This window comes from Variovorax sp. J31P179 (assembly GCF_030316985.1).
GTDB lineage: Bacteria > Pseudomonadota > Gammaproteobacteria > Burkholderiales > Burkholderiaceae_C > Variovorax > Variovorax ginsengisoli_B.
This window is the reverse complement of the sequence record NZ_JASZYL010000008.1, coordinates 56679-113772: the sequence shown is the minus strand read 5'-3', so window position 1 is coordinate 113772 and position 57094 is coordinate 56679. Positions and strand designations below refer to the sequence as shown.

The 57094-nt window shown below is 67.7% G+C and carries 48 protein-coding genes and 2 tRNA genes (2 of these 50 only partly in view); 24 read left to right on the top strand and 26 right to left on the bottom strand.

Annotation, left to right across the window (positions count from 1 at the left end; translation table 11 throughout):
• Nucleotides 1–1115 carry the start of a UvrD-helicase domain-containing protein gene (locus tag QTI17_RS21470; protein WP_286535489.1) on the bottom strand. 1255 nt of this gene lie to the left of the window's left edge, so only the first 1115 of its 2370 coding nucleotides appear in the window; its start codon is at nt 1113–1115; its stop codon lies off the left edge, out of view.
• A gap of 204 nt (nt 1116–1319) precedes the next feature.
• Here QTI17_RS21470 and QTI17_RS21465 point away from each other — a divergent pair, with 204 nt between their 5' ends.
• Entirely contained in the window at nt 1320–2297 is a 978-nt protein-coding gene (locus QTI17_RS21465) for a GMP reductase (RefSeq protein ID WP_286535487.1), read from the top strand.
• Nucleotides 2298–2308: 11 nt separating this feature from the next.
• Here QTI17_RS21465 and QTI17_RS21460 read toward each other — a convergent pair whose 3' ends face one another.
• Nucleotides 2309–3175, bottom strand: a complete 867-nt coding sequence (locus tag QTI17_RS21460) for an alpha/beta hydrolase (RefSeq protein WP_286535485.1) — start codon at nt 3173–3175, stop codon at nt 2309–2311.
• Between the two features lie 97 nt (nt 3176–3272).
• Between QTI17_RS21460 and QTI17_RS21455 the strand changes: the two genes are divergently transcribed.
• From QTI17_RS21455 to QTI17_RS21430, 6 genes are all read left to right on the top strand, one after another.
• Nucleotides 3273–3348, top strand: a tRNA-Ala gene (locus QTI17_RS21455).
• A gap of 423 nt (nt 3349–3771) precedes the next feature.
• Complete coding sequence (locus QTI17_RS21450) at nt 3772–3978, top strand: hypothetical protein (RefSeq protein WP_286535483.1); 207 nt, start codon at nt 3772–3774, stop codon at nt 3976–3978.
• Nucleotides 3979–3984: 6 nt separating this feature from the next.
• Entirely contained in the window at nt 3985–4215 is a 231-nt protein-coding gene (locus QTI17_RS21445) for a sigma factor-like helix-turn-helix DNA-binding protein (protein WP_286535480.1), read from the top strand.
• A gap of 440 nt (nt 4216–4655) precedes the next feature.
• Nucleotides 4656–4907: a hypothetical protein gene (locus QTI17_RS21440; RefSeq protein ID WP_286535479.1), complete on the top strand. Its 252-nt coding sequence runs from the start codon at nt 4656–4658 to the stop codon at nt 4905–4907.
• Nucleotides 4908–5061: 154 nt separating this feature from the next.
• The gene (locus tag QTI17_RS21435; RefSeq protein WP_286535478.1) at nt 5062–5997 is read left to right on the top strand and encodes a hypothetical protein; all 936 of its coding nucleotides are present in this window, start codon (nt 5062–5064) and stop codon (nt 5995–5997) included.
• Nucleotides 5998–6140: 143 nt separating this feature from the next.
• Nucleotides 6141–7799 carry an AIPR family protein gene (locus QTI17_RS21430; protein WP_286535477.1) on the top strand — a complete coding sequence of 553 codons (1659 nt, stop codon included), beginning with the start codon at nt 6141–6143 and terminating at the stop codon, nt 7797–7799.
• Nucleotides 7800–7919: 120 nt separating this feature from the next.
• Here the strand turns inward: QTI17_RS21430 and QTI17_RS21425 are convergent, their stop codons facing one another.
• Nucleotides 7920–8753: a DpnII family type II restriction endonuclease gene (locus QTI17_RS21425; protein WP_286535475.1), complete on the bottom strand. Its 834-nt coding sequence runs from the start codon at nt 8751–8753 to the stop codon at nt 7920–7922.
• Nucleotides 8753–9856, bottom strand: a complete 1104-nt coding sequence (locus QTI17_RS21420; protein WP_286535474.1) for a DNA adenine methylase — start codon at nt 9854–9856, stop codon at nt 8753–8755. Before QTI17_RS21420 ends, QTI17_RS21425 begins: the two co-directional genes overlap by 1 nt.
• Before the next feature lie 278 nt (nt 9857–10134).
• Between QTI17_RS21420 and QTI17_RS21415 the strand changes: the two genes are divergently transcribed.
• On the top strand, nt 10135–10854 hold the full coding sequence (locus QTI17_RS21415) for a hypothetical protein (protein ID WP_286535473.1): 720 nt from the start codon (nt 10135–10137) through the stop codon (nt 10852–10854).
• 361 nt (nt 10855–11215) lie between these two features.
• Here the strand turns inward: QTI17_RS21415 and QTI17_RS21410 are convergent, their stop codons facing one another.
• The 9 genes from QTI17_RS21410 to QTI17_RS21370 all read right to left on the bottom strand — a co-directional run bounded on the left by QTI17_RS21410 (nt 11216) and on the right by QTI17_RS21370 (nt 22872).
• The gene (locus QTI17_RS21410) at nt 11216–14014 is read right to left on the bottom strand and encodes a DUF5906 domain-containing protein (RefSeq protein WP_286535472.1); all 2799 of its coding nucleotides are present in this window, start codon (nt 14012–14014) and stop codon (nt 11216–11218) included.
• The gene (locus QTI17_RS21405; RefSeq protein WP_286535471.1) at nt 14011–14856 is read right to left on the bottom strand and encodes a hypothetical protein; all 846 of its coding nucleotides are present in this window, start codon (nt 14854–14856) and stop codon (nt 14011–14013) included. The genes QTI17_RS21410 and QTI17_RS21405 overlap by 4 nt, the downstream gene beginning before the upstream one ends.
• A gap of 141 nt (nt 14857–14997) precedes the next feature.
• A complete protein-coding gene (locus QTI17_RS21400; RefSeq protein WP_286535470.1) occupies nt 14998–15480 on the bottom strand; it encodes a helix-turn-helix transcriptional regulator in 483 nt (160 codons plus the stop codon).
• Nucleotides 15481–15619: 139 nt separating this feature from the next.
• Nucleotides 15620–16915: a tyrosine-type recombinase/integrase gene (locus QTI17_RS21395; RefSeq protein WP_286535469.1), complete on the bottom strand. Its 1296-nt coding sequence runs from the start codon at nt 16913–16915 to the stop codon at nt 15620–15622.
• 488 nt (nt 16916–17403) lie between these two features.
• On the bottom strand, nt 17404–17877 hold the full coding sequence (locus QTI17_RS21390; protein WP_286535468.1) for a YidH family protein: 474 nt from the start codon (nt 17875–17877) through the stop codon (nt 17404–17406).
• Nucleotides 17878–17893: 16 nt separating this feature from the next.
• The gene (locus QTI17_RS21385; protein WP_503011088.1) at nt 17894–18901 is read right to left on the bottom strand and encodes an HAD family hydrolase; all 1008 of its coding nucleotides are present in this window, start codon (nt 18899–18901) and stop codon (nt 17894–17896) included.
• A gap of 14 nt (nt 18902–18915) precedes the next feature.
• Entirely contained in the window at nt 18916–20391 is a 1476-nt protein-coding gene (locus QTI17_RS21380; protein WP_286535467.1) for a DUF1254 domain-containing protein, read from the bottom strand.
• A gap of 29 nt (nt 20392–20420) precedes the next feature.
• Nucleotides 20421–21995, bottom strand: a complete 1575-nt coding sequence (locus QTI17_RS21375; RefSeq protein ID WP_286535466.1) for an arylsulfatase — start codon at nt 21993–21995, stop codon at nt 20421–20423.
• Nucleotides 21996–22161: 166 nt separating this feature from the next.
• Nucleotides 22162–22872 (bottom strand): SDR family NAD(P)-dependent oxidoreductase, encoded by a 711-nt coding sequence (locus QTI17_RS21370; protein WP_286535465.1) that lies wholly within the window; start codon nt 22870–22872, stop codon nt 22162–22164.
• Between the two features lie 97 nt (nt 22873–22969).
• Here QTI17_RS21370 and bktB point away from each other — a divergent pair, with 97 nt between their 5' ends.
• The 3 genes from bktB (at nt 22970) to QTI17_RS21355 (ending at nt 29620) form a co-directional block, all read left to right on the top strand.
• A complete protein-coding gene (bktB, locus tag QTI17_RS21365) occupies nt 22970–24151 on the top strand; it encodes a beta-ketothiolase BktB (RefSeq protein ID WP_286535464.1) in 1182 nt (393 codons plus the stop codon).
• A gap of 62 nt (nt 24152–24213) precedes the next feature.
• Nucleotides 24214–24289 (top strand) — tRNA-Lys (locus QTI17_RS21360).
• Between the two features lie 231 nt (nt 24290–24520).
• Entirely contained in the window at nt 24521–29620 is a 5100-nt protein-coding gene (locus QTI17_RS21355) for a non-ribosomal peptide synthetase (protein WP_286535463.1), read from the top strand.
• Here the strand turns inward: QTI17_RS21355 and ilvB are convergent.
• Nucleotides 29601–31403 carry a biosynthetic-type acetolactate synthase large subunit gene (gene ilvB, locus QTI17_RS21350; protein WP_286535461.1) on the bottom strand — a complete coding sequence of 601 codons (1803 nt, stop codon included), beginning with the start codon at nt 31401–31403 and terminating at the stop codon, nt 29601–29603. The two genes, QTI17_RS21355 and ilvB, sit on opposite strands and share 20 nt — an antisense overlap.
• A 64-nt stretch (nt 31404–31467) precedes the next feature.
• Between ilvB and QTI17_RS21345 the strand changes: the two genes are divergently transcribed.
• Entirely contained in the window at nt 31468–31965 is a 498-nt protein-coding gene (locus QTI17_RS21345) for an Lrp/AsnC family transcriptional regulator (RefSeq protein WP_286535460.1), read from the top strand.
• Between the two features lies 1 nt (nt 31966).
• On the opposite strand, the gene QTI17_RS21340 is transcribed toward QTI17_RS21345, so the two are convergent.
• On the bottom strand, nt 31967–32524 hold the full coding sequence (locus tag QTI17_RS21340; protein ID WP_286535701.1) for a TetR/AcrR family transcriptional regulator: 558 nt from the start codon (nt 32522–32524) through the stop codon (nt 31967–31969).
• Between the two features lie 215 nt (nt 32525–32739).
• Between QTI17_RS21340 and QTI17_RS21335 the strand changes: the two genes are divergently transcribed.
• The 11 genes from QTI17_RS21335 to QTI17_RS21285 all read left to right on the top strand — a co-directional run bounded on the left by QTI17_RS21335 (nt 32740) and on the right by QTI17_RS21285 (nt 44266).
• Nucleotides 32740–33987 (top strand): branched-chain amino acid ABC transporter substrate-binding protein, encoded by a 1248-nt coding sequence (locus tag QTI17_RS21335; RefSeq protein WP_286535459.1) that lies wholly within the window; start codon nt 32740–32742, stop codon nt 33985–33987.
• A gap of 33 nt (nt 33988–34020) precedes the next feature.
• Nucleotides 34021–35655: an acyl-CoA dehydrogenase family protein gene (locus QTI17_RS21330; protein WP_286535458.1), complete on the top strand. Its 1635-nt coding sequence runs from the start codon at nt 34021–34023 to the stop codon at nt 35653–35655.
• A gap of 13 nt (nt 35656–35668) precedes the next feature.
• Complete coding sequence (locus QTI17_RS21325) at nt 35669–37177, top strand: class I adenylate-forming enzyme family protein (protein ID WP_286535457.1); 1509 nt, start codon at nt 35669–35671, stop codon at nt 37175–37177.
• A 10-nt stretch (nt 37178–37187) separates the two neighbouring features.
• Complete coding sequence (locus QTI17_RS21320) at nt 37188–38009, top strand: thioesterase family protein (RefSeq protein ID WP_286535456.1); 822 nt, start codon at nt 37188–37190, stop codon at nt 38007–38009.
• A gap of 100 nt (nt 38010–38109) precedes the next feature.
• Nucleotides 38110–39015 (top strand): SDR family NAD(P)-dependent oxidoreductase, encoded by a 906-nt coding sequence (locus QTI17_RS21315; RefSeq protein WP_286535455.1) that lies wholly within the window; start codon nt 38110–38112, stop codon nt 39013–39015.
• A 31-nt stretch (nt 39016–39046) separates the two neighbouring features.
• Complete coding sequence (locus QTI17_RS21310; protein ID WP_286535453.1) at nt 39047–39949, top strand: LysR family transcriptional regulator; 903 nt, start codon at nt 39047–39049, stop codon at nt 39947–39949.
• Nucleotides 39950–39954: 5 nt separating this feature from the next.
• The gene (locus QTI17_RS21305) at nt 39955–40848 is read left to right on the top strand and encodes a LysR family transcriptional regulator (RefSeq protein WP_286526433.1); all 894 of its coding nucleotides are present in this window, start codon (nt 39955–39957) and stop codon (nt 40846–40848) included.
• A 31-nt stretch (nt 40849–40879) separates the two neighbouring features.
• The gene (locus tag QTI17_RS21300) at nt 40880–41251 is read left to right on the top strand and encodes a hypothetical protein (RefSeq protein ID WP_286535451.1); all 372 of its coding nucleotides are present in this window, start codon (nt 40880–40882) and stop codon (nt 41249–41251) included.
• A 108-nt stretch (nt 41252–41359) separates the two neighbouring features.
• Nucleotides 41360–42514: a mandelate racemase/muconate lactonizing enzyme family protein gene (locus QTI17_RS21295; RefSeq protein WP_286535450.1), complete on the top strand. Its 1155-nt coding sequence runs from the start codon at nt 41360–41362 to the stop codon at nt 42512–42514.
• A 32-nt stretch (nt 42515–42546) separates the two neighbouring features.
• The gene (locus tag QTI17_RS21290) at nt 42547–43557 is read left to right on the top strand and encodes a Bug family tripartite tricarboxylate transporter substrate binding protein (RefSeq protein ID WP_286535449.1); all 1011 of its coding nucleotides are present in this window, start codon (nt 42547–42549) and stop codon (nt 43555–43557) included.
• A 1-nt stretch (nt 43558) separates the two neighbouring features.
• A complete protein-coding gene (locus tag QTI17_RS21285) occupies nt 43559–44266 on the top strand; it encodes an arylmalonate decarboxylase (RefSeq protein WP_286535448.1) in 708 nt (235 codons plus the stop codon).
• Between the two features lie 13 nt (nt 44267–44279).
• Here the strand turns inward: QTI17_RS21285 and QTI17_RS21280 are convergent, their stop codons facing one another.
• The 6 genes from QTI17_RS21280 to QTI17_RS21255 form a co-directional block, all read right to left on the bottom strand.
• Nucleotides 44280–45101, bottom strand: a complete 822-nt coding sequence (locus QTI17_RS21280; RefSeq protein ID WP_286535446.1) for an HpcH/HpaI aldolase/citrate lyase family protein — start codon at nt 45099–45101, stop codon at nt 44280–44282.
• Nucleotides 45102–45396: 295 nt separating this feature from the next.
• Nucleotides 45397–46764 (bottom strand): MmgE/PrpD family protein, encoded by a 1368-nt coding sequence (locus QTI17_RS21275; RefSeq protein WP_286535445.1) that lies wholly within the window; start codon nt 46762–46764, stop codon nt 45397–45399.
• Between the two features lie 31 nt (nt 46765–46795).
• Nucleotides 46796–47986: a CaiB/BaiF CoA transferase family protein gene (locus QTI17_RS21270; protein ID WP_286535444.1), complete on the bottom strand. Its 1191-nt coding sequence runs from the start codon at nt 47984–47986 to the stop codon at nt 46796–46798.
• Nucleotides 47986–49146 carry an acyl-CoA dehydrogenase family protein gene (locus QTI17_RS21265; RefSeq protein ID WP_286535443.1) on the bottom strand — a complete coding sequence of 387 codons (1161 nt, stop codon included), beginning with the start codon at nt 49144–49146 and terminating at the stop codon, nt 47986–47988. Before QTI17_RS21265 ends, QTI17_RS21270 begins: the two co-directional genes overlap by 1 nt.
• A gap of 5 nt (nt 49147–49151) precedes the next feature.
• Nucleotides 49152–50015, bottom strand: a complete 864-nt coding sequence (locus tag QTI17_RS21260) for an HTD2 family dehydratase (RefSeq protein WP_286535442.1) — start codon at nt 50013–50015, stop codon at nt 49152–49154.
• A gap of 11 nt (nt 50016–50026) precedes the next feature.
• Nucleotides 50027–50809: a citryl-CoA lyase gene (locus QTI17_RS21255; RefSeq protein WP_286535441.1), complete on the bottom strand. Its 783-nt coding sequence runs from the start codon at nt 50807–50809 to the stop codon at nt 50027–50029.
• A gap of 155 nt (nt 50810–50964) precedes the next feature.
• Between QTI17_RS21255 and QTI17_RS21250 the strand changes: the two genes are divergently transcribed.
• Nucleotides 50965–53289, top strand: a complete 2325-nt coding sequence (locus QTI17_RS21250) for an acyl-CoA dehydrogenase family protein (RefSeq protein WP_286535440.1) — start codon at nt 50965–50967, stop codon at nt 53287–53289.
• A gap of 305 nt (nt 53290–53594) precedes the next feature.
• Here QTI17_RS21250 and QTI17_RS21245 read toward each other — a convergent pair whose 3' ends face one another.
• The 5 genes from QTI17_RS21245 to QTI17_RS21225 form a co-directional block, all read right to left on the bottom strand.
• Nucleotides 53595–54050, bottom strand: a complete 456-nt coding sequence (locus QTI17_RS21245) for a hypothetical protein (RefSeq protein WP_286535439.1) — start codon at nt 54048–54050, stop codon at nt 53595–53597.
• Between the two features lie 20 nt (nt 54051–54070).
• Entirely contained in the window at nt 54071–54874 is an 804-nt protein-coding gene (locus QTI17_RS21240; RefSeq protein ID WP_286535438.1) for a DUF2092 domain-containing protein, read from the bottom strand.
• A 111-nt stretch (nt 54875–54985) separates the two neighbouring features.
• A complete protein-coding gene (locus QTI17_RS21235) occupies nt 54986–55168 on the bottom strand; it encodes a hypothetical protein (protein WP_286535436.1) in 183 nt (60 codons plus the stop codon).
• Nucleotides 55169–55291: 123 nt separating this feature from the next.
• Nucleotides 55292–56638: a DUF5666 domain-containing protein gene (locus QTI17_RS21230; RefSeq protein WP_286535435.1), complete on the bottom strand. Its 1347-nt coding sequence runs from the start codon at nt 56636–56638 to the stop codon at nt 55292–55294.
• A protein-coding gene (locus tag QTI17_RS21225) for a DUF6502 family protein (protein WP_286535433.1) crosses the window boundary here: on the bottom strand, nt 56635–57094 show its 3' portion. The gene runs 470 nt beyond the window's last position; the window shows 460 of its 930 coding nt (coding positions 471–930); its start codon lies off the right edge, out of view; it ends in the stop codon at nt 56635–56637. The genes QTI17_RS21230 and QTI17_RS21225 overlap by 4 nt, the downstream gene beginning before the upstream one ends.

Below are 57094 nucleotides of genomic sequence, written 5' to 3'. Positions count from 1 at the left end.
TTGCTGCGGTAGAGCACGGCCATTTCCTTGCGATCGATGCCGTCGCGCACCAGCTGGCGCATCTCCTCGACCATCCATTGCGCCTCGGCGAAATCACTGGTCGCCTCGTAGACCCGCACCGGCTCGCCGGGGCCCTGGTCGGTGCGCAGGTTCTTGCCCAGCCGCTTGGTGTTGTGGCTGATCAGCGCATTGGCCGAATCGAGGATGTTGCTGTAGCTGCGGTAGTTCTGCTCGAGCTTGATCTGGTGCGAGACGTCGAATTCGCGCACGAAGTCGGCCATGTTGCCCACGCGCGCCCCACGGAAGGCATAGATGCTCTGGTCGTCGTCGCCGACCGCGATCACGCTGTTGTCGTTCGGCGTGAAGCGGCCCTCGGCCGTGGTGCCCGAGAGCATCTTGATCCAGGCGTACTGCAGCCGGTTGGTGTCCTGGAACTCGTCGATCAGGATGTGGCGGAAGCGCCGCTGGTAGTGCTCGCGGACCGGGTCGTTGTCGCGCAGCAGCTCGTAGCTGCGCAGCATCAGCTCGCCGAAGTCGACCACGCCCTCGCGCTGGCACTGTTCTTCGTAGAGCTGGTACAGCTCGACCTTCTTGCGGTCGTCGTCGCTGCGGGCCTCGACGTCGCGCGGACGCAGGCCGTCTTCCTTGGCGCCGGCAATGAACCATTGCGTCTGCTTGGCCGGAAAACGTTCGTCGTCGACGTTGAACTGCTTCATCAGCCTCTTGATGGCCGAGAGCTGGTCCTGGGTGTCGAGGATCTGGAAGGTCGACGGCAGGTTGGCGAGCTTCCAGTGGGCGCGCAGGAAACGGTTGCACAGGCCGTGGAAGGTGCCGATCCACATGCCGCGCACATTGACCGGCAGCATCGCGCCCAGCCGAGTCATCATTTCCTTGGCGGCCTTGTTGGTGAAGGTGACGGCCAGGATGCCGCCCGGCGACACCTGCCCGGTCTGCATCAGCCAGGCGATGCGGGTGGTCAGCACCCGGGTCTTGCCGGAACCGGCGCCCGCCAGGATCAGGGCGTTGCCGGCCGGCAACGTGACGGCGGCACGCTGCTCCGGGTTGAGGTTGTGGAGCAGCGGCGAATCTGCGGCGGCCGCGAGGTCGGTGAACATCCGTCGATTGTAGAAAGCCCTGCGTATCGAGGTTATACGAAGTTGCCCAAGCCCCCGACGCGGGCAAGCGTGTAAAATCAGTCACCGGGCCCAAGTTTCTTGCGCCCGGTTTTTTGTGCCCGTTTCACGCTGCGTTCCGCAGTGCAGACAGCTCGAAAACCGGCCGGACCAAGCGCTCATCCACCTGACACAAAGGAGCTTGGTATGCAGATTTTCGACTACGACAACATCCTCTTGCTGCCCCGCAAATGCGTGGTGGAAAGCCGCTCGGAGTGCGACGCCAGCGTCACGCTGGGCGGGCGCAGCTTCCGCATCCCGACGGTGCCGGCCAACATGAAGACGGTGGTCGACGAGACCATCTGCACCTGGCTGGCCAAGAACGGCTACTTCTACGTGATGCACCGCTTCGACCTGGACAACCTCCAGTTCGTCAAGGACATGCACGCCCAGGGCGTGTTCGCCTCGATCTCGCTGGGCGTCAAGAAGCCCGACTACGACACGGTCGACCAGATGGTCGCAGCCGGCCTGACGCCCGAATACATCACGATCGACATCGCGCACGGCCATGCCGACAGCGTGAAGAACATGATCGGCTACCTCAAGAAGAAGCTGCCCAAGAGCTTCGTGATCGCCGGCAACGTCGGCACACCCGAGGCCGTGATCGACCTCGAGAACTGGGGCGCCGACGCCACCAAGGTCGGCATCGGCCCGGGCAAGGTCTGCATCACCAAGCTCAAGACCGGCTTCGGCACCGGCGGCTGGCAGCTGTCGGCGCTCAAGTGGTGCGCCCGCGTGGCGACCAAGCCGATCATTGCCGACGGCGGCATCCGCGACCATGGCGACATCGCCAAGAGCATCCGTTTCGGCGCGTCGATGGTGATGATCGGCTCGCTGTTCGCGGGCCATGAAGAGTCGCCCGGCAAGACGGTCGAGGTCGACGGCGCCCTCTTCAAGGAGTACTACGGCTCGGCCAGCGACTTCAACAAGGGCGAATACAAGCACGTCGAGGGCAAGCGCATCCTGGAGCCGATCAAGGGCAAGCTGGCCGACACGCTGGTCGAGATGGAGCAGGACATCCAGAGCTCGATCAGCTATGCCGGCGGGCGCAAGCTGATGGACATCCGCAGGGTCAACTACGTCACCCTGGGCGGCGACAACGCCGGCGAACACCTGCTCATGTAGGCCGGCCGGGCTCAAGCCTCCAGCAGCTGCGCCGCCAGCTGGTGCAGCCGGTGCGCCGGCTCGGCCAGCGCATCCAGGACGCTGAAATGGTTGCGCCCGGGCATCAGTTCGCACACCGGCACGGTCCGCGGACCCCAGGCATCGCGGATCAGCGCGTTCTGGCGCTGGAATTCCTCGCTCTCGTCGCCGCCGGCGACCGCCCAGAGCCGGCCCCGCGCCGGCGCCGGCCACAGCGCCGGGCTCAGGCGCCGCGCCTGGGCGTCGTCCAGCCCCAGCGTGTCGGCGATGAAGGGCGCGTGCTGCAGCGGCCGCAGGTCGTGTATGCCCGAGATCGACAGCGCGTTGCGCACCAGTTGCGGCGGCAGATCGGGCGCGACCGCCTGCCAGTCGCACCCCAGCAGCATCGCCGCCAGGTGCCCGCCGGCCGAATGGCCCGAAACCGTGATGCGCAACGGATCGCCGCCATGCGCCGCGACGTGGCGCCAGGTCCAGGCGAGCGCCTGCACCATCTGCAACGCGATGTCATCGATGCCGACCGGCTGCCCGGGCGTGCCCGGACACAGCGCGTAGTTGGGCACCACGACGCAGACACCGCGGTCGTTGAAGGGTCGGGCGATGAATGAATGCTCGCTCTTGTCGAGCGCGCGCCAATAGCCGCCGTGAATGAACACCAGCACCGGCGCATCGGGCACCGGCGCCGGAAAGACGTCGAGCGTCTCGCCCACGCCGTGGCCGTAGCGCAAGTCGACATGGCAAGGCTGGGCGGCGCGGGTGGCGGCGGATTCCGCCGCCCAGCGCTCGAAGTAGGCCGGATGGTCGGGCACCAGGGCGCGGTTGTTGTACATGCGGTCCAGCCAGGCGGGATCGTACGAGGCCATCGGTTCTGCTCCAGGGTGTGCGAGGCGCGCATCTTGGCACGGCCGCCACGCCGCCGTGCAAACCGGGGCCGGTTCTGGTTAGAATTCTGTCTGCGTTGGGGGGGTAGCTCAGCTGGGAGAGCGCCGCGTTCGCAATGCGGAGGTCGTGAGTTCGATCCTCATCCTCTCCACCAATTCTCTAGGTTTCACGCGGATTCCAGCGGCATCAGGGCCGCAGTCCACAACGGAGCCCACAACGCGCCGTGAGTGAACGACATAGGCGGGTCCACGAGCCCGCTTTTTCACGATGACGCCGCGCGTCGCGCCGACCCGGTTGAGTGGGCCTCGCCGAATATCCCGACCACGATGAACGGCCCAGGAGACGCGCAGCGCCAGCTTGGCCAACCTCCCATCACCCGCATCGCGTCCGCGCGGCCGGCGCCCGCTTGGCGCGTCGGCCGCGACCGGCAGGCAGGCGCTCCACCCCTCCCCGGGGTGCCTGAAATGGCCGAATAACTCTCTGATCGACACGCCACACGATTTCAGCTCTTAGGGACTTTTTTGGCCCCAAGCGAAGTTTTGCCGCCCGCGCCCTGTCGGCGTACAACCGCAGAGCCATGCCCGACCTCGATCAGCTCCTGACCACGGCCACCAACCCGACCACGCCCGCCCGCGTGCGGGTGCGCGCCGCGTGCGCGGTTCTCGATGCGCTCAAGCCACCGAAGGCGTCGAGGGCTTCGCGCCGGCCGGTGGCTCGCAGCCCCGACGAGTTGCGTGCCGCGCTCGAAGTCTTGCAAGCCCGGCGCGCGCAACTGGAGCGGTAGTAGGCCATGCTGATGCGTGCCGGCCATCATCCGGCGCACGGGCTGGAGGTTGCCTGCTCGTTCTCGGAGATCGCAGCCGAGCTGAACATCTCGAAACAGAGGGCGGCGCAGATCGAGGAGCAGGCGCTCGCGAAGCTGCGCGTCTTGCTGGCGCAGCGCGGCTATGTCATCGATGACCTGATCGACACGGGCATGCAGGCCGACCACCAACCTGCGCGCGCTAGGATGGCGCGATGACAGCCATGCTACCCCACGATCCAGCGCCTCCCAGGCAAGCTGCAACGCCTGCTGTTCCCGACAGCGAGTCCGTGCCGAAAGTGCTCGATACCCTCGTAACGATGGTCCACGCGCTGCGGGACGCGGGCCTGAATCACGAGCAAATCATGGCGGCGCTGAAAGCGCACAAGGCCAAGAGGGACGCGGCGCTTCCGAGGTAGTAGATGGTCCCGGTGCCCAAGCCCAAGAAACCCCGGCCGAGACCGAGCCTGCCGCTGCCCCTCCTGCGCCCGCCGAAGAACCCGCTGGAGCCGCTACCGCCGCGCCGGCTGTGGGGTACGAAGCCCACGCCAGAATAATTTCACCGCCTCGGTCCCTGACGGCGCCTGCGACGATCTGCAATTCGGGCGACTCCCTGATCGTTCATCGCCCCGCGTCGGCATCATCGGCAGATGCCCCATGTGAATCCGCTCGACACCGCCGACATGCTGACGCCCGACCTGAGCCTGGCTGCTCAACGCGCCGGCAGGGCGTTGGCCAAGCTCACCGAGGCTGAGCTGCTGGCCGTGCTGGGTGTGGAGCTTCAGCGGCGTGGTCTCCAGGAGCTGGGGGCGCTTCCGAAGCCCCGGGCGAAGGTGGTCAGACGCAAGGTGCCTGAACGCGAGCAAATGATGTTGGTGCTGCCCGTGCACAACGACATGGCAGACCGATGAACTGCTCACCGGCTCAGAAAGGCGCGTTGGCCAAGCCCCGCGTGCCGGTCAAGGGCAAAAAGGCGCCCAGATCGACATCCTGTTAAGGACACGATGCGGCCAGAGTAACCGAGAACGCTGCCGCGCAGCGCGGCGGTGGTTTTGAAAGGACAGCATGACTGCACACGCGCAAATCAAACGTGAGCTTGGACTGAGTCCGGCCAATTCCTGCGTGGCGACCTGGAACTCCAAGCTCGACGCCTATTGGTTGGACATTCCGACCGCGAAGCTGTCGCGCCACGAGACGTTTCACATCGTGTTGCGTGGCCGCGAGCATATGCTTCACCTAGCCATTCCCACGAGAGCCTTGCGACGGGAAGACTTCTACTGCATGGAGAGTTCGCATGGAGTCGAGATTCTTCGACTGGTGCTCGACGCTCCGACGCTTGTTGACCGCCGTGGTCAGGCAAGACGCGATCTGACGCCCTATCTGGTCTTGTCCAAGGGAAGAGTTGCCGAGCGACCCACAGAGGGGAGTGGAAGCGCCAGCGAAAGCGCCGCGCGAACGGCAAGGCCGAGCAGCGCGGTGAAGCAGGCGACGACCCGTGTGTTCGATCTGCGCAAGGCTCAGCACGGGGTCTGGCATTCCGTTGAATCGCGCGTGCGGAAAAAGTCTGGAACGCTGCTGGCGCCCGGCGAGCGCGTCACGAGCGACAGCGAGGTAGCGCGGCTGCTCGGCTACGGAAAGGCTGAGTTGATTGCGCATTTCGACGCGCTGTTGAGCGCATCGCCCGAATTCAATTGGCGAAACAAATCCGGCTGGGCGCCTATCGGCGCGCGCTCGTGGGACATTGACCACGTGCTGCCAGTGAAGGGCGCCAAGACCTTCGAGGAAGTGCTGGCCCGCTCTGCGCTGTCAAACCTGCGGCCGATGTGGAAGCACCACAACGCGGCCAAGGGTGCCTTCCCGCACGCCTTGGCCATTGGCCCGCGCGACGAACTTGTGGCCGAACTGAAAGTCGTTCGCGCCATGCTGGACGATGGGAGCGTCGAATCCGCCAAGGCTGCCCTTGACGGGGTGCTGGCCGGTCTTGGAGAGTCTCACGCCTAAGGCCGCGCGGTCCGCCTGCCGAGCAGGCTGACGTTAGTGTGGAAGCGGTGAGACTCCTTTCGGAGCCCTGCGCGTTGGAGCGAGCACGTTATGCGGGCTTCGCTCTGCAATACTCCGTGCCATACAAACTAGTACAACGATTCATGTCCAAGCTGCACGTAACCCAGATTGAAGGCTTCCTGAAGGCCAAAGTAGGCGGCCTGATCGACCTAAGCGATTGCGCAAACCACTCCGATCAGGCGCAGCTAAAAAAGATACTTCTGACGCGCGGGCTTGCTGCGCTCGCGGCGTCGCACATGACCGAAGAACCCATCGAAGAGTTGTCGAAGTCAGTGACGGATGGCGCTCAGGATGGCGGCATTGACTTGGTCTATTTCAACGCAAATGAGCGGACTCTGTACTTGGTGCAAACAAAGTGGCACGAGGACGGACATGGCTCTATAGAACTCGGAGATGCGCTGAAGTTCATCGAGGGCGTCAAGAAGGTTCTGGACAATGACCTATCACAACTGAATGAGCGCATTCGAGCGAAGTCGCCGGAGATCGAAAGGGCACTCTTTGACGCAAACGCGAATTTCGTGCTTGTGATAGCTCACACGGGACAAGAGGAGCTTAGCAGTGAAGTGCAAAATGCGCTTAACGCCTATGTGGCTTCGCAGAATGACACATCGGACCTGATGTTCCTGCGCGTGCTGAAGCAGGGTGAGTTGCACAAAGCAGTGGCTGCTGGGTTGGCGGGCGCTCCCGTGTCGGCAGAGGTCCAGCTTTACGGGTGGGGGCAGACAAAGGAGCCGCACTTCGCTGTATACGGCCAAGTGTGTGCCGCTGACGTAGCCGCTTGGATGAAGATCAATGGAAGTCGCCTGTTTGAGAGGAACCTTCGACAATTCTTGGGAACTAGCCAGGTCAACCAAGACATCGTCGATACGCTACTGACTCGACCCGAAGATTTTTGGTACTTCAACAATGGCATCACTGCTGTTGCGTCCGGCCTGGCAAAGAAGCCAATTGGCGGAAATTCAAGTGAGTCCGGCATCTTCGAGTGCGCAGGGTTTTGTGTTGTAAATGGCGCCCAAACCGTTGGCTCTATTTTTGCGGCAGCAAGCCAGAACCCCGAAGCGGTTCAAAAGGCGATGGTGCCTGTGCGCATCATCTCAAGCGAAAAAAGCCCATCCACCTTCGCGTCTGAGGTGACCCGCTATACGAATACTCAGAACGCGATTGAAAAGCGGGATTTTGTTGCGTTAGACCCTGAGCAGGAACGGATCCGGCAAGAGCTTCATATCGAAGGCATCGACTACGCATATAAGTCAGGCTCCTCAAGCGGCTCCACTGCAAAAAGGTTCGACCTCGTCGAGGCGACAGTCGCGCTAGCTTGTACGCATTCAGACGTTTCACTGGCTGTCCAAGCGAAGCGCGAAATTGGTAAGCTATGGGAAGATCTTTCGAAGGCTCCGTACAAGCAGCTCTTCAATAGTGGTGTCAGCGGACCAATGGTGTGGCAAGCCGTGCAAGCACTGCGGGCAGTGGACCAGGCGTTGAGTGTCGAGGCAAACAAGTATGGCGGACGGGACAGCTTAGTCTGTGTTCACGGCAATCGATTCATCGAGTGGGCTGCATTGAAAACGCTAGGAATCAGTTCGAGCCAGCCGTTTGCCTCAGTGGAGGCGAAGGTCCCAGAAGTAGTTGCAGCCACCGTCGCCTGCTTGGTTGCCGCGGTGAAGGCCAACTATGCCGACTCGTACCCCGCCAGCCTTTTCAAGAATTTGGGCAAGTGCAAAGTCATTGCTTCGAAGATGTAGCTTTGGGCGCCCCCGTCTGACTCGTTGGGAAGACCTGCCAAGGTTCAGCAGTTTTGCGGGGCTCGGCCGGGCAGTCGTGTGCGAGCGCTTCACACCCAAAGGTATGCCGACCGCTAGCCGTCAGTCGATAAGGTGTTTAAGGCTGTGGAGGTCGGACAAGAACTCCTCACGCATCTTCGTTGTATAGATGCGCGCGATCTTGCCGTCGTTCTGGCGCTCAACAATCTTCTTCAGATCGGCCGTGCGCGATTTCCAAGTCATTCCGTCGGTGACGAAGAGTAGCCATGAATCGCGACGCATAGCGTTGATGATCGCATCAAGGTCGCCAATGATGTCGGTCATCTTCGAGCCGGTCGCGCCATAGCCCTTCACCTCAATCACGATTCGCGGAGCATCACGATTGGGCACGGCCACATCACACTTTGCGCTGTTGTTGCCTACGCCGGTGAATGTGCAGCGCGTCACATATCGAGTACCGAAGACTTCCTTAACCATTGCTTCGGCGAAATCCTCCAGGCCACGCCCGCGCTTCTGGCCGGAGATCGCCGATCCGCGCCCTGACCTCAGGCGTTCGACAAGAATATCGCTCCAGACAGGTTCATAGTTGATGCTGGTCGCCATCGCATCCGGCAGCTTGAGCTCCTCCAAGGCTGCGAGGTACGCCTCAGGTTCGCTCTGATAGCGCTTCTTGCCGATTCCTCCGTTGCCGAGCAAGCTCCTAAGTTCCGCTTCCATTGTGTCTTTCGACAGGGCAAGAAACAGGCGTGCGCATAAAAGCCCCTCATCGAAATCGCCGGCAAGCAGGTCGGCCATATCGGGCCTGCCGTACACCTGCTTCTTCGGGAGATCGGTCAGCTTTGCGATTGCGTTAGCGGCCGTCTCGTCCATCCAGTCAACAGCCAGCGGGCTGAGGTTACCGATAACTTCTTCCAGGGATTGGTTTCGCTGCCGCATCAACTTCCTACGATCAGGTATTCGGTGACCGAAGCTCGCTCGACGCCTTGGTGGGTGCCAAAGTGGTAGCGGTGAGGCTTCTCGAAAACGCGCACCGTGCTCTTGTACCGACGCAGCAGGCTTTCGAGCTGATCAAGATCAGGGAAGCCGTTGGAACTGTATGACAGCGCGATCTTGCTTCCCTTGAAGCGCGCAAACATGCGGTCGAAGGCTTCGACGGCCGTCCGCCGATAACTAAATGGCGTGTATCGCTTTGCGATCTTCCGTACCTTCGTAGTTGTGTCCACGGGAAGGCCCTGCCAGTAGCAGGATAGACCTTCTAAGAAGTGATACCGCTTGATGTAGCAGTTGTCGTCAGAGCGTGGGACATAGGGAGGATCGAGATAGACAAGATCGACCTTGCGACGCGGGAGTTCGAACAAATCGCACCGGAGCGCTTGGTTCTTGCGGCCGTTGTCGAATACAGCCGCGTTGTAAACCTCAATCTGCTCCAGAAAATGCTCTTCGAGCGAGAGCCTCAGATCGCGACGTCCATCGTCGTAGTGCGACAGGTCGCCCGAAATGGTAAAGACGCCCCGGGGTTGGCGCTTTGAGCAGGAGCGAAACAGTGCGGCGAAGGCGAGGGCCTGCTGATGAGGATCCTGAAGCTGGCGAATGTTCCCGGACACCCTGTCTAGGAAGCGCAAGTCCTCGGCAGTGTAGAAAATCCCCCCGAAAGTGCGTTCGATGAAATCATGGGCCGGCGGAGTGCGGTCGAGCAGTCCCTTGATGGCTTTGCCATCAAGATGCACGAAACTGTTTTCAACGGTCGCGCGCGCGACGGTGCTGGCGAAGTTGAGAAAGTCCGATGCCACCACCCGGCGCCCCATCGATTTCATCAGATAGGACACGCAGCCGGTACCCGAGAAAGGGTCCAAGGCGCTTTCAAAGTCAAGAGTATTCAGCGTCTCAAAAATCCAGGGTAACAGCCGCGTCTTGGATCCCATGTAGCGAAGCTCGGGATACTGCGTCGCGCGCGCCGGCATGGCACCGAGGGCCGCGTTCGAGCGCCTCAGAGGGACGATGGTAGGTTCGATCCGAAGGGCGTTAGCTGTTCTTGTCATGCGAAGGTTGTGCGTAGCAACGGGCCACCAATCATTGCGCGACCGCGCGCGCATCCTACACCGGCTCCTGGCCGGCTCTAAGCCAAGATCTGCCGGACCTTCCAGGTTCCGGACTATCGGCCAGCCCACAAATGAAGCTCGCAACACCGACAGCTCCCTGCGCTTGGGTCCGGGAGAGCGATTGCGCTCGCACGCCCGGCTTGGCGGCGCCGCGTCAGAAGTAGTGACAGATCACGCGGGGGACGCCGTCGTCGGGCTGCCGCGAGAGAATGGTGGACATGATGCGCAGCAACCGAGCCGTTGGTTTGGCGCCCGATTCGCAAGAGCTGGTGCGTCGAGGACGTATCAGTGAGAGCATGCGCGTGTGGTGGGCCGCCGTGCCGAAGTGCTGCGCACTCAACAGGCTCGGGCAGCGATGCGGCCAGCCGGTGGCCGAACCGGGTCAACTGTGCCGGTGGCATGGCCACCCCATCAAGGACAGGAAGCCGCGCAAGGTCTCGACGGCCGTGGGCGAGGAGCGTGCGCCGTCCCGGGAGCACGGGCGCGTCATGCGCAAGGTCTGGAGAACCGATCCATTCGCACGCGGTTTTTCTGTCCGCATGGACGCGCCGGGTGAAGCGGCGTTCGCGGTGTGGCTGGCCGCGCATGGCCTCGGCGGTGACTGCGACGCCCCCGACCAGCGATTGCCCGACAGCGTGCTCGACTGGTGCCGGTGGAAGGTGCGCGGCCTGCTGCTGCAAGGCGTGGACGTGCGCGGCGGTGAAGGCTCGCGGCTGGCGGATCAGGCACGCGAGCGGATGGCCGCGCTGGGGCCGCCGTGCGAGAGCTACTGCGACATGACCGAGCAGAGCCACCGGCTGGCCTGGCGGGTGCGCTCGGGCGCGAAGGCGGACAAGCCCTACACCGAGCCGGTAGCGGGACACGGCCGGCGTGTCGTGCCGGCGCCCGTCAAGGCATCGGCAGGGGCGGTCGTGGTGGGTAATGAGTGGCGCCTCTGATCGGTCCGGCGCGGCTGGAGGCGGCCGAGTTGCGTGAGCTGGAGCACGCTCGAGAGCGCGATTTGGTGTGGGGCGAGGGGGATGCGTGGATTCGGCGGGCGCGTGAGCGGATCGAGCTGGAGCGGGCGCGGCGGCTGTTTGGGTAGTTGGGCCGGCCGATGTTCCATGTTCTGGGCTTCGCATCTGACGATGCAACGAGTTCCGGCAGACTGCATCCTCGCCGGCCGGCCCGTGCGGACCAGCATGGACCCGAGCTAGGAAAAGTCTAGGAAAAGTACTAGTGACTTTGCCCAGACTTTTCTGAAGTCGGGTCCATGCTGGTCCATGTTTCACCGGCGTTCACCGCAATGCAAAGTCACATTCAGGGGGCCGTGCTTTGTCGATCCGGCAGGCTGTCGAGTACCTCCAGCGGCACCACCCCGGTGGCGGTGGCGAAACGGGGCGGCATGGCTTTTTCGCCTCGCTCAATTTCATCGCAACGCTCATGGACAGGGGCGGATTTCCACCGCTCATGCCCACCGAGAATCCACGTGCGGGCCTTGTCCTGGCCGATGGTGGTCCGCATGCCCGGGATGGCGCCTACCGCCCGCATGGCGGCGACGAACTGCGCGGTGTCGGGGAGGCTCGTCGTCATGACAGACGAAAAAGCGCCCGCGTTCACGATTCGCGCCGCCACAGACGAGCGGATCATCTCACTCGGCCATCGAGCGACCAGCAGCGCGGCATTGCGCTCCGGTTCCGAGCGGCCCGCGTCGATCATGTCGAGCTTGGCCTGATTGAGCATCGCATGCGCGCCGGGATTGAAGGCGCTGATGTCGCGCTGGCGCAGGAACTCACGCACGCTGGCAATGAAAAGCGGATCGTCCATCAGGGCATACAGCCGGGTGTAGTAGCTCGCATCGCGCGGGTCGCCATCGTGCCGAATGACATTCCAGCGCCGGTCGCCGGTGGTCAGCGGGAGTGCATCGGGCCGGTTGCTCCACACCAGCCACCGCTTGACGTTCTTTTCGAGGCGCTGCTTGCCGTACTTCGGATTGACGGTCGTGAAGCTCTCGGTCAAGGTGCGGCGCAGCACGTCCTCCTGGTCCGCGCGGACGCCAGCGCGCCGGCTCTCGTTCAGCTCGTCCACGATCACGAGCTCCTTGCGGGCCAGCGCGCCATTGAAGCCGTTGCGCAGGTATCCCCCCAAGTCAAACCCCAAGGCGGTAGCCCCGGCAAAGACACGGGCGAGTACGCTGCCCATCCAATTGCGCCCCAGCCCATGTGCCCGCGCGATGTGCGCGAAATGCGCGTGCGGCAGCGTGCCGGGGTCTTGCTCGATGTGCGCAAGCCAATCGAGGAACAGCTCCCGCATGTCGGGCTCGATGATGAGGAATTCGACGTGTTCCAGGAAGGGCGTGACGCGCTGGCGCCAGTCAATCGGCGTGATGTGCGGGCGAAGAAGCCAGAGGTTGAATGCGGGTACTCCGTTGGGATCAAAAGTCATTTCCCCTTCACCTGGCGCATAGGTGAGGACGTGGCGCTGGAGCTTGTCGGGCGAAGCGAACCACCGAGAGGACACTGGCACTTCGGCCGGCCCGCTATTGCCGGTGAACTGGTGCTTGCTCGCCATCGTGGCCTTCTTGAAAAGCTCCAGGGTTTCATAGTGGGTGCGCAGCTCATCACGCAGGGCCACCTGGCCGGTGCCGGCAAGATAGACGGCATCGGCCAGCATTTCCGACAGCGTGAACGAACGCGCTCGATGGTCCTGCGGATTCGCGGTGCCCGTGGCACCAATGTTCACCGAGGCCTGACGCATGGCAGCTTGCGCGGCCACCTTCCCGTGGGCGTCCGGGAGGGTGTATTGACGGATCCATTGCGCCGCGCTGTCACGAGTGCTGCGCCGTCCGGCGCTCTGAGAAACGGTATGGATGGCGTGTTTCGGATCGGTCAAGACGCTCACGATCTCGTCATCCGTGAGTTTGGCCTTCATCAACTCGATGGCCGCGCCCAGCACCGCCTTGGAACGATCCCCGCCGTAGTGCGAATCCAGCCCGTCCAGCGACTCGATGAGCGCGCGGACGTGCGCGCGGATTCCGCGCGCCGCCAAGTCTACATCGACGTAGGCGCCACTGGTCGAGGTTGAGGGCGCGGCAGCAGCGGTGGTCGCACCGGCAGGCGTCGGGGCAGCGACGGGGGCAGCGTTCCCCGAGGGCGGCACGGACGTATTGCCCGGCGAGTGTGTGTCCCACTGGCCATGCCACTTCGCCAGGATGGCGGGGTCGGGCGTCCGCAGCGTCTCGAAGCCCGGCAACACATGGCCGGTCAAGGTCAAATACCGGCCGGCCTTCGAGTTGTCGTAGGCTTCACGCCCCAGCGTGTTGTTGGTGAAGTGTGCGCCCGGCAAGTGCCCGAGGCCGATGACGTGCACGCCGTCACCGCTGGGGGAAAGTTCCGCGTAACAGTCCAGCTCCTTGATGGCCTCCTGTGCGTCGGGGCTCAACTTCCTGACACCGTTGGCATCGGGCGCAATGCAGTCATCCAGGTCGAAGCCGAACATCGGCACCGGATCGTCGGGGCTGAACACGCGCCCGATGCCGTCGAACATCGGTGAGCCATCCGGGTTGCGTGCCGCCAGCGCGGCCTTTGCTTCGGCCATCGTGCACCAGGTCGCCGGGTTGGTGGTGCTGGCGTACTGGCCGTTGGTCTGGAATGGCGGCTTGGTCCACTTGAGCTTGCCGTGCTTGTCCTTCTTGAGCACGAACCGCCACATGACAAGGAACCGGCCGGCTTGCATCTCGGGCGGGATGGCATCGAAGCGGATCGCCGGAGCCTGGGGCTTCGGGGGAGTTCCCGATGCAGCGGTGGTTGACGCAGGGGCTGGCGCAGGGGTCGCGGCCGGCGTAGCGGCGGTCGCTGCCGGTGCCGGTGCCGGTGCCGGTGCCGGTGCGGGGGAGGCCGGGCTGGTCGGCCCCCTCGGTGCAGGAGTCCACCGCCTGAGTGCGGCAGAGAAACGCGCCAGCACGTCACTCGGAGGCGTTTCGTCGGAGTCGGCCTTGGCCGTCAGCTCGGCGCCCGACATGCCCAGGACGATGTGCACCTCGTCGCGGCCCGCACCCGCCTGCCGGGCCGCATCGAGCGTGATGCGAATCATTGTTTTCCAGGGGATCGGACGGCTCATGATGCATCCCCGTCGCTGCGCTGCGCAGCGGTCCGGGCAGCTTCCGCGGCCTGCTCGTGCGCGCGGTGAATTGCCTTGGCGCGTGCGATGACGGGGCCATAGTCCAACAGGCTGATCGGCCCGTCGCGCGCCGTCTCGAACACGGCTTCGTGCAGCGCATCGACCATGGAGGGGGTCAGTTGCGCGGGCGTATCGCCAATGTCCAGATGAATACCACCCCCTGGCACCCACAAGGTGTCAGGCGTGCGCCAATCGAAGGCGTCGCGCCGCACGATGCACACGAGCTGCATGCCCATTGCGGGAGGTGCGCCAAGGCCTCGCTCCATGTCGTTCGTCGGCGGGCGCACGCGCAGGCGCCGGCCGGGATTGCGCGCGAACCAGGCGGCGTCCTTGGCCATGGTTTCCGCATCGGCCGCCACGCGCTGCTCGAAGCCCCGCACGAGCATTCGCATCGTTTCGTCACTCATGGCTTCCCGCGTGCCAAGCACCGCCAAGTCCGAATAGAGGCCCTGCGCCGAGCTGCGGCACGCAGGGCACCGGAGGCCAAGCTGATCCAGGGTGGGGCTATCGACTACGCCCACCGCCAAGAGGTCGGGCATGCAGCCGCAGCCCCCGCACATGAAGGGCGGCGCAAGGGCCTGCACGTGCTCGACGGCTTCGTCTTCGCGGCCGAGCACGCGCGGATCGCGGTGGCTGTGCCGCAGCACTGCCAGGCGCCAATCATCGGGAAGTTCGACGGTCTCGACGCTGATGTCGGGGACGTTGGCGGCATGGGCCGCGCGACGGTTGGCGCGGCGCTCGGCAATACGTTGCTGGCGCCGGCTGGCGCGATTGGATTTCATGCGAATCTCCTTGTGAAAGATCGCACGGCAATGCCTTTCCTTGCCGCCTTTTGCGCGCGCTGCGAAAATCGAGGCAGGTTCTCAACCTCGCGCCTCGCGCACCTCAGGACGGCCAGCATTGACGTGCTGGTCGTCCTTTTTTCAGACGGTTGCGGACGAGGCCGTCGTTTTGCGCAGGGTCTGCGCGGCGGCGGTGGCTTGGCTGTCGCCGACGGCGATGGCTTTGCACGCGGACTTGCGCCTCGCTTCGAGCAGGGCAAGTCGTGCGGGCGCCGTCGGCGGAGGGCCACGACGCAATTTCGTCCCTTGCTGGCGCGCGTTAAGCGAAGCCTGGCAACGAGCCAGATAGGCCCGGATGTCGTCGAGTCGCCAAGCGACGGCGGCAGGGCCAATCGGGATGCCAGGCGGCAGGTCGCCTGCCGCAATCAGTTCATAAAACCGAGAACGCGAGAGCGGCAGGTAGTGGCTGAGAATTTCATGGAGTCGGACCAGACGCGCCCCTTCAGGCGCAATGGCCGTCGGCTCGACGGTGGGAGTGGGCTTTTTCATGTTGCGCAGATAGATGAAGTCAACGAGCCCGCGCTCATACGCGGGTGCCCGTCCTTTCTGCGCATTCAAATTCAAGAGGCCCGGAAACGCGGGTTGTCCTTCAAGATTTCTCTGCCAAGGCCATCAGCCTCGGCGCCAGGCTGCCACCGTTTCGTGGTGCCTCGGAAAAAGACTTGCACAAATTATGGACCCTGTTGGACTAGTGGACAACCGTCTACGCGACCTCCCGCGCCAAGGGCACTACATTGGTGGCTTCGGCCTGTCTGCCGGTGCAATGGGCTCCCCATGCAGCCATCAAGCTGCGACGCGCAGCCATCATGTCGTCGCGCGCATATGCACGCGAGACGGCATTGCCAACGGCGTGCGCCAGCGCCAATTCAATCTCACGGTCAGAAAAGCGTTTGATCGGCGCGCCACCCTTGATCGTCACTGACTGCTCGTGCGCCCAGTCAGCAAAGCTGCTGCGAAAGCCGTGCAGCGTGATGTCGGCGTTGAGTTGCTGCACGACTCGCAGCAGCGACATATCCGTCAACCCCTTGCCCGAACGTTTGACCACCGGGCTTTCGAAGATGAGAGCGCCACCATCCTTTTTCGGCCCGAGCCGCCGCAACAGTTCCACTGCATCGTCCGACAACGGCACGCGGTGCAGTCGGCGTCTCTTCATGCGCGCCGCTGCGACGGTCCACACGCAGGTCTCCAGATCGATCTCGCCCCAGGTAGCGCCGCGCGCCTCGTTCGACCTGGCAGCCGTCAGGATTGCGAATATGGCGCAGGCGCTGGTTGATGATTCCAACGCCAGCAGCTTTGCGACAAAGGCCGGCACCTGCGCATGAGGCAACGCGGCGTGATGCTCGCGCTCGGCCTCGGATTTCTTCAAGCCTGGAAGCAGGCGCTCCAAGTGGTCCTTGTGGCGCGCCGGATTCAAACCGGTATACCACCCCTGCGCCATCGCGTAGTCAATGACCACCTGCAAGCGGCCGCGCAGGCGCCTGCCGGTTTCAGGGGCAGCATCCAGCACGGGTGCGATGATTTTCACCACATCGTCGGTAGTGACTTCACCGATTGGCTTCTTGCCTATTGCGGGCGTGGCGTACTTGGCCAGCGTCGCCGACCACTGCCATTGATGCTTTGGGGAGGTGAAGTTCTGCGCGGCCATCACCAGCTCGGCCACTTCGTCGAAGGTGCGGCGTCGTTGCCGAGCCTGATCCTCGGCCGCGCGCATTTCGCCGGTGACGCGCTCGCGTTCATTCAGAGGATCAAGGCTTCGAGCGAGAAGTCGCCGCGCGTCGTCGCGGGCTTCTCGCGCAGCCTGGAGGCTCACCAGCGGGAACACGCCCAATCCCATCTCCCGGTCCTTGCCGGTGGGCGAGCGATACCTCAGTACCCAGTTGCGTGAAATCTCGCCGGCCGCCGTCTTGCGCACCACCAGTTGCAGGCCGTTGCCATCGGCGTGCTTGCCCAGCCCCGCAGCTCGGGCGCCCTTGTCCGTCAGTCTGTTTGTCGTTGCCATCTGCGGCCGCTCCTTCACTCGGCCACGTGGACTGGTCCACAACTCAGTCCACAACCAATATTGTGGACTGGAACGGACAACGTCGGACAGTACCGGACAAAGTTTCAGGGCCTTCTTCGAGTGAAAACAGGCAAATCAAGGCGGCAATCGACTGTTTTCCGAGGAGCAGCATGCGCGCTTGATAAGTTCATCCTCTCCACCAACACTTTCTTTTCGGCCGCGCGCTGCCCCGCCTCGGCGCTCTCCACCTGGCCGGCGATGGCGCCGGCGGTGAAGATGGGCAGGCTGACGTCGGCCCCATAGCTCCAGATCCGCGCCCAGCCGACCCCACAGGTCGGACAGCGAGCGGCTCGCCTGGCCGAAGGTGCCGGTCTCCTGGCTGAAGGCCGCGTCGGCGACGCGCCCCGGGCGGGGAAGGTCGATCCGTCGGCCAGCAGCAGCTCGACGCCATAGTCGACCCGGTCTTCGTTCGGCGCATCGGGACCCCCTCAGGACCCGAAGGGACCGATGTCGAACACCATGCTCGAGATGGCGAGGAAGCCGAGCAGCAATAGCAGCAGCGCCACCGCCAGCGTCAGCGACGGCGGGAATTGGCTCTCGGCATGGATCAGCCCCTGGCTCTTCAGCATCTTGCGTTCGGCGCGCAGCCCGGCCATGAAGGTGCAGTGGTAGACGATGCCGGAGACCAGCATCGCGATCCCGATCAGGACCAGCGCCTCGCCGAAGCGGCGCGCCGCCATGCTGCTCTTGACCACCTGCATGTCGTGCAGCTTCTGGAACACCTGGAAGATCGTGAAGCCGAAGCCGATCAGCGACAACGATGTCCGGATCACCGACATCAGGGTCCGCTCCGCGCTCATGCGCGTGCGCTGGAACGACATCCCGGTCCGGCGCGAGGACAGTTCGACCGAGACCCGATCGAAGTCCGCCCCCGGGTCGACCCACGCCTTGTCATCTGCCATGCCCGCACCTCCTTGGCTACTTGTCCGACGCAAACACCTTGTTCCAGTCGCGCTTCATGTCGACCACGGTCCAGCCCCGCGTGCCGGCTTCGTCCAGGGCCTTGTCGAGCTTGCCGACGCCGGACGTCCGGTCGTAGGCGTACTCGCGCTCGGCGTCGGTGTGATGCACCAGGCCCATGAAGCGGGGCCCGGCGCCGGCGGCGGTCCATTCGAGCATCTGCTGGTCGCCGTCGGAATTTCCGAAGGCGAAGATCGGGCGCCGGCCGATGAAGCGCTGGATGCCGACCGGCTTGCCCGCATGGTCGTCGACCAGGTCGATCTTCGCAAGCTTGAGCAGCACCGGCTTGCCGTCGGCGCCGGTCTTGAAGGCCAGCTGCCCGGTCGATCCGACCACCTGCTCGGGCGGGATGCCGTAGACCTTCTCGGCGAAGACGCGCATGAACTCGACGCCGCCGCCCGAGACGATGAAAGTCTTGAAGCCGTTCTCGCGCAGGTAGGCGAGCAGCTCCAGCATCGGCTGGTAGACCAGTGCCTCGTAGGGTTGCTTGAAGCGCGGATGGCGGGCCTTCGCGAGCCAGTCGGCAACGGTGCGCGAGAACTCCTCGGTCGTCATCCCCGCATGGGTGGCGGCCAGCACCTGCATCAGGCCCTTCTCGCCCGAGGCCGCGAAGGCCTTCATGTCGCCCCCGAGGATCGCGTCGAAAGGCGGCGTGGTCTTCCATTCGGGATGCTTCGGCGCCAGCGCCTTGACCCGGTCGAGCGCGAAGGCGAACTGCACGTAGATCGGCTGCTCCAGCCACAGCGTGCCGTCGTTGTCGAAGACCGCGATGCGCTCGGCCGACGGCACGAAGCTCGCCGAGCCCGGGGTCGTGACATCGGCCACGAAACGCTGGATCGCCTGCTTGGCGGCACCGTCGTTCCAGGAAGGCAGACCCTGCGCCTGCGCCACAGTGGCCGCGGCCATCAGCCAGGCCAGCAGCAGGAGGCGGCGCGCCGCGCGCGTGACCGAGGATCTGGACTTCATCATCATGGATTCCTTCATGCGCAGCGGACCACGGCCGGCGGCGTCCAGCGGCCGTCGAGCACCGCGGACTCCGGCCAATAGGCGCGGATCGAGAGCGAGAACTCGCTCGCCTCGCCAGCCGGTGCCGGCAGCCAGTTGCTCTCGTGCTCGGCACCGGGCGACTGCGGCTGGACGTGGATGGTCAACGAGCCGTCGGCGGCGAACCGCATCCTGCTCTTGCTGCCCACCGCATAGCGTCCCAGCGCGTTGACCTCGAAAAGATGGCGGCCGTTGTAGAGGCTCATCGACCAGAAACCCTTCACCGGCGGCACAGCCCCCTGCGCGAAGGTCACCGTGTAGCGTCCGCTGCCGCACAGGCGCGCGCCGTCGCGGTCGAAGTCCTGGTGGAAGCACTGCGCCTCGTTGGGCTTGTTGACGAAGATGTTCGATTTAGCGACCGCCGTGCGGGTGAAATAGTCGGTGCCGAAGCAAGCGCCGTTGGCGATCGTCGACCAGTGGTGCGGCAGCCGGCGGCCATGGCTGCGGAACTCGAACAGGGGCTCGACCAGCTCGCGGTCGGCCGCCGCCACCGCCTGCTCGAAGACCTGCCTGAGGCGGGCGTCCCTGGCGGCGGCAGCCACCACCGCGAGCACCTGTGCATAGCGCGCCGACTCGCCCGGCAGCGGCCTGGCATCGGCCAGCGCGGCGGGCAGGTCGGCCAGGAAGGTCTCGGGCGCCACCCAGCGGGTTTCCGCGTCCCCGCCGCCGGCCGCGGCCGGCACCACCGGCACCTGGCGCCAGTCGGTCGTCTTCATGCGGCCATCGAACTGCGCCACCGGGTACAGGCCGAGCTGGCTGATCAGCCGCTGCACCGTCTTCAGGTCCGGGACGCTGTCGTCGCGGAACACGCGCGGAATCACCACCCCGGTACGGGTCTGCGAGACGAACACCCGGCGGATGCCCGGCGGCACCGTGCCGACCCAGTTCGGTCCCACCAGCAGATAGAAGCCCGGCGGCGAGCCGTACATGAGGCCCAGTTCGGCAATGCTGTCGGTGCGCGAATCCAGCACCTGGACAACCCAGAAGCGATCGCCGAAGTCCGGCACCTGCAGCACCACCGGCGACTGGTCCAGGGCGACGATGCCGCTGCCGCACACCAGGTCATGGTTCGGGCAGGCCACCGCCCGCCCGGCGGGATCGACGTAGTCGGTCAGCATCGTGAGGCTGTTGGCCGGTCCGGCCGGCAGCACCCCGCCCAGCAGCATCGGATGCGGCAGGCGGCCGAGGGCGATGCGCCGGTTGTAGACGTTGACGATCGGCCAGGCCCAGAAGTAGGCGTCGCGCGCCACCAGGCGCACGTAGTCGTCGCTGAGCCGGGCCTCGGGGTCGGGCCCCGGGACGGCCGGCGCCAGGGCCAGCGCCTGCAGCGGGAAGCACTCGGCGCGGCCACGCGGCAGGCCCGGGCCGGCCCTGCGGCCGGTCCACCCACGCGGGCGGGCCGGGCGGCTCATGACGCTGTCCCGGAAGCGCCGGCCGGCGCTCAGTTGGCGCCGCCCGCGGAGGCTTCGGCCATCTTCGACAGCGCGTCGTCGATGGTGAAGGTATTGGGCTTCTGCACCGGCGGGAAGTCCTTGAAGGTGGCGGCGAACTGGTCGGCGATCGCGTAGGCGCCATAAAGGATGTAGGCGTGATACAGGAACCACTCGTAGTAGCTGTTCGACGTCGTGTCCGCCCGCTCGAAGGGATCGGTCCGCAGGTTGAAAATCTTCGGCAGGCGCAGCCGGACGAAGGGTTCGGCCCACACCGCCATGGTGCCGGGCAGCCGCTGCTCCATGAAGACCACCTTCCAGTTGTCGTAGCGCAGGCCGAGGATGTCGCCGTCGTCGCTGATGTAGACGAAGAGCTTGCGCGGGCTCTCCTTCTCCTTGCCCGTGATGTGGCCGAGCAGGCTGAAGCCGTCGATGTGGTTCTTGTACGTTCGGCCGATCGCCTGCACCCCCTTCTTGCACTTCTCGACGATGTCGGGCTCGCCCGCCATCTCGAGGAAGGTCGGCAGCCAGTCGTGGTGCTGGACGATGCCGTTGGAGACGCTGCCGGCGGGCACATGGCCGGGCCAGCGCACCACCATCGGGATGCGGAAGGCGCCTTCCCAGTTGGTGTTCTTCTCGCTGCGGAAAGGCGTCATCGCGCCGTCGGGCCAGCTGTTCATGTGCGGGCCGTTGTCGGTCGAATACATGACGAAGGTGTCTTCGGCGATGCCGAGCTCGTCGAGGTAGTCCAGCAGCTGGCCGACGTTCTTGTCGTGGTCGATCATCGTGTCGTGGTAGGGCGACTGCCAGCGCCCGGCCTGCCCCAGGCTCTCGGGCTTGGTGTGCGTGAACATGTGCATGTGCGTGAAGTTGAGCCAGACGAAGAAGGGCTTGCCCGCCTCGTGCTGCTTGCCGATGAATCCCTTCGCCGCCTCGGCGAAATCGTCATCGCAGGTCTCCATGCGCTTCTTGGTCAGCGGGCCGGTGTCCTCGATCTTCTGCTTGCCGACGCGGCCCCAGCGCGGCTCCTCGGTCGCGTCGTCCTTGTCGGTGGCATAGGAGTGGATCACGCCGCGCGGGCCGTTCTTCTTCCTGAAATTGGGGAAGTCCTTCTCCGGGTAGTAGTCGTACATCTCCGGCTCTTCCTCGGCGTTCAGGTGGTAGAGGTTGCCGAAGAATTCGTCGAAGCCGTGGTTGGTCGGCAGCATCTCGTTGCGGTCGCCCAGGTGGTTCTTGCCGAACTGGCCGGTGGCATAGCCCCGGGTCTTGAGCAGCGCCGCGATGGTGACGATCTTGTCGCTCATGCCGATCGGTGCGGCCGGGATGCCAACCTTCGAGAGCCCGGTGCGGTAGACGCTCTGGCCGGTGATGAAGGACGAGCGGCCGGCGGTGCAGGACTGCTCGCCGTAGGAGTCGGTGAACTTCATCCCTTCCCTGGCGATGCGGTCGATGTTGGGCGTCTGGTAGCCCATCAGGCCGTGCGTGTAGCAGCTGAGGTTGGCGATGCCGATGTCGTCGCCCCAGATCACGAGGATATTGGGCGGCTTCGCTCCGGACGGGCTGGCGGCGGGCTTCTTCGATGCCATGTCGACTCCTGGTTGTGAGGGGTGCGCTGGCGCGTGCGGGCAACCCGCCGCGCCGCAGCGTGCCCACAGCATGCGCAAGTCGGGGACAAAACGCACTTGTCCCAAGGTGAAGCGGCGATTGCCCCTTGGTGCAACCCGCCCAGGGCGCGCCCTGGCGCCGGGCCGCTCAGGCGTCCAGCGCCAGGTGCTGGCCGTGCAGCGCCGCGGCGGCCGGCGAGGCCAGGAAGGCCACGGTCTGCGCCGCCACCGCGGTCGACACCCACTTGCCCGGGTCGGCGTCCGGCATCGCCTGCCGATTGGCAGGCGTGTCGAGCACGCTGGGCGCGATGCTGTTGACGGCGATGCCGTGCGGCGCGAGTTCCGCCGCGGCGGCCTCGACCAGGCGCTGCAGCGCGCTCTTGGAGGCGATGTAGGCGGCCATGGCGGCAGCGCCGCGGGCGGCGGTCTTGGCGCTCACGGCGACCACCCGGCCGGCCTTGCGCTCGATCATCGCGGGCACCAGCGCCTGCGTCACCGCCACGAATGACCAGGCGTTGAGGTTCATCATGCGGTCCCAGGCCGCGCGGCCGAGCGCATGCACCGGCTCGCCCATCTCGAAGCCGCCGGCGATGTGGACCAGGGCGTCGACCTGCCCGCCGAAGGAGGCCACGATGCGCTGCCCTGCCCCGGTCATGGCCTCGGTCGAGGTCACGTCCGCTTCGAGCAGCAGGTGCTGCGAGTTGTCCAGCCCGGGAAAGGTGCTGGCCAGGTGCTCCAGCCGATGGTCGACCAGGGCCACGCGCGCGCCCTGCCCGAGAAACTGCTGCACCACCGCGCGCCCCAGCGCGCCGGCGGCGCCCGTGACCACCACATGTCGGGGAAAGCTGGAATCGGTCATCGCAACGCTCCTGGTTGGGGAACGCATCGTAACGCCGGCGTCACCCCGGCGGCGGCTGGGCTGGCATCATCGGCGCTTCGTTTGCAAGGAGATATTCATGAAGGAAGTGGTTGTCGTCAGCGGCGTTCGCACCGCCATCGGAACCTTCGGCGGAAGCCTCAAGGACGTTCCGCCCACCAAGCTCGCCGCCCTGGTCACGAAGGAGGCGCTGGCCCGCGCCAAGGTCGACGGCAAGGACGTCGAGAACGTGGTTTTCGGCCACGTCATCAACACCGAGCCTCGCGACATGTACATGGCCCGGGTCGCTGCGATCGAAGGCGGCTGCGCCCAGGAAACCCCCGCGCTGACAGTCAACCGGCTGTGCGGCTCGGGCCTGCAGGCGATCGTCAGCGCGGCGCAGAGCATCCAGCTCGGCGATGCCAAGGTCGCGGTCGGCGGCGGCGCCGAGAGCATGAGCCGGGCGCCCTTCGCGTCCCTCACGGCGCGCTGGGGTGCCCGCATGGGCGACAGCAAGATGGTCGACATGATGCTCGGCGCGCTGCACGACCCGTTCCAGACCATCCACATGGGCATCACGGCCGAGAACATCGCCAAGAAGTGGGGCATCAGCCGCGAGACCCAGGACCAGACCGCGCTCGCCAGCCACCAGCGGGCGCAGAAGGCGATCGAGGCCGGCTACTTCAAGTCGCAGATCGTCCCGGTCGCGCTGGAAAGCCGCAAGGGCACCACCCTCTTCGACACCGACGAGCACGTGCGCAACGACGCCAAGATCGAAGACATGGCCAAGCTCAAGCCGGCCTTCCTGAAGGAAAACGGCACGGTGACCGCGGGCAACGCCTCGGGTGTCAACGACGCCGCGGCCGCGGTGGTGCTGATGGAAAAAGAAGAGGCCGCGCGGCGCGGCCTGAAGCCGATGGCGCGTATCGTGGCCTACGCCTTCGCCGGCGTCGACCCGGCCTACATGGGCATCGGTCCGGTGCCGGCCTCGCGCAAGGCGCTCGAAAAAGCCGGCCTCAAGGCCTCGGACATGGACGTGGTCGAGGCGAACGAGGCCTTCGCGGCGCAGGCCTGCGCCGTGACCCAGGACCTGGGCCTGGACCCGGCCAAGGTGAACCCCAACGGCTCGGGCATCTCGCTCGGCCATCCGGTCGGCGCCACGGGCGCGCTGATCACGGTGAAGGCGCTGTACGAGCTCGAGCGCATCCGGGGCAGGTACGCGCTGGTGACGATGTGCATCGGCGGCGGCCAGGGGATTGCCTGCATTTTTGAGCGGACCTGAAGAAGCGGCCAAAGTTATGGCTATAATCGTGGGATTGCCTGAGTAGCAGTAATGCTTTTCAGGGGCTCTTAGCTCAGTTGGTAGAGCAGCGGACTCTTAATCCGTAGGTCGAGTGTTCGAGTCACTCAGGGCCCACCAGCAAACCCATCACTGGTAAAGAACGGCGCTATCTAATCGATAGCGCCGTTTTCTTTTGCGCGCCATGCATCGAGAGGCCTGAAGGGCCGTGAAGAAAATCACGCAATAGTGTCCTGAGTGTCGCGCCGAACCATCAAATGTCAGTGACAGTTCAGGCCGGGCGCGGCAGAGTGTCTTGATGCTGTCAACATCCAGGAAACGCCAACCACCGGAACGCATCGAGGGCGCGCGATGGTTCTGCATCGCCGCTTTGTTCCCCTGGGTGGCGTCGGCCTGTCCGGTGAATCTGCCTTGATCGAGCACAGCATCGCGACCCTCCACGCCCAGTTGGCGCTCCATGCGCTCGCGCAGCCTTTGGCCCCGGCCCTGCTCTCCCCCGGGCGGCGGCCGATCGGCCATGCCGAACTGTTCGAGATCGTCCGCAGCCTGCGGTCCTGGCTGGCGGGCCACGGGTTCTCGCCGGCCTCGCGCATCGCCGTGGTCATGCCGAGCGGGATCGAGTCGGCCGTGGCCACCCTGGCGATCGGCGCCCAAGCCACCTGCATCCCGCTCCACCCGGGGCTGCCCGAGCCCGAATTGCTGGCCCTGCTCGCCGATGCGCGCGCCGACGCTGTGGTCGGGTTGCCCGGCGATGCAGTGCCGGCTCGACTCGCACGGACCCTGAACCTGGCCCCCCTGGACTTCGACCTTCCGCACTGGCTCGCGCGCGCATCGGAAGGCGCGGCGGACGTCAACGCCCCCTGGCCCGAGCCGTCGCAGACCGCCTTCGTGCTGTTCACCTCGGGCACCACCGGCAAGGCCAAGCGGGTGCCGCTCGGGCAGCGCCAGGTCGTGTGCTCGGCCCGCAGCATCGCGCGGCATCTCGCCCTCGCGCCGGCGGATCGCGCACTGTGCGTGATGCCGATCCATCACAGCCATGGCCTGGTCGGCGGCCTGCTCGCGCCGCTGGCGGCCGGATCGTCCGTGGTCTGCGCGCCGGCCTTCGACGCCACGGCCTTCATGCACTGGATGGCCGAGTTCGAACCCACCTGGTACACCGCCGCGCCCACCGTCCACCATGCCATCGCGGACCAGGCCTCCCGCGAAGGCATGGCCGTGCCCGCACATGCATTGCGCCTGATCCGCTCGGCCTCCTCGCCGATGCCGGTGGCGTTGCTGCAGCGCGTCGAGGAGCTCTGGGGGGTGCCGGTCATCGAGTCCTATGGCATGACCGAATCGGCCACCCAGCTGGCGAGCAATCCTCTGCCGCCGGCGCCGCGCAAGCCGGGCTCCGTGGGGCGCCCGGTCGGCGCCGAGCTGCGCGTGGTCGACGGACACGGCCACAGCCTGCCCGTCGGGCAGGTCGGCGCCGTGGTGGCGCGCGGTCCGGCCCTGTTCGAGGGCTACGAGGACAACCCCGAGGCCAATGCGGAAGCCTTTCGCGACGGCTGGTTCCACACCGGCGACCTGGGCCGCTTCGACGCCGACGGCGACCTGTTCCTCACCGGACGCAGCAAGGAGATGATCAATCGCGGCGGCGAGAAGATCTCGCCCTTCGACGTCGAGCAGGCCCTGCTGCGCCTGCCCGGTGTCGCCCAGGCGGCGGCCTACCCCGCGCCGCACCCGACACTCGGCGAGGACGTGCACGCCATCGTGGTTCCCGCGGCCGGCCACACCGTCGAGGGACAGGCGCTGCGGGCCGCGCTGTTCGGGCAGGTGGCCGACTTCAAGATCCCGGCGCGAATCCGCGTGCTCGAGACGATTCCGCTCGGCCCGGGCGGCAAGGTCAGGCGCCGCGACCTGCACGACCAGGCCGTTCGAGTCGACGCCGAGCAGATCGACCGGCTGCCCCCCCGATCAACCTCCGAATCCATCCTGATGGACATCTGGCAGGCGGTGCTCGGACGATCCGGGTTCGGCATTCGCAGCAATTTCTTCGAGCTCGGCGGCCACTCGCTGTCGGCGACGCAGATCGCTTCGCGCATCGGCGCGACGCTGAAGGTCGAACTGCCGGTGCGCAGCGTGCTGGAACACCCGACCATCGAGACCCTGGCCCGGGCGATCGATGCGCATCGACCGGCGCTGTCCGGTGGCGCCCCGGCGGGGCATCCCCCGATCGTGCCGGTCTCGCGCGACCGGCCGCTGCCGGTGTCGTTCTCGCAGCGCAACATGTGGATGTTCCACGACATGGACCCGCACGGTGCCGCGTACCACGTCCGCAAGGCGCTTCGCCTGCGCGGGCCCCTCCAGGCGGCGCCGCTGCGTCAGGCGCTCGACGGGCTCGTCGCCCGCCACGAGGCGTTTCGCACCACCTTCGCGATGGGGGACGCCGAACCGATGGCCACCATCGGACCGGTGCAGCCGGCGAACCTGGTCGGGCTGGACCTGCGCGCCATCCCCGGTCCGGAACGGGACACCGAACTGGAGCGGCAGGCTGCGCGCCTGGCCGCCGAGCCTTTCGACCTCGCGCACGGACCGCTGCACCGCTTCATCCTGGTCGAACTCGGCGCCCAGGACCATGCGCTGGTCCTGGTGCTGCACCACATGATCGGCGACGACTGGTCATGGGGCGTGCTGTTGCGCGACCTCGAGGCGATTTACAACGCCGCCTGCGCCGGAGCGCCCGCGCCCGCGCAGCGCCAATCGATCGACTTCGTCGACTACGCCAGCTGGCAACGCGGCCATGCCGACGCCGAGGCGCTGGCCGGCGACACCCGCTACTGGCTGCAGCAGCTCGCGGGCATGCCTCCCTTGCACCTGGTGGCCGACTCCGCCGTGACCCGCCGGCGCACCAGCCGCGGGGAGCAGGTTCGACGGTTGATTCCCGATGACTGGATGCACGAAGTCCATCGCTTCGGCGGTCGCCTGGGCCTGACGCCTTTCATGACCTTGCTGGCGGCGTTCCAGGTGCTGCTCGCGCGCCAGTGCGCGCAGCAGGACATCGTGGTGGGAACGCCGATCGCGGGTCGCACGCGGGTCGAGGCCGAGGCGCTGGTGGGCTCGCTGGTCAACACCCTGATGCTGCGCAGCGACGTGCAGCCCGCGATGAACTTCCGGGAGCTGGCCTGCCAGGTGCGCGAGACCTGCCTGTCGGCCTTCACCCACCAGCATGCGCCCTTCGACCACGTGATCGACAGCCTGCGGCGCAACAACAACGGCGCCCGGGTGCCCGAGGTGCGCGCGATGTTCAACGTGCTGAACACGCCGCGGCAGATTCCCCGGCTCGAAGGCCTGGACGCGAGCTTCATGCCGCTGAGCCTGGGGGCGACCCAGTTCGACCTAGCCCTCACCATCGAGACCGAGGACGAGCGTTCGCTGGCCTTGTCCTACTCCACCGAGCTCTTCGCGCCGGCGACAGCGAAGGCCCTGCTGGACAGCTACCTCCATCTGCTGGACCGGCTCATGCAGGATCCGGAACGGCCGCTGCACGAGCTGGCGGCCGCCGACCCGCTGGAGCTGGCCAGGCTGGCGACGTGGAACCAGACCGCCAGCGCCTACCCCCGCGCGATGACGGTGCACGGCCTGCTCGCGGGGCAACACGCGTCGGCCGGCACGGCGATCCTCCAGATTCCGGGCGATGCGCTGGGCTACCCGGAACTGTGGTCGCGCGTGCACCGCCTGGCGCACGCGCTCCGCCACAGGGGCGTGCAGCGCGGCTGCCGCGTCGGCCTGTGCCTGGAGCGTGGCCCGTCCATGGTGGTTGCGCAGCTCGCGATCCTGTCCGCGGGCGCCGCCTACGTGCCGCTGGACCCGGCCTATCCTCGCCTGCGCCTGCTCGACATGGCCCTGGACGCCGGGCTGAGCCTGCTCATGAGCCCGCCGGACATGGCCGAATGGTGGCGCGAGCACGGACTGCCGACGCTGGTGCCGGACGCCGAAGAAGCAGCGCTGATGGCGCAGCCCGACACGCCCCTGCCGCCCGACGCCGAGCGCGACGCCGGCGCCGGGGACGCGGCGTACATGATCTACACCTCCGGCTCCACCGGCAAGCCCAAGGGGGTGGTGGTGCCGCATCGGGCGGTGGTCAACTTCCTGCTGTCGATGCAGCGCGAACCCGGGCTCACGGCGCAGGACGCCGTGCTGGCCGTCACCACGCTGAGCTTCGACATCGCGGTGCTGGAGCTGCTGCTGCCGCTTTCGATCGGCGCCACTGTCGTGCTGGCGACCCGCGAGCAGGCCACCGACGGGATCGCACTCGGACAGTTGATCGAGCGCTCACGGGCTTCGGTGATGCAGGCCACCCCGGCGAGCTGGCGCATGCTGATCGATGCCGGTTGGCGCGGCTCGCCGACCTTCAAGGCCCTGGTCGGCGGCGAGAGCCTGAACCCGAGCCTGGCCCGCGAACTCCTGCAGCGAAGCGGCGAGCTCTGGAACATGTATGGCCCCACCGAGACCACGGTGTGGTCCACCTGCTGGAAGGTGCAGCCGGACGCGCAGGCCATATCGATCGGCCGGCCGATCGCCAACACCCGCGTCCACGTGCTCGATGCGCAGCACAGGCCATGTCCGCCCGGCGTTTCCGGCGAGATCTTCATCGGCGGCGACGGCGTCACCCTGGGCTATTGGAACCGGCCCGAACTCAGCGCCGAGCGTTTCATCGCCGATCCCTTCGATCCGGACCCGCAAGCCCGCCTGTACCGCACCGGCGACCGCGGGCGATGGCGGCACGACGGCCTGATCGAGCACCAGGGCCGGCTCGACTTCCAGGTCAAGGTGCGCGGCCATCGCATCGAGCCGGGCGAGATCGAGGCCCGCCTGCTGGCCCATCCTTCGATCGCGCAGTGCCTCGTGACGGCGCGCGAAGACCGGCCGGGCGACATCCGCCTGGTGGCCTACGTGGTCCTGCGCGAGGGGGCGCTCGACGCGCGCGCGCTCAAGGAGCACCTGAGGCCCTGGCTGCCCGGCTACATGCTGCCGCAGCACTACGTGGCGCTGGCGGCGCTCCCCTTGCTGCCCAACGGCAAGATCGACCGGCAGGCGCTCCCGGCGCCGAAGGCGGAGGATCGTTCGGCCGCCCGGCGCGGCGACGAGCCCGCCACCCCCGCCGAAATCGCCCTTGCGGGCGTGTGGGGCGGCGTGCTGGGCCTGGCGCCGTTCGAGATCTCACGCTCCGACAACTTCTTCGACCTCGGCGGCGACTCCCTCCAGGCCGCCCGCGTCGCCATCGACTTCCTGCGCCTCGGCGGCATCCGCCTGGAGCCTAGAAGGCTGCTCTTCGAATCGCTGGCGCAACTCGCGGCCAACGCTGCGATTCCCGCGCCGGCCCCGGCGTCGGCCGGCCATGCGCAACCCCGGCCGTATCAGGCAAGGCGGCGGTTGTTCAAGCGCCTGTTCAGGGACTGGCTGCCCTGACCGGGTCCTCGTACCAGCGGTCCTTCGCGAGCATCACCCGATGGTGCCCGCAGCCGGCCGGCATCATCGGAAAGCAGTTCTCCTCGGCCGCCACCTGAACGTCGAGAAAGAACGGGCCGTCGCTCGCGAGGCAGTCGGCCAGCGCCGCGTCCAGCTCGGCGGGCGCCGTGACGCGCCGCGCGCCCCAGCCGAAGGCCTTCGCCAGCGCCACGAAGTCGGGCAGCGCCTCGTTCCAGCTGTGGCTCAGCCGGTTGCCGTGGTTGAGTTCCTGCCACTGCCGCACCATGCCCATGTAGCCGTTGTTCGACAGCACCAGCTTGACCGGCGTGCGATGCTGCACGGCGGTCGACAGCTCCTGGATGTTCATGAGCACCGAGGCATCGCCGCTCACGCACACGACCAGCGCCTCCGGATGCGCGATCTGCGCGCCGATGGCCGCCGGCAGGCCGTAGCCCATGGTGCCGGCGCCGCCCGAGGTGAGCCAGCGGCCGGGCCGATCGAAGCGCAGGTACTGCGCGGCCCACATCTGGTGCTGGCCGACATCGGTGGAGACGATCGCGTCGCGGCCGGCCAGCCGGCCCTGCAGCGACGCCATCAGCTGCTGCGGCAGGATGGCGTCGGCGCGCGGCGCGAAGTCGAAGCAGCGCTCGGCCCGCCAGCGCGCGATGCGCTGCCACCAGGGCGCGAGCCGCCCGGGTGCCGGGCCGTCGAGTGCCGGCTGGGCCAGCAAGGCATCGAGCACCGCGCCGCAGTCGCCCGGCAGGGGCACGTCGACCTTGACCACCTTGTCGATGCTGCCCGGATCGATGTCGATGTGGATCTTCCGCGCCAGGGGACAGAACTCGTCGAGCTTGCCGGTCACGCGGTCGTCGAAGCGCGCGCCCACGCAGACCACGAGGTCGGCCTCGTGCATCGCGAGGTTGGCCTCCAGCGCGCCATGCATGCCCAGCATGCCGAGGAAGCGGGGATCGGAACCCGGGAAGGCGCCCAGGCCCATCAGCGTCAGCGTGCAGGGCGCGTCGAGGCGGTGCACCAGGCGCGTGAAGGCGGCGCAGGCCTGCGGGCCCGAGTTGACGAGCCCGCCGCCGCCGTACAGCACCGGCCTGCGCGCGGTGGAGATCAGGTCGGCCGCGCGCTGCAGGGCATCGGGCGGCGGCAGGACCGCCGCACGCGCCTTGCGCGCGGGCGCGGCCGGCTGCGTTGGCGCGGGCCGCTGCAGCAAGGCCGACTGCACGTCCTTCGGCACATCGACCAGCACCGGCCCCGGCCGGCCCGAGGCCGCGATCTCCAGTGCCCGGCGGATCACCGACGGAATGTCGTCCGCGCAGCGCGGCTGGTGGTTCCACTTGGTGACCGGCCGCGACATGCCGAGCGCATCGCTCTCCTGGAAGGCCTGGGTGCCGATCACCGAACTGGCGACCTGGCCGCTGATGCACAACACCGGCACCGAATCGCTCATGGCATCGAGCAGGCCAGTGATGGTGTTGCCGACGCCGGGCCCCGAGGTGACCAGCACCACGCCGACGCGGCCGGTGCTGCGGGCATAGCCCTCCGCGGCATGGACCGCCGCCTGTTCGTGCCGCACCAGCACGTGGCGCAGGCGCGGCTCGCCGTGCAGGGCGTCGTACAGAGGCAGCGCGGCACCGCCGGGGTAGCCGAAGAGCGTGTCGACGCCACAGGCGATCAGCGTGTCGAGCAGCGCGACGGCGCCATTGCGCAGGCGCGCTGATTCGAAGGGCGCCGGCGCGGCGGGCGGAGGGGAATGGGCCAGGGAGGATTGCATTCCATGATTCTTCCGGCTCTGGCGCAGAATAGGCTTCATTTTTCCGCCTTATTCGCGCCATTTAATGAAAACCAATCGCACTAAAGACGATTTGATCGAAGATTCATCGGAAAGAATCGATCTCGCCATCCTGCGGGAGCTGCGGGAGGACTCGCGCAAGACCCTGCAGGAGATCGGCGCCGCGGTCGGGCTCTCGGCCACCAGTTGCTGGACCCGCATCAAGAAGCTCGAATCGCAGGGCGTGATCAAGCGCTACACGGTCGACCTCGATCCGGCCAAGCTCGGCTACAACGACTTCGTGATCGTCCAGCTCACGCTCGAGAGCCATACCGACGAGACGCTCTACGAATTCGGCTGCGTGCTGGCGACCATTCCCGAGATCCAGGAGGCCTACCTGGTGTCGGGCGACTACGACTACTACATCCGCATCGCGGTGCGCGACACGCGCGATTACGAGCGCCTGCTGCGCGAAAAGCTCTACAAGATCCCCGGCATCCGCCACAGCAAGTCGAGCTTCGTGCTGCGGGTGCTGAAGGAAGCCAGCGTGCCGCTGGGGCATTGAGTCAGGCGGGCCGCAGGCTGTCCAGGTAGGCGTGGAGCGCGCCGCGCGCCTGGCGCGAGATCGCCGGCATGTCCGGCGCGCTGCGCACGCCGATGTGGGCCTGCGCCATCAGTCCGTAGATCAAGGTCAGGCAGACCCGTGCCGCCTCCGCCCTCGGGCCGGGCGGCAGGGCGTCGCTCGCGGCCGCGAGCGCCTGGCCCCACTCGTCGACGAAGCGGTCGTACATCTTGCGGTAGGCGTCGGGTCCGGAGAGCTGTCGTTCGAGCAGGTAGTGGGCGCCCCATTCGAGCGGATGCTCGCGGTGCGCCTCGATCTGCGATTCGATCGCCGAGTCGACGACCTCGCGCATCGGCTGGCCGGCGTGGCGTTCGGCCGCGTCGCGCAGCGCCATCAGCAGCGCCTTGGAGCGCAGGTGCAGGCAGACCCGCGCGAGGTCTTCCTTGCTCGCGAAGTATTCATAGAAGCTGCCGAGGCCGGTGCCGGCCACCAGGACGATCTCGCGGATCGTGATGCCCGCGTAGCCGCGCTCGACCAAAAGCCGAACAAAGGCGTCCTGCAGGGCTTGGGAAGTGTGAAGTGCGCGCGACTGTCGCGGCTTCCTCCTCGGGGGAGAAGTCGGTGAGCGTTTGATCCTGGCCTCCTTGCCTGGAACCCGAACACTCGAAGCGTCGGTTGTTCCTAGAATTTTTAGAGCTGACAGGCTGCATTCTGCAGCGCTGAAAAGCAGCGCCGCAGCCCGGCGCGGAACGCAGAAAAACGGGAGACGAGCAACACATGACAACCTTCCTCCGGGCGGCCTCGGCCGCGCTTGCGCTGGCCGCTGCCACCGCCTCGGCCCAACCCGCCTCGACCCTGAAGATCGCCTCGCTGGACGCCATGTCCGGCCCGATGGCCGGCCTCGGCCTCAACGTGCTCAAGAGCTTCCAGTACTCGGTGAAGATGGCCAACGACGAAGGCTGGGCCGGCCCGACGAAGTTCGAGATCGTGGCCTTCGACAACAAGCTCTCGGCCCAGGAGGCGCTGAGCCTGCTCAACTCGATCGTGGCGCAGGACATCCGCTACGTGGTGCAGGGCGCGAGCTCCTCGGCGGTCGGCGTGGCGCTGCTGGGTGCAATCGAAAAGCACAACAGCCGCAATCCGGGCAAGGAGATCGTCTACCTCAACTACGCCGCGCAGGCACCGGTGATGACCAACGCGCAGTGCAGCTTCTGGCACTTCCGCACCGACGCGAATTCCGACATGAAGATCGAGGCGATGACCACCCACATCGCGAAGCAGCCCGCAATCAAGAAAGTCTTCCTGCTGAACCCGAACTACGCCTACGGGCAGGAGGTTTCGAGGGCGGCACGCGAATCGCTCGCGAAAAAGCGGCCTGACATCGCGATCGTCGGCGACGACTTCCACCCGCTGGGCCAGGTCAAGGACTACTCGCCCTACATGGCGAAGATCAAGCGCGCCGGCGCCGACACCGTGATCACGGCCGACTTCGGTGCCGACCTCGCGCTGATCGTGCGGGCGGCGCGCGACTCGGGCCTGGGCGTCGACTTCTACACGCTCAACGCCAACAACTTCGGCGTGCCGGGCGCCATGGGCGCGGCGGGCGAAGGCCGGGTCAAGCTGGTCTCGGCCTTCAGCCCGAACGACCCGCGGCTGGCGTCCAGGCCGCTGCTCGGCGGCTTCAAGCGCCAGGTCGGCGAGGACTTCATCAACGGCCTGGGCCACAACGCGATCCTGATGCTGGCGCAGGCGATCCGCGAGACGAAGTCGACCGACCCCGCCACCGTGGCCGCGAAGATGGAAGGCATGCGCTTCGAGGGCCTCAACGGCCCGGTCGAGATGCGCAAGTCCGACCACCAGGCCCAGCAGCCGATCTACGTGCTGAGCTGGGAGAAGGTCGACGGCAAGACCGTGGTGCACGACCAGGAGAACACCGGCCTGGGCTGGAAGCCCGTGGCGATGGTCGACGCCAAGGCGGCCGAGCTGGGCACCACCTGCCAGATGAAGCGCCCGGCGGGCGGCTGAGCCCGCGCCCCCTTCACCCCCGAAAGGCACACCATGACAGGCATCCACCCCGACAACCAGGTCCCCGAACTCAAGGACTACAACCTCTACGCCAGCGACCCGGCGCTGCGCCGCGCGGTGGCGCGCGGCGGTGCCGGCTGGCGCGACGACGAGCTGCTGCGCCAGGGCGCGGAGTACGGCTGCGAAGCGACGATCCGCGCCGCCGAGGATGCCAACCGCCACGAGCCCGAACTGCACACCCACTCGCGCATCGGCGAGCGCATCGACCTCGTGAAGTTCCATCCTGCGTGGCACACGATGATGGGCATCGCGCGCCGCAACGGCATCGCCAACCTGCCCTTCGTCGACCCGCGCCCCTCGGCCTGGACCGCCTACGGCGCCTCGCTCTACATGCACAGCCAGATCGAGTCCGGCTCGACCTGTCCGACCACCATGACCAAGGCCTGCATCCCGGTGATGCGGCTCAATCCGGCGCTGTTCGAGGCCACGCAACCCAAACTGAACGCGACAGTGCACGATCCGCGCGACCTGCCCTTCGCACAGAAGGACTCGATGACGGTCGGCATGGGCATGACCGAGAAGCAGGGCGGCAGCGACGTGCGCACCAACACCTCGCGCGCGGTGCCGGCGGGCCGGGGCCCCTGGGGCGACGAGTTCCTGATCACCGGACACAAGTGGTTCATGTCGGCCCCGATGTGCGACGGCCACCTGGTGCTCGCCAAGACCGAGGAGCGCGGGTCCACCTGCTTCTTGGTGCCGCGCTGGCGGCCCGACGGCAGCAAGAACCCGGTCCAGATCCAGCGCCTCAAGGACAAGGTGGGCAACCGCTCCAACGCGAGCAGCGAGGTCGAGTTCAAGGAGGCCTGGGGCGTGCGGGTCGGCGACGAGGGCCGCGGCATCCCGACCATCATCGAGATGGCGACCTACACCCGCCTGGACTGCGCGCTCGCCAGCGCCGGCTTCATCCGCCAGGCGCTGGCACAGGCGCTGCACTACACGCGCAACCGCCACGCCTTCGGCAAGGCGCTGATCGAGCAGCCCGTGATGACCGATCTGCTCGCCGACATGGCGCTCGAGTCCGAGGCCGCCACCTTGCTGGCGATGGACCTGGCCTCGCACTTCGGCTCGACCGATCCCTTCGACCTCGCCTGGCGCCGGCTCGTGACGCCGGCCGCCAAGTTCTGGAACTGCAAGCGTGCGGTGGCGCTGACCGGCGAGGCGATGGAGGTCTTCGGCGGCAACGGCTATGTGGAAGACGGTCCGATGGGCCGCCTGTTCCGCGAAGCGCCGGTCAACTCGATCTGGGAAGGCTCGGGCAATGTGATGAGCCTGGACGTGCTGCGCGCGGTCTCGCGCAATCCGGACGACGCGCACCTGGTGCTCGACCATCTGCAGCAAGTGGCGTCGCAGGACAGCCGCCTGCGGGCCCAGGCCCAGGCGCTGCGCGACGCGGTCGTGCTGCCCCCGGCCGAACTCGAGCGCCAGGCGCGCCGCTTCACGCAGCGGCTGGTGCTCACGGCCCAGGCCTGCCTGATGCTGCAGCACGCGAGCGCCGAGGCCTCGGCCGCCTTCATCGGCAGCCGCTTCGACCCCGACTGGGGGCCGGTGACCGGCATCACCTCGGGCACCAGCGATCCGGCCGCGCTGCTGCGCGCCGCCTGGCAGTGAGGCGACAAGCAAGATGACGGATTTCGTTTCGATCCTCGACCAGCACGCCCGGGTGCAGCCGGGCAAGGAGTTCCTGCGCGCCGCGGGCCGCTCGTACAGCTACGCCGAGTTCGCCGAGCTGAGCCGCCGCGCCGCCACCGTGCTGCGCGGCCAGGGCATCGTCGCCGGCGACCGCGTGGCGCTGCTGTGCTTCAACACGCCGGGCTTCGTGCTCGCGCTGTTCGGCGCCTGGCGGCTCGGGGCCGCGGTGGTGCCGGTCAACCACAAGCTGCAGGCGCCCGAGGTCGACCACGTGCTGCGGCATTCGGGCAGCAAGCTGTGCGTGGTCGACGGTGCGCTGGCAGCGCTCGCGCAGAAGGTCGCGCATGCACCGGCGTGGCTCTCGACCGACAGCGCCGGCGCCGGCGCCGGCATGGCCAGCTTCGACGAACTGCTCGCGCAGGCCGCGCCCCTGGAGCGCGGCACGCCGCCGGCCACCGACGCGCTGGCCGAGATCCTCTACACCTCGGGCACCACGGGCAAGCCCAAGGGTTGCCTGCACACCCATGCCAACGTGTTCCTCGCGGCGGTGTGCGCGGCCGCCAGCACCTCGATCACGCGCCACGAGCGCACCCTGATCGCGATGCCGGCCTGGCATTCGTCGCCGCTCAACAACTGGCTGCTCGGCACCCTGCTGATGGGCGGCAGCGTGGTGTTGCTGCGCGAGTACGCGCCCAAGGCCTTCCTCGACACGCTGGCGCAGGAGCGCATCAGCTTCACCTTCGGGGCGCCGATCGCCTTCCTGGCGCCGCTGCAGGTGGTGCCCGACCTGCAGTCCTACGATTTCAGCGCGATGCGGATGTGGGCCTACGGCGGCGGGCCGCTGGGCGCCGACATGGCACGCAAGCTGGCCGACAGCTACCGCAGCGACCGCTTCGTGCAGGTCTACGGCATGACCGAATCGGGCCCGCTGGGCACGGTGCTCTACCCCGAGGAGGCGATCGCCAAGGCCGGCTCGATCGGCCGCGCCGGCGTGCCGGGGGTCGCGGTCGAGGTGCGCCGCGCCGACGGCGAGCGCTGCTCGGCCGGCGAAGTGGGCGAGATCCACCTGCGCTCGCCGGCGATCATGAAGGGCTACCTCGACAATCCCGAAGCCTCGGCCGCCGCGTTCGACGACGAAGGCTGGTACCGCACTGGCGACCTGGCGCGGATCGACGAAGACGGCTACCTCTTCATCGTCGACCGGCTGCGCGACATGATCGTCACCGGCGGCGAAAACGTCTATTCGAAGGAGGTCGAGGACGTGCTGGCGATGCATCCCGACGTGCAGGACGTGGCCGTCATCGGCCGTCCGCATCCCGAATGGGGCGAGACCGTGACCGCGGTGATGGCGGCGCGCCCCGGCCGGGTGCTCGACGGCGACGCGCTTCGCAAGTACCTCGAACCGCAGCTGGCGCGCTACAAGATCCCGCGCGCCTGGGAAATGCGCGAGTCGCTGCCGCGCACCGCGACCGGCAAGCTGCTCAAGCACCAGCTGCGGTAAGAATACGGCGATGACCCCTCCCCCGATCGAATCCGAACGCCCTGCCGCCGTCTTCACGCGCGAGGGCGAGGCCTGGCTGCCCAGCGCGCTGTCGCGCGGCCCCTGGGACCCTCGCGCGCAGCACGGCGGCGCTCCCAGCGCCCTGCTCGCACACGTGGCCGAAAGCGCCATCGACGAACCCGGCTGGCAGCTGGCGCGCCTGACCGTCGAGCTGGTCAAGCCGGTGCCGGTCGCGCCGCTCGCCACCCGCTTCAACATGCAGGCCGCGCGCTCGACCACCCGCCTCACCATCGACCTGCTGGCCGGCGACACGCTGGTGGCGCGCGGCCATGCGCTGATGCTGCGCGGCCAGGCGCTGGCCCTGCCCGGCGACCTGCCCGCTGCGTCGCCAGCGCGCCTGCTTCCGGCGCCGCAGGATTGCAGCCAGCCGCTGCGCATCCCGGGGCTGCCCGAGGGCGTCTCGTTCTACGCCACCGCGGTCGAGACCCTGGCGGCCCAGGGCGACGTCTCCCGGCCCGGCCCGGGCGCCGCATGGTTCCGGCTGGCGGTGCCGCTGGTGCACGGTGTGCCCAGCTCGCCCGCGATGCGCGCCGCCGCCGCGGCCGATTTCGGCAACGGGCTCAGCTGGGTGCTGCCGCCCGACCGCTTCCTGTTCTCGAATGCCGACCTGAACCTGCACCTGCACCGCGCGCCGGCGGGCGAATGGATCGGCCTGTCGTCGGAAACCCAGGTCGACGCCAGCGGCGCCGGCCTCACGCTGTCGCGGCTCTACGACGAGCGGGGTCCGATCGGCACGGCGGTCCAGACGCTGGTGCTGCGCGAGCGGAACTAGGGCGGACTGAAACCCCTCTTTCGGAATCCCGAAGCACGGGCGGCGCCGCCCGTGGCATCCTGCGCAGGCGATTCCGCAGGCAAGTTTCTGGAGAGATCCGATGGTCGAAGGCAAAGTGGTTCTGGTCACCGGCGCAGGGGGCGGCATCGGCCGCGACATCGCGCTGGCCATGGCGCGGCACGGCGCCCGCGTGGTGGTCAACGACATCGGCGCCGCGGTCGACGGCGCCGGCCACAGCGCCGGTCCGGCGCAGCAGGTGGTCGACGAGATCCACGCGATCGGCGGCGAGGCGGTGCCCAACACCGACAGCGTCGCCGATGCCGCCAGCGCGGCGCGCATGGTGCAATGCGCGGTCGACAACTTCGGCCGCATCGATGCGGTGGTCAACAATGCCGGCATCCTGCGCGACCGCTTCTTCCACAAGATGTCGGTCGACGAGTGGGACTCGGTGATCAAGGTCCACCTGTACGGCACCTACTTCGTGAGCCGCGCCGCCGCGACCTTCTTCAAGGAGCAGAACGCGGGCGCGATGGTGCACATGACCTCGACCTCGGGCCTGATCGGCAACTTCGGCCAGGCCAACTACTCGGCCGCCAAGCTCGGCATCGCGGCGCTGTCGAAGTCGATCGCGCTCGACATGCTGAAGTTCAACGTGCGTTCCAACTGCATCGCGCCCTTCGCCTGGAGCCGCATGATCGGCGCCATCCCGACCGACACCGACGAGCAGAAGGCGCGCGTGGCCAAGATCCAGCAGATGACGCCGTCGAAGATCGCCCCGCTGGCGGTCTACCTGGCGAGCGATGCCGCCCACGAGGTCAACGGCCAGATTTTCTCGGTGCGCAACAACGAGATATCGCTGATCAGCCAGCCGCGGCCGGTGCGCTCGGTGCACCGCTCCGAAGGCTGGACGCCGCAGACCATCGCCGAACATGCGATGCCGGCGATGCGGGCCAGCTTCTATCCGCTCGACCGCTCGGCCGATGTGTTCAGCTGGGACCCGATCTGACGAGCCCCCAAGCTTGCGGGACAATCTGCCCGTGAACTTGCACTTCGACCTTTTCGACCTCAAGCTTTTCGCATTCGTCGCCGAGGCGCGCAGCCTGACGCGCGGCGCCGACAAGGCCTGCATCTCGCTCGCGGCCGCCTCGACCCGCATCAAGCAGATGGAGGAGGCCATCGGCGGCAAGCTGCTGCACCGCACCGCCCAGGGCGTGAACCTCACGGCCGCCGGCGAAGCCCTGCTCTATCACGCCAAGCGCGTCATGCAGCAGATGGAACACCTGCGCATCGACATGCAGGACTTCGGCAAGGGCATCAAGGGCCACGTGCGGGTGTTCGCCAACACCACGTCGATCACCGAGTACCTGCCCGAGAAGCTGGCCGGCTTCCTGACCCAGCATCCGGCGGTGCAGGTCGACCTGCGCGAATTCCTCAGCGAGGAGATCGTGCGCTCGGTGGCCGACGGCGGCGCCGACATCGGCATCCTCGCGGGCGACGCCCACACCGGCGACTTCGACGCCCGCCCCTTCGGCCGCAACCAGCTGGTGTTGGTGGTGCCCACGGCCCACCGCTTCGCCGACGCCAGCGCGATGGCCTTCGTCGACACCCTCGAGGAGCAGCATGTCGGCCTGCACCATGCCAGCGCGATCCACCGCTTCCTGCTGCGCAAGGCCGAGTTGGCGGGCCGCGACTACGCGCCGCGGATCCAGGTCGGCAGCTTCGAGGCCATCTGCCTCATGATCGAGGCCGGCGTCGGGGTCGGCGTGCTGCCGGCCTCGTCAGCGCGGCGCCTGTCGCGCGCGCTGCGCATCAAGACCGTGCCGCTGACCGACGCCTGGGCCGAACGCGAGCTCAAGATCATCGCGCGCAGCCGCGAGCAGCTGCCGGCGTCCGCACGCGAACTCTTCGACTACCTGGCCCAGCCCTCGAAGCCGGACTGAGCCCGATGTCGGCCGACCTCAAATCGCTGCGCCTGTTCGTGGCCGTGGCCGACCACGGCAGCATCAGCGAGGGCGCCAAGCGCTGCCACATCGCGCTGGCCGCCGCCAGCAAGCGCATCTCCGACCTCGAGGCGCGGGCCAAGCTGCCGTTGCTGGTGCGCCATGCGCGCGGCGTCACGCTCACTTCAGCCGGCCACGGCCTGCTGCTGCATGCCCGCGCCGTGCTGTCGGCCATGGACCGGCTCGGCGCCGAGCTCGACGACTTCCAGAACGGCGTGGCCGGCGTGGTCAGCATCACGGCCAATGCATCGGCCATCGCCCAGTTCCTGCCGGCGCAGATCGGCTCCTTCCTGCGGCTGCATCCGGTGCTCAAGATCGACCTCCAGGAGCGCGCCAGCACCGAGGTGGTCAAGGCCGTGGTCGGCGGCCTGGCCGACATCGGCGTCATCGAGGGCCACACGCCGGCCGACGGGCTCGAATGCCTGGCCTACCGCAGCGACGAGCTCGCCGTCGTGGTGGCGCGCGACCATCCGCTCGCACGCCGCAAGCGGGTCGGCGTCGAAGAGGTGCTGCGGCACGACCATATCGTGGTTCGCGAAGGCACGGCGCTGCACCGCGTGCTGCTCGCCGCGGCGCTCGAGGCCCAGGTGCCGCTCAAGGTGCGGATGCAGGTCGGCAGCTTCGACATGGTCTGCCGCATGGTCGAGCAGGGCATCGGCATCGGCGTGCTGCCCTTCGCCGCCATCCTGCCGCAGCTGCAGATCCTGCGGCTGCGCTGCCTGCGCCTCGACGCGCCCTGGGCCATGCGCCGCCACCTGCTGTGCGTGCGGCGCGAGCAGGACCTGACCGCGGCGGCGCGTTCGGTGCTGGAGCATCTTCGGATGCCCGATCCGGCCTGACCGGCCCTTGATCTTTTCGAAGGAGAGACCCATGACGAAGACGCAAGTGCTGGTGATCGGATTGGAGCCGACGCTGGTCGACTTCAGCAGCATGCCCGACATGAACGCCGGCAAGGTCCGGGCCGGGCTCGAAGCGGACCAGGCGAAGCTCGCAGCCCTGGGGTACGAGGCCGAGCTGTGCCTGACCGACCTCGGGGAGACCGCTGCCGACGTGGTGGCCCGGAAGCTGTCCGAGAAGGCCTTCGATTGCGTGGTCATCGGTGCCGGCATCCGGACCATCCCGGCCTACTTTCTTCTGTTCGAGCAGCTGATCAACGTCGTGCACCGGGCTGCCCCCGGCGCCCGCATCTGCTTCAACACCCGCCCGAGCGACACCGCCGAGGCGGTCCAGCGCTGGTCGTAGCAGCCCGAGCCTTCGCGTCCCGCGAAGCCTCGCGCCCGCCACAAACGAATTGTTCTCCCGCTCGCGCGCGTCAAGAATCGCGCAACCAAGGAAGCAAAGGAGACATTCTTGAAGATCATCCGCGTCAGCGCCACGCCGCTGAACATCCCGGTCACCATCGACGTGCTGGGCCTGGCCAAGCAGACCTCGCTGTCGCTCTGCCTGACCGAGATCGAGACCGACACCGGCCTGGTGGGCCACGGCATGACCGCCATCACCGAGGAAGAGATCATCGCCGCCGCGGTGCGCGAAGTGGCGGGGCCGGCGCTGATCGGCGAAGACCCGATGGCCACCGAGCGCCTCTGGGAGAAGCTCTACTGGCTGCTCTCGCCGCGCGGCCAGACCGGCTACGCGAGTCACGCCATCGCCGCGCTCGACATCGCGCTGTGGGACCTCAAGGCCAAGGCACTGGGCCAGCCGCTGTGGCGCCTGCTGGGCGGCGCGCGTTCGCGGGTCCCGGTCTATGCCACCTTCGGCTTCGGCTTCTTCGAGCGCGACCAGCTGGCCGAAGCGGCAAAGCTCTGGGTGTCGCAGGGCTTCCAGCGGCTCAAGATGACGGTCGGCGGCCATGCGCTCGCGCGCCGCGACGAGCCGCGCCCGATCGACGAGGTAATCGACGAGGACGTGCGCCGCGTGGCCGCGGTCCGCGAGGCCGTGGGCCCTGACGTCAAGCTCTACGTCGACGCCAACTGCGGCCTCGACCTGTTCCACGCGACCCAGCTGGCGCGCCGCATCGAGCCCTACGGCATCAGCTTCTTCGAGGAGCCGCTGACGCAGAACGACGTGCGGCAGATGGCGCAGCTGCGCAGCCGCACCACGATCCCTCTGGCCTGCGGGCAGAACGAAGGCCTGGCCTTCCGCTTCCGCGACCTGCTGGTCAACCAGGCGGCCGACGTGCTGCAGCCCAACGTGACGATCTCGGGCGGCTACTCGCAGTGCCTGAAGATCGCCGGCATGGCCCAGGCCTTCAACGTGCCGATCGACAATGGCGGTGCCTGGCCCTTCCACAACATGCACCTGCATGCGGGGGTCGCCAACGGCGGCATGGTCGAATACCACTACGTCGCGGTCGAGATGCTGAAGAAGATTTTCGACGGCCTGCCGGTGCCCGACCAGGGCTGGCTCACGCTGCCCGAGACGCCGGGACTCGGCTTCGCGCCCAACGCGGAGCGGGTGCGGGAGCTGGCGAAGCTCCCGACCTCGCACGGCAAGGGCAAGGCCTGAAGCAGGCCATGGACAAGGACAACGGAGACACGATGAACAAGAGACAGCAAGCGACTCGACCCCCACGCCGTCAAGCCCTGCGCCTGGCGACCCTGGCGACGCTGGGCATGGCGCTCGGGATGACGGGCGCCGCCTGGGCCCAGAAGTACCCCGACCGGCCGATCCGACTGGTGGTGGGCTATTCGGCCGGCGGCGGCGTCGACGCCGCGGCGCGCATCCTGAGCGCCCGCCTGCCGGCGGTGCTGGGCCAGCAGGTGGTGGTCGAGAACCGCGCCGGCGCCACCGGCATGATCGCGGCCGACCTGGTCGCCAAGGCGGCGCCCGACGGCTACACGCTGATGATGGGCGACAGCGCCATGCTGATCACCAAGCTGCTGCAGCCGAAGATCGCGATCGATCCCCTGACCAGCTTCAAGCCGGTGGCGGGCGCCTTCGTCTCGCCGCTGATGATCGTCACCGGCAACGACTTCCCGGCCCGCACGCCGGCCGAACTGGTGACCGAGCTCAAGACCCATCCGGGCCGCTATTCCTTCGCCACCTCGGGCGTCGGCACGGTGCAGCACCTGGGCTTCGAGATGCTCAAGCAGACCACCGGCAGCTTCGTGGTGCATGTGCCTTACCGCGGGGCCGCGCAGATCGTGCCCGACGTGGTCGGCGGGCAGGTTCCGATCGGCGTCGTCAGCGCCACGGCGGGCATGGCGCAGGCCAAGGCCGGCAAGCTGCGCGCGGTGGCGCTCATGAACAAGGCGAAGCTCGACGGCGCCGACGGCGTGGCGCCGCTGGCCGATGCGCTGCCGGGCTTCGATGTCGCGCCACGGCTCTTCCTGCTGGCGCCGGCGGGCACGCCCGACGACATCGTCGACAAGATCTCGGCGGCCGTGAAGACCGTGCTCGACACCCCCGAGGCGGCCACCGCGGCGGCCGCGCAAGGCACCTTGCGCGCCTACGCGCCGCCCGCGCAGCTGCGCAAGGATCTGGCCGACGAGACGGCACGCTGGAAACGCATCATCACCGACCAGCGCATCGTGGCCGAAGGGAGCTGAAATGACGCAAGCGCACCTGGGCCTGATCGTTCCCCCGGCCGCCGGCGCGGTGCCGGTCGATGGCCCGCTGCTGTACGGAGAGCGCATCCGCTTCAGCGCCCGCGGGCTCGGCCTCGGCGAGATCTCCACCCGCGGCTACACCGAGGTGATCGATTCGGTGGTCGAGAAAGCGCTCGAACTCAAGGCCGAAGGCGTGGCCGCGGTCTCGCTGATGGGCACCTCGCTGAGCTTCTTTCGCGGCGCCGCATTCAACCGCGAGCTGCAGCAGGAAATGGCCCGCGCCACCGGGCTGCCCTGCAGCACGATGAGCAACGCCATCGTCGGCGGCCTGCGCAGCCTCGGCGTGCGGCGGGTCGCGGTGGCCACCGCCTACATCGACGAAGTCAACGTGCATCTGCGGCGCTACCTCGAGGACAGCGACTTCGAGCCGCTGGCGCTGCAGGGGCTGTCGATCTCCGACGTGCAGGCGGTCGGCGAGGTGCCGACCGCCGTGCTGGTCGACCTTTGCGCGACTGTCTTCGAAGCGAGTCCGGGCGCCGACGGCATCCTGATCTCGTGCGGCGGCCTGGTCACGCTCGACGCGGTGCGCGAGGTCGAGGCCCGCTTCGGCGTGCCGGTGGTGTCGAGTTCGCCCGCGGGCTTCTGGGACCTGGTGCGTTGCGCCGGGCTCGATGCGCACTCGCCGGGCCACGGGCGCCTGTTCGCCTGAACGCGCGGGCGGCTCAGCCGCGGTCGGCCGCGGCGAGCAGCGCCTGCGCCTTGAGCACCACGGGGCGGTCGACCATCTTGCCGTCGACCGCGACCGGCGCGCCGCGGCTGGCCGCATCGGCTTCGATCACGCGCCGTGCCCATTCGAGCTGCGCCGGCGTCGGCGAGAAGCCGCGGTTGACGGTCTCGACCTGCTTCGGATGGATGCAGAGCTTGCCGCCGAAACCCAGGCGCCGCGCCTGCCTCGCATCGGCCTCGACACTGGCCGGATCGTCGATCGAGGTGCTGACGCCATCGACCGGCGGCTGCAAGCCGGCTAGGCGCGACGCCAGCACGATCTGCGAACGGAACAGCAGCAGCTCGACGCCCTCGCCTTCGATGCCCAGGTCGGCCTGGAAGTCGATCGACCCGAAGACCAGCCGCTGGACCCTGGGCGCCGCCGCGATCGCGCCGAGCTGGTCGATGCCGCGCGCGGTCTCGATCAGCGGCCACAGCACGGCCCGAGGCAGAGCATCGGAGAGCCGCTGGAGCACGACTGCGTCCTCGGCCTTCGGCAGCATCAGCACGGCGATGCCGGCCTGCGCGCACATCGCGATATCGGCGGCGTGCCACGGGGTGTCGGCGGGGTTGATGCGCACGCCGACGATCGCGCCGCCATCGCGCCCACGCGCTCCGAGCCAGTGGGCGACCTGCATTCGCGCTTCGTCCTTGCGGTCGAGTGGCACCGCGTCCTCGAGATCGAGCACGACTGCGTCGGCGCCGCTCTGGCAGGCCTTGTCGAAGCGCGTGGGTTGATGGCCTGGTACGAAGAGCAGGCTTCGGGCGGTCTGTGTCATGTCAGGTCTCCAGTGATGCGTGTCGAGGGCATCGGGTTGTCCGGGGCGTGTGACGAGGGCGCCGGGTGGCCCCCTCCGCTCATGTCCCCCGCCTTCGGCTCCTCCTTTACTTCGCTGCGGGGGCCACCCGGCGCCCTCGTCACGGGTAGCGTCGTGTCGTGCTGGCCGAGGATGAACCACCGACTTGTCGGATCACGTCGATGGTGTGCTCTGCGCAGCGAAATAAAGGAGGAGGCCGCAGGCCGGGGGACATTCGCGGAGCAGAGTACGCCGTCGGCGTGATCCCGCCCCCAACCTAGCCCAAAAGGCGTCCGACGCGCGGCGCCGCCGCCAGCGACCAGATGCCATCGCACAGCGCCTGCGCCTCTTGCGGCGTGGCTGCATCGCCATACGCGGCGAGCCGTTTCATCTTGTCCTCGATCTCGGCCCGGCTCAGCGTGTTGCCGGGGTCGCCCTTGGGTTCGTCGACCCGGCCCGAGAAGGTGCGCCCGTCGGTGGTCGTGACGCTGACCTTGCCGATCCAGCGCGCCGGGTAGGCAGTGTCGACCTCGCGGTCGAGCTCCATCATGACCTTGTCGCGGAACGTCGCCACCTCGGGCGCCAGGTAGTCGCGGTCGAATTCGGTCAGGCCGGCGCGGCCATGGACCGCAATCAGCCCGAGCACCGTGCCCATCGAGAACTTGCCCTGGTGCACGGTGGTCGGCACCACCACGCGGCCCAGCACGTCGATCGCGCCCTGGTGAACATGGGTCACGACGCGCGCGATGTCGCCCTGCTGCAGCTGCTCTCGCCTCATGACCTGCAGCAGCGCATCGGCGGCCGGATGCGTGTGGCGGCAGGAGGCGTGGTACTTGAACGAAGTCTCGGCCAGCGTCCAGCGCGTGCCCAGCCCATCGACGAGGCGCGCGGGATCGGCATCGGTCGACATGCCCACGCCCAGGCCTTGCGCGCCTTCGAGCACATGCTGCGCGCCCGTGAAGCCATCCTTCGCGAGGTAGGCCGACATCAGCCCGCTCGCCGCCGCATGTGCGCAGTGAAGCTGCTTCGAATCGGCGGCGTCGCGCAGGAACTCCCACACGCCGGCCGACTGGGTGCCGGCCGAGCCGAAGGCGTGCAGCATCTGGGCCGGCGTGAGTTCGAGCAGCCGGCCCACGGCCGCAGCGGCCGCCAGCGTGCCGGCGGTGGCGGTGGTGTGGAAGGTGCGGTAGTGCGAACGGCCGAGGAACTCGCCGACCCGGATGCCGACTTCGTAGCCGGCCACCACGGCCGTGAGCAACTGCGCGCCGCTCGCGCCCAGTGCCTGTGCGGTCGCCAGCGCGGGTGCGAACACCACCGCCGCCGGATGGAACACCGAACCGTTGTGGACGTCGTCCTGCTCGACGTAGTGCGAGGCCGCGGCATTCACCAACGCCGCGAAGACCGGCGAAGTGGTACGGCGCGAGATCAGCACCTCGCTCGGCCCCTCGGCCGGCCCCATCATTTCGGCAAAGCGCTGGATGGCCTGCACCGGACGCGCCGACCGGGCGGCGAGCACCGAGCCCAGCCAGTCGAGCATCAGGTCCTCGGCGCGACGCAGCACCGGATCGGGAATGCGCGCGAACGACAGTTCGGCCGCGAAGGTGGCGAGCGTCCGGCTCGGGTGTTCGGATGCGTGGGTGCTCATGGCAGGGTCTCGGTCGAAAATGTTTCGTTGCTCACACGGCGCCGTCGGAACGCAGTGCCGCGATGGCGTCGGCGTCATAGCCGCACTGCGCCAGGATCGCATCGGTATGCTGGCCCAGGGTGGGCACCGCATCCATGCGTGCATCCCATTCGCGCGGCACGCCCGGCGGCAGCAGCGCCGGAATCGGGCCGGCGCCGGTGCCCACTTCGGTCCAGCGCCCGCGCGCCGCCAACTGCGGGTGGTTCCAGACGTCGTGCATCGTGTTGACCTGCGCGGTCGCGATCTGCGCGGCGTCGAGGCGCTGCATGATCTGCGCCGCGGTGAAGGGCGCGAAAGCCTGCACGATGATCTCGCGCAACGTATCGCGCGACGCGGTGCGCTGCGTGTTGGAGGCAAAGCGCGCATCGGTCGCCAGGGCCGGCTGCTCCAGCACCTGGGCGCAGAACACCTGCCATTCGCGCTCGTTCTGCAGGCCCAGCATGACCAGCTTGCCGTCGCCGGCCTGGAACGGACCGTAGGGATAGATCGTCGCGTGCGCGGCGCCCGCGCGCGGCGGCGGCTCGGCACCGTCGAAGGCGTAATACATCGGGAAGCTCATCCACTCGACCATGCTCTCGAGCATCGAGACGTCGATGCGGCAGCCCTTGCCCGTCTTGCCGCGCTGCAGCAGCGCCGCGAGGATGTTGCTGTAGGCGTACATGCCCGCCGAGATGTCGGCGATGGAGCAGCCGGCCTTCGCCATGTCCTGCGGCGTGCCGGTGACCGACAGGAAGCCGGACTCGCTCTGGATCAGCAGGTCGTAGGCCTTGCTGTCGCGGTAGGGCCCGGGCTTCTGCGCATCGTCGCCGTAGCCCGAGATGTCGCACACGATCAAGCCCGGATGCTTCGGCGACAAGGCCTCGAACGACAGGCCCAGCCGCGCGGCCGCGCCCGGCGCGAGGTTCTGCACCAGCACGTCGGCTTCGGCGACGAGGCGCTGGAGGATCTCCCGGCCCTGCGGGTGCTTGACGTCGAGCGTGAGGCTCTCCTTGGAGCGGTTGGTCCAGACGAAGTGCGAGGCCAGCCCGTGCACGCGCTGGTCGTAGGCGCGCGCGAAGTCGCCGCTGCCGGGCCGCTCGACCTTGATGACGCGGGCGCCCAGGTCGGCCAGTTGCCGGGTGCAGAACGGCGCCGCGATCGCGTGTTCGAGCGTGAGGACCGTGATGCCTTCGAGCGGCCGCATCAGAAGCTCCTCGGCAAGCCCAGCATGTGCTCGGCCACGTAGCTCAGGATCAGGTTGGTCGAGATCGGCGCCACCTGGTAGAGCCGGGTCTCGCGGAACTTGCGCTCGATGTCGTATTCGCAGGCGAAGCCGAAGCCGCCGTGGAACTGCAGGCAGGCGTTGGCGGCCTCCCACGAGGCCTTGGCCGCGAGGTACTTCGCCATGTTGGCCTGGGCGCCGCAGGGCTCGCGGGCGTCGAAGCGGCGGCAGGCCTCGTAGCGCATCAGGTCGGCCGCCTCGACCTCGATGAAGGCCTCGGCGATCGGGAACTGAACGCCCTGGTTCTGGCCGATCGGACGGCCGAAGACCACGCGCTCCTTGGTGTAGGCGGTGACCTTGTCGATGAACCAGTAGCCGTCGCCGATGCACTCGGCCGCGATCAGCGTGCGCTCGGCGTTGAGGCCGTCGAGGATGTACTTGAAGCCCTGCCCTTCTTCGCCGATGAGGTTCTCGGCCGGGATCTCGAGGTTCTCGAAGAACAGCTCGTTGGTCTCGTGGTTGACCATGTTGAGGATCGGCCGCACCGTGAGCCCGTTGCCGATGGCTTCGCGCAGGTCGACGATGAAGATCGACATGCCTTCGGACTTCTTCTTGACGTCGGCCAGCGGCGTGGTGCGCGCCAGCAGGATCATCAGGTCGGAGTGCTGGATGCGCGAGATCCAGACCTTCTGGCCGTTGACGACGTAGCGGTCGCCCTTCTTCACCGCGGTGGTCTTGATCTTGGTGGTGTCGGTTCCGGTCGACGGCTCGGTCACGCCCATCGACTGCAGTCGCAGGTCGCCGCTGGCGATCTTCGGCAGGTACTGGCGCTTCTGCCCCTCGGAGCCATGGCGCAGCAAGGTGCCCATGTTGTACATCTGGCCATGGCAGGCGCCCGAGTTGCCGCCCGCGCGGTTGATCTCCTCCATGATCACCGAGGCTTCAGTGAGCCCGAGGCCCGAGCCGCCGTATTCCTGCGGTATCAGCGCGGCCATCCAGCCGGCCTTGGTCAGGGCGTCGACGAATTCGGCAGGGTAGGCGCGGGCCTCGTCGACCTTGCGGAAGTACTCGTTGGGGAACTGGGCGCAGAGGTCGCGCACGGCGTCGCGGATGTCGGGGAAGCGGGGATTGGAATCGGTCATGGCGGTCAGGAGGATGAGAGTTCGGCGCTGGCCTGCATCAGCAGCGCGCCCTGGCCGTCTTCGGCCCAGAGTGCAACCTTGCCGTCGGCGTCGGCCGCGTGGCCGCAGACCCGCAGCAGGCGCCCGCAGGTCAGCGGGCGCACGGCCTTGAAGCGGTAGGCGCCCACGCGTCGGCCCGGGTTGTGCAGTTGCGCCGCCTCGAGCAGCAGCGTGGCGATCAGCGGCCCGTGCACCACCAGGTCGTCGTAGCCCTCGACCTGCGTGACGTAGGGATGGTCGTAGTGGATGCGGTGGCTGTTGAAGGTGAGCGCCGAGTAGCGGAACAGCAGGGTGGCGTCGGGCCGGTGCTCGTTCGACCAGGCCGCATCGGCCGGCGGAACTTGCGGCGGCGCCGATTCGCCCGGCTTCGCCGCCTCGCGGTAGACGATGTCGTGCAGGTCGCGCAGCACCAGCGTGTCGCCTGCGTGCACCTCGTGCGCGACCTTGACGAATACCAGGGCACCGGCCTTGCCCTGCTTCAGGGTGACGTCAGCCACGCGCGAGGTCTTGCGCGCCGGCGCGCCGAGCGGCAGCGGCGCGAAGAACTCGAGTTGGCTGCCGGCCCACATGCGGCGCGGCAGCGGCACCGGCGGCAGGAAGCCGCCGCGCGCCGGATGGCCATCCGGACCGAGCTGGATCTGTGGCGCGGTCGGCAGGAAGTAGCACCAGTGCCACAGCGGCGGCAGCGCCCGGCCCGCCGGCCAGGGCTGGTCGTCGTTGCGAAGGGTGGCGGCCAGCGCGCTCGCGGTCCAGGGCGACAGCAGGTCGTCATGGGTCTCGGTGCGGCCGATCCAGGTTTGCAGGTGGGCGATGTCGAGCGGGTCGGTCATGGCCTGGCCTTTCAGTCTTGGCGCGGGCTCCCGGCCTCGCGCTCGACCCGCTGCCAGATCTCGACGCCCATCGGATCGTCGATCTCCTCCAGGATGTGGCCGACCAGGCCGATGGCGCGCGCCATCACACCGAAGCCGCGGATGATGCGCCAGGGGAAGCCGAATTCGGCCGCGATGGCACCGATGGCGCCGGTGGCATTGATCGGCAGCGACTTGCCCGAGACCCGCTCGGCTTCTGCCTGCACCGCCTGCATCAGCGCCACGTAGTGGCTCGACAGGCCGTTCTCGGCCGCGATCTGGAACAGCCGCGGCGTGCGCGGATCGATCGGCTTGTGCAGCGGATGGCCCAGGCCCGGCACGATCTCCTTGCGGGCGCGGTAGGCGGCGACGATCTCGCGCGCCAGGTCGGCCAGCGGCCGGGTGGGCTGGGTGCCGGGCGGGATCGCCTCGTACAGCATGCGCGCGGCGCCTTCGGTGCTGCCGACGAACACGCTGCCCAGCCCGCAGAGGCCAGCGCCCACGGCGGCCTGCAGCGCCTCGGGCGCGCCGGCGTAGGTCAGGCGGGCGACCAGCGCGCTCGGCGTGATGCCGTGCTCGACCAGCGTCACCACGATGGCGTTGAAAGTGATCGATTCCTGCGGGGTCGGCACCCGGCCGGTGAGCTCGAGGAAGGCCATGTCGCCGAGGTTCAGGTGGCCGAGGATCTCGGAGGGCAGGTCGCGCCCGCGCACGGTGATCTTGTCGGGCGTGCTGTGGCCGAGTTCGGTGTGCAGGGACTTCTTGATCTTGGTCATGGCGGAATGGGTGCGCGAAATGTCGACCCCGCGAATCTAGTCCCGTTGCAGCGATCGCGGTCTGTGATTGCCGAAGGCTCCCTTCGGCAATCGTGAACGTCGGTGCGCGCCCGCTCTGGCACGCTCCCAACCCGGATCTCACCAAGTTGGACACCATGGACCACGACTCATTGGCCGCCATCCGCGAAGCGGCACTGGACTATTTCGAGCGCAGCGGCAGCATCCGCCGCTGCCGCGCACTGACCGAAAGCCCGCGCGGCGCCCAAGCGGCGGCCTGGTCCGCGCTGGTCGCACTGGGCTGGCCCGGCATGCTGGCGCCCGAGTCCGCGGGCGGCCTGGCCTTCGACCTGGCCGGCGCCGCGGAACTGCTGCGCGCCGCCGGCGAGCACGTGGCGCCCGAGCCACTGCTGGCCGTGGCCGGCCTCGGCGCCCTGCTGCTGCGGCGGCTGGACGGTGCCGCCGCCAGCAGGCTGCTGTGCGAACTGGTCGAAGGCCGGAGCCTGCCTGCCTTGGCCTGGCAGGAAAGCGCAGGCGACCTCAGCGACGTGCCACTGGATTGCGGCTGTGAAGCCGATCCGCAGGGCCGCGTGCTGCTGCAGGGCGAGAAGATGATGGTGCTGCCGGGGGCGGCCGCCAGCGGCTGGCTGGTGTCGGCGCGCGGCGATGACGACACCGTGCTGCTGTGGGTGCCGCGCGGCACCGCCGGCGTGACCGAGACGCTGACGCCGCTGGTCGATGGCGAACAGGCGGCCACTTTGCGCTTCGACCGCGTCTCGCTGCCCGCCGAAGCCGTGCTGGCCGAAGGCAGCACCGCCCGCGAGGCGCTGCGCCAGACCCTGGCCGCCGGTCAGATCCTGCAGGCCGCCGAACTGACGGGCACGGCGCAGGCGATGCTCGACCAGACCCTGGCCTACCTGCGCACGCGCGCGCAGTTCGGCAAGCCGATCGGCAGCTTCCAGGCGCTGCAGCATCGGGCGGTCGACATGTTCATCCAGCTCGAAGTGGCGCGCGCCACCCTGGCCGAGGTGCTGGCGCTGGCGGCCGAGCCGGGTCTGCCGATCGAGCGGCTCGAGGCCGAGGCCAGCCGCGTCAACGCACGCTGCAGTTCGGCCGCGCTGCAGATCTCGCGCTCGGCGGTGCAGCTGCACGGCGCGATCGGCTACACGCAGGAATGCGACCTGAGCCTGTTCTACAAGCGCACGCTGCGGCTCGCGGCCTGGCTCGGCAACGCCACGGCGCACCAGCGCCGCTATGCCGCCCTGGCCGAGGCCGGCGCCCGGGCCAACGAGGCGATCGCCTGGACCGGCGAATTCCCGCGCACGGCCGACTGGGGCGCCATGCCCGAGCCCGACTTCCGGCGCATGGTGCGCGCCTTCCTGCAGCAGCGCTACCCGGCACGGCTGCGCTACCTGTCGCACCGCGCGCGCTGGAGCGAGATGCGCGACTGGTACCTCACGCTGTCGGCGCAGGGCTGGGTTGCGCCGGCCTGGCCGCAGGCGCATGGCGGCATGGGCCTGCCGGCCGACAAGATGATCGCCTGGATCGAGGAACTCGAGCAGCACGGCGTGGCCCGCGCGCCCGACCAGGGCATCGTGATGATCGGGCCGCTGCTGATCCAGCACGGCACGCCGGCCCAGCAGCAGCGCTTCCTGCCGCGCATCCTGAGCGGCGAGCATGTGTGGTGCCAGGGCTATTCGGAGCCCAATGCCGGCTCCGACCTCGCCGGCCTGCGCACCGAGGCGCTGCAGGCGCGCGATGCTGCGGGCGACCACTTCATCGTCAACGGCCAGAAGATCTGGACCACGCTGGCGCAGGATGCCAACCACATCTTCATGCTGGTGCGCACCGACCGCGACGCCAAGAAGCAGGAAGGCATCAGCTTCCTGCTGTGCGACCTGGCGACGCCGGGCATCACGATCCGGCCGATCCACACGCTCGCCGGCGAGCCCGAATTCTGCGAGGTGTTCTTCGACAACGTGCGGGTGCCGGCCGAGAACCTGGTGGGCCGGCTGCACGGCGGCTGGACCATCGCCAAGGCGCTGCTGGGCTTCGAGCGCATCTTCCTCGGCAGCCCGAAGCAGTCGCAGTACGCGCTGGGCCAGCTGGCGCGGCTGGCGCGGGCGCGGCGGCTGTTCGCGGACCCGGTGTTCATGCAGCGCTATACGGCCCTCAGGCTCGACGTCGCCGACCTCTCTGCCACGTACGCGGGCTTCGCCAACATCGTGAAGGCCGGCAAGCCGTTGCCTTCCTCGGTGTCGCTGCTGAAGATCTTTGCCAGCGAGACCTACCACCGCATCGGCGCACTGCTGGTCGAGGCCAGCGAGGAACAAGGCGCGATCGCCGGCGATGTCGACGTCGACGGACAGCCTTTCAATGCGCTCTCGCCATTGATCGGATCGACCTCCGCGATGATCTATGGCGGCACCAACGAGATCCAGCGGAACATCCTCGCGCGGCAGGTGCTCGACCTGCCGGGCTGAGGTCCAGCAACCGTCGTCTGGTGGAGTTGGGGCGGGGCTCACGCCGACGGTGTGCTCTGCTCCGCGAATGTCCCCCGGCCTTCGGCCTCCTCCTTTATTTCGCTGCGCAGAGCACACCATCGGCGCGAGCCGTCACGGCCGTCGTTCATCGGCTGGAACCACCTTCTGCTACCCGTGCCGAGGGCACCGGGTGGCCCCCGCAGCGAAATAAAGGAGGAGCCGAAGGCGGGGGACATTCGCGGAGGGGGCCACCCGGTGCCCTCGGCACGCGCCCCGAACGCGTCCCCGCCAGACCACCGACCCGACTACGGCGCCGGAACGACCTCGTAATACACCCCGCTCGATCCGAAGTACGGCTTGTACCAGGTCGATCCGAACTGATAGAAGTTGACGCCGTTCACCACCATGCTGCGCGCCCCGCCAGGCAATGCGGCCACCTGCGTGCCGAGCGGCAGGTTGCTCTGGGTGACGTAGACGGGCGGCGGCACCACCACTGCAGGCTGCTGCACGACCACGGCGGGACGGTATGAATCTGCGATGGCGGCACCCACCGCCATGCCCGCAACGGCGCCCACGGCCGCGCCGCAGCCGTAGCAGCCGGCGGGTCGGTAATAGGGGTGGTAGGGGTGATAGCCGCCGACCGCGACGGCGCCGCCCCGCCAGCCTCCCGCTGCAGCAATCCAGGCGCTGGCATCGGACAGCGGAACGAAAACGCCCGCCACGACCGCGATGCCGAATAGGAGTGTCTTGATTGGCTTCATCGCGCTGCTCCTCTGCCTGATCACTTGTCCTGGCCCATCTGCTTGAACTCGAGCTTCACCGCGCCTTTCGGGATGCTCGCCTTGAAGGTCTGCGCCGGAACCGCTGCGTCGAGCTTCCAGTCGGACAACTCCACGGTGAACGTCGGCTGACGCTCGCCCGTCCGGTACGACACGACCATCAGGCGCGGCAGCTTGTCCGAGGTGCCGATCCACACTTCCCAGTCGAGGCCCGGCGCGGTGAATGCCAGGTGATCGGTCTTGACGCCGCCGACCGTCGTCTGGCCGACCCAGAGCGCGCTGGTGAAATCCTTGGTCAGGAACGCATACGGGTCCGCCACCAGAAGATCCAGGAAAGGCGCCGTGGCGTCAGACCCCGGCTGCACGCCGTTCATGAGCGCCTCGAGGAAGCCGCCCGCCGCATCGCGCTGCGCATAGAACTTGCCACCTGCTCCGACCACTGTCACGGTCTTGCCGTCGTAGAAGGCGTCGCTCGGGAACAGGTCGCCGCGCGCCGACACGAACAACTTGTCGGGCCGCTGCATCACCACGCGCGACGATGCATGGAGGCTCACGAACTGACCGGTCGGCGAGTGCGTCGGCACGATGCCGCGCACCTTGAAGCTGAGTGTCTTCGCGCCGGCCAGCGTGTCGCTCATGGCCTTGAGGAGCGTCAGTGCCCGCTGGTCCTTGATGTCCTTCGCGGGGGCGGCCGCGGGCACGGCCTTGTCTTGCGCCAGTGCAAGGCCGGGCGCCCACAGCGATGCGGAGGCCGCGAGCAGCGCGCAGGCAAGCGGTCGGGTGATTCGTCTCGGGCTGACGTTCATGCGGGCTCTCCAGCGGTGGCGCTCATGGCTTCTCCGCCACTGTCTGCGCCCTCGCGCCCGCTGTCTATTGCCCTTTAGGGAGGGTGCGGCGGAGCGGCGCGCCATCCTCGACTAGGCATAGTGACGGACCAGCAAGACGGCAAGACCCACCACCAGGACAGCGATGACGGCCAGGTTGCGCTTCCAGCCGGCGACGTATCTCTCCTGCTCGAGGTGCTGCCTCTCGGTGGCGAGATTCTCGCGCCGACGCGCCGAGGACCATTGACTCTCCCAATCATCGAAGCTCTGTTTCATGTCATAAATTGTTACGATTCGCGGGCTCGAAGTATAGGTAAAAGGTTCGCATTTTGATTTGCGGGAAATGGACCTGTCAGGTCGTAGGCGTCGTCTGACACGGTTGAAATTCGAGGATCGGCGTCATTCGAAGTTGACGCTGGTCGCGGTCAGCACGCCGTCCGCGACCTGTTCGCCATGCACGTGCACCTTGACGCCGTTGCCCAGATTGGCCGCAGTGCCGTTCGTGAACAAGACACCCCGGCCACCGGCATTCACGGGCTGCCCTCTGACCTTGAAGTCGGAGGCCGAACGGAAGGCACCGACGGTTCCGATCAGGTCGAACGAAGCCGGCCCTCCGGTACCGGGTATGTGGCGGATCTTCAGCTGGGTCGCCTTGAGGACGCCGCCAGACAGCTTGCCGCCGACCTCCACCTTGACGCCATTGCCGACGGCTCCCGAAGGCCCGCCCGTGATCCGCGCCGATGACGCGTCGACTCGGAGGCCCAGCACGCGCAGGGCGCCCGTGCCCGCGAAGTCCGTGATGACGCCGGCGAGCTGCACCGTGGTGCCCTCTGCCGTCGGCACCGGGTACCACCACTGCACCAGGGTGGCGGCGAGCCTGCCCGGCGACGCGCTGTCGGCCCGCACGCGCACGATGGTCCCGTCGGACAGCGGCCGACCGTCCAGGCTGCCGGACAACACGGCACTGCCGTAGTCGACGACGAGGCCGCCGAGCGTGAAGCTTCGCGCGATCGCGTCGAGGTTCTGCACCGTGCCCGTGAGAATGAACGCAGCGGGGTCTCGCTGCTCGACCCGGGTCGCCCGCAGCACGCCCGGCGCCGCAGGCAGCCCCCAGATCTGCAGCGTCTGGCCGAGCCGCAGCGCCGCAAGACCGGTGGCGTCGGCCCACACGGTGGCCTCGTCGGTGGTCACCGTGGTGCCGAGGACGACGAAGCGGCCCTGGGCCAGGTCGACCGACAGCAGCGGGCCGCGAATGTCGGCCGCCGAGTCCACGCGGCGGGCGATGCCGCTCGTGAAGTCGGCGTTGACCGGCCCCGTGACCTTCGCGCTCATTCCCAACTGCAGCCCCGCGGCGTCCTCGATGTGCCCGACTGCGGACCCGGTCTCGTAGCGAAGCCCGTTGACGATGATGCTGCCCGCGCCGTCGACCGCACCGATGCCCGTGGCGTCGGCGGTGCTCACGCCCGTGCCTCCCGAGCCGACTCCCGATCCGTCGTCGCCGCCAGAGGCCGCGGTGCTCGTCGAACTGCTGCCATCGTCGGCCGCGATGCCGCCCAGGCCGTTGCCGCTCGGTGTGGCGTCCGCCGTCAGCGCAGGACTGCCGCCGGCACTCGCGAGCGATGCGCCGCCCGCGGCATTGCCCAACGCTGCCGCGCCGCCGCCACCGCCGCCACCGCCACCCCCACAAGACAGCAGCGAGGCGACAAGCAACGCCAGGATCCCGATGCGAAGCGCTTGGTTCTTCATGCTTTTTTCCCTGATGATCTGGAGGTTGCTGCCGGCACGGGTGCGCTGGTTCCGGCTGCGGTGTCTTCGTAGTAGGTGTAGATGCCGACCCGGATCCGCCCCGTCGCGCTCTTGTCGGCGGCTTCGTAGGCGCGCGTCATTTCCTGCGTCAGGTCGTGATGCAGTCCACCCCACCGCTGCCGCACGAACTGGTGGATCCGCTCGCAGTCCTCGAGCGAAATTCCACCGGCGAACACCGACCGTTCGAGCAGCGGCGGCTTGGCGCCGAAGGTGTTGGAGACCGCGGCCGACAGGTGATCGCGCGTGTTGTCACCCAGGAACGCAAGCATCTCCTTCAGGTCGCCGGCCGGAACGAAGCCGGCCGCGTCCAGTGCCACACGGCCGTCGCCTTCGCTGACCATGTTGAGCCGCACCAGTTCGTCGAGGATGGTGCGATGGTGCACGTTGCCTCGACTG

Bases quoted from the DNA above. Each gene is read 5' to 3' on its own strand.
- QTI17_RS21465 (WP_286535487.1), top strand. From the start codon at position 1,320: ATGCAGATTTTCGACTACGACAACATCCTCTTGCTGCCCCGCAAATGC.
- QTI17_RS21460 (WP_286535485.1), bottom strand. From the start codon at position 3,175: ATGGCCTCGTACGATCCCGCCTGGCTGGACCGCATGTACAACAACCGC.
- QTI17_RS21450 (WP_286535483.1), top strand. From the start codon at position 3,772: ATGCCCGACCTCGATCAGCTCCTGACCACGGCCACCAACCCGACCACG.
- QTI17_RS21445 (WP_286535480.1), top strand. From the start codon at position 3,985: ATGCTGATGCGTGCCGGCCATCATCCGGCGCACGGGCTGGAGGTTGCC.
- QTI17_RS21435 (WP_286535478.1), top strand. From the start codon at position 5,062: ATGACTGCACACGCGCAAATCAAACGTGAGCTTGGACTGAGTCCGGCC.
- QTI17_RS21430 (WP_286535477.1), top strand. From the start codon at position 6,141: ATGTCCAAGCTGCACGTAACCCAGATTGAAGGCTTCCTGAAGGCCAAA.
- QTI17_RS21425 (WP_286535475.1), bottom strand. From the start codon at position 8,753: ATGCGGCAGCGAAACCAATCCCTGGAAGAAGTTATCGGTAACCTCAGC.
- QTI17_RS21420 (WP_286535474.1), bottom strand. From the start codon at position 9,856: ATGACAAGAACAGCTAACGCCCTTCGGATCGAACCTACCATCGTCCCT.
- QTI17_RS21415 (WP_286535473.1), top strand. From the start codon at position 10,135: ATGATGCGCAGCAACCGAGCCGTTGGTTTGGCGCCCGATTCGCAAGAG.
- QTI17_RS21410 (WP_286535472.1), bottom strand. From the start codon at position 14,014: ATGAGCCGTCCGATCCCCTGGAAAACAATGATTCGCATCACGCTCGAT.
- QTI17_RS21405 (WP_286535471.1), bottom strand. From the start codon at position 14,856: ATGAAATCCAATCGCGCCAGCCGGCGCCAGCAACGTATTGCCGAGCGC.
- QTI17_RS21395 (WP_286535469.1), bottom strand. From the start codon at position 16,915: ATGGCAACGACAAACAGACTGACGGACAAGGGCGCCCGAGCTGCGGGG.
- QTI17_RS21390 (WP_286535468.1), bottom strand. From the start codon at position 17,877: ATGGCAGATGACAAGGCGTGGGTCGACCCGGGGGCGGACTTCGATCGG.
- QTI17_RS21385 (WP_503011088.1), bottom strand. From the start codon at position 18,901: ATGAAGTCCAGATCCTCGGTCACGCGCGCGGCGCGCCGCCTCCTGCTG.
- QTI17_RS21380 (WP_286535467.1), bottom strand. From the start codon at position 20,391: ATGAGCCGCCCGGCCCGCCCGCGTGGGTGGACCGGCCGCAGGGCCGGC.
- QTI17_RS21375 (WP_286535466.1), bottom strand. From the start codon at position 21,995: ATGGCATCGAAGAAGCCCGCCGCCAGCCCGTCCGGAGCGAAGCCGCCC.
- QTI17_RS21370 (WP_286535465.1), bottom strand. From the start codon at position 22,872: ATGACCGATTCCAGCTTTCCCCGACATGTGGTGGTCACGGGCGCCGCC.
- bktB (WP_286535464.1), top strand. From the start codon at position 22,970: ATGAAGGAAGTGGTTGTCGTCAGCGGCGTTCGCACCGCCATCGGAACC.
- QTI17_RS21355 (WP_286535463.1), top strand. From the start codon at position 24,521: ATGGTTCTGCATCGCCGCTTTGTTCCCCTGGGTGGCGTCGGCCTGTCC.
- ilvB (WP_286535461.1), bottom strand. From the start codon at position 31,403: ATGCAATCCTCCCTGGCCCATTCCCCTCCGCCCGCCGCGCCGGCGCCC.
- QTI17_RS21345 (WP_286535460.1), top strand. From the start codon at position 31,468: ATGAAAACCAATCGCACTAAAGACGATTTGATCGAAGATTCATCGGAA.
- QTI17_RS21335 (WP_286535459.1), top strand. From the start codon at position 32,740: ATGACAACCTTCCTCCGGGCGGCCTCGGCCGCGCTTGCGCTGGCCGCT.
- QTI17_RS21330 (WP_286535458.1), top strand. From the start codon at position 34,021: ATGACAGGCATCCACCCCGACAACCAGGTCCCCGAACTCAAGGACTAC.
- QTI17_RS21325 (WP_286535457.1), top strand. From the start codon at position 35,669: ATGACGGATTTCGTTTCGATCCTCGACCAGCACGCCCGGGTGCAGCCG.
- QTI17_RS21320 (WP_286535456.1), top strand. From the start codon at position 37,188: ATGACCCCTCCCCCGATCGAATCCGAACGCCCTGCCGCCGTCTTCACG.
- QTI17_RS21315 (WP_286535455.1), top strand. From the start codon at position 38,110: ATGGTCGAAGGCAAAGTGGTTCTGGTCACCGGCGCAGGGGGCGGCATC.
- QTI17_RS21305 (WP_286526433.1), top strand. From the start codon at position 39,955: ATGTCGGCCGACCTCAAATCGCTGCGCCTGTTCGTGGCCGTGGCCGAC.
- QTI17_RS21300 (WP_286535451.1), top strand. From the start codon at position 40,880: ATGACGAAGACGCAAGTGCTGGTGATCGGATTGGAGCCGACGCTGGTC.
- QTI17_RS21290 (WP_286535449.1), top strand. From the start codon at position 42,547: ATGAACAAGAGACAGCAAGCGACTCGACCCCCACGCCGTCAAGCCCTG.
- QTI17_RS21285 (WP_286535448.1), top strand. From the start codon at position 43,559: ATGACGCAAGCGCACCTGGGCCTGATCGTTCCCCCGGCCGCCGGCGCG.
- QTI17_RS21280 (WP_286535446.1), bottom strand. From the start codon at position 45,101: ATGACACAGACCGCCCGAAGCCTGCTCTTCGTACCAGGCCATCAACCC.
- QTI17_RS21275 (WP_286535445.1), bottom strand. From the start codon at position 46,764: ATGAGCACCCACGCATCCGAACACCCGAGCCGGACGCTCGCCACCTTC.
- QTI17_RS21270 (WP_286535444.1), bottom strand. From the start codon at position 47,986: ATGCGGCCGCTCGAAGGCATCACGGTCCTCACGCTCGAACACGCGATC.
- QTI17_RS21265 (WP_286535443.1), bottom strand. From the start codon at position 49,146: ATGACCGATTCCAATCCCCGCTTCCCCGACATCCGCGACGCCGTGCGC.
- QTI17_RS21260 (WP_286535442.1), bottom strand. From the start codon at position 50,015: ATGACCGACCCGCTCGACATCGCCCACCTGCAAACCTGGATCGGCCGC.
- QTI17_RS21255 (WP_286535441.1), bottom strand. From the start codon at position 50,809: ATGACCAAGATCAAGAAGTCCCTGCACACCGAACTCGGCCACAGCACG.
- QTI17_RS21250 (WP_286535440.1), top strand. From the start codon at position 50,965: ATGGACCACGACTCATTGGCCGCCATCCGCGAAGCGGCACTGGACTAT.
- QTI17_RS21245 (WP_286535439.1), bottom strand. From the start codon at position 54,050: ATGAAGCCAATCAAGACACTCCTATTCGGCATCGCGGTCGTGGCGGGC.
- QTI17_RS21240 (WP_286535438.1), bottom strand. From the start codon at position 54,874: ATGAACGTCAGCCCGAGACGAATCACCCGACCGCTTGCCTGCGCGCTG.
- QTI17_RS21235 (WP_286535436.1), bottom strand. From the start codon at position 55,168: ATGAAACAGAGCTTCGATGATTGGGAGAGTCAATGGTCCTCGGCGCGT.
- QTI17_RS21230 (WP_286535435.1), bottom strand. From the start codon at position 56,638: ATGAAGAACCAAGCGCTTCGCATCGGGATCCTGGCGTTGCTTGTCGCC.